Below are 57,671 nucleotides of genomic sequence, written 5' to 3'. Positions count from 1 at the left end.
CCTTTTCTCACCGATGATCCTGTTCCTCTGAATCACAAACAATGGGAAATTTTCCTTTTTTCAATTTTAGATAAAAACAATGACCTTTTTTTAGAACCTGATTTATTTGCCCCCGCCTTAGAAATAAATTATGGCCCAAGTAATGATTTACAATTACACGCTATTGTACCTTATGCTTGGTCGCTGCCTAATGCGGCACCTCCTGCAAATGGTTTGGGTGATCTTGAGGTGGGTATCAAATATAGATTAATTCACGAAACGGCAAAGATGCCACAAATAGGCTTTGCTCCATTACTTGAGATACCAACGGGCAATGCAAATCAAAATTTAGGTAATGGTAGTCCCTGGGGAAAACTTCCTGTTTGGGCCCAAAAAAGCTGGAGAAAATGGACTACTTATGGAGGTGCTGGTTATGCCATTAACTCAGCACCTGGCATGCTTAATTATTTTTATACAGGCTGGTTGTTACAAAGAAAAATTAAAGAACAACTCACATTAGGCGGAGAAATTTTTTATCAAGGTGCCATAACAGCTGATGGCAGTGCCTCAGTCATCTTTAATGCTGGAGGTTTTTATAATTTCAATAAGAATTTTTCTCTCCTTTTTACAGCTGGACATAGTGTTGCTGGGCAAAACCAACTCGTCGGATATTTAGGACTTTATTGGACTTTTGGGAATGTTTATTCACCTCCTGAATCACATCGACGTGGGGGTAGGCTTTTTTAAACAAAAAGCTACCAGAAAAACATTAAATGTCTTCGACTACCTCACAATTTAAAGTAAGCTTTAATCGCCCTGGAATTGAGCTTATTTTATTTTCAGGGAAAATAACACGAAATCCAGGCTCTAAAATTTGTCCTCGAGGATTTAATGAAATTTCAGAGGCACGAACTTCAACTCGTCTTTGTGCCAATAAGTGATACATCATGAGTACATTTTTATTATTTTTCAGTTTTAATTGACATTGTTGCAGATATTTCTTTGCTTTTCGCATATAAAACGCTGTATCTTGCTGTATAGAAGTAAGATTTTTAAGTAATTTTTTAGCAGCCCAGTCCTCAGATTGGTTGAGATTCTCTTTGAATACCTCACGCCAATTCGATGTAGCTGAATTAGGGAGCAAACGCAAAAGCCTGCAGCGAGCCGCGGAAAATATCGGATTGGTCATATCGACATCTAAAACATCCATTATAAACTTCTGATCAATGACCCCATTTTGCATTAGGTTGTCTACTGCCAATTTATCCGATTGAGCCTTAACAGGAGTAAGCCAGGAATGATCTGCATCGTTTAAATCAGTTTCAGGAAAATGACTACCTACCGAGTTTAATACAGCTTCATAAAGGGTTCTTGAAATCCTTATTGTTTGATTTTCTTTAGTCTGCAGGAATCTTGAATCAAGAAAAAACTCTATAGGAATATTTATTTCAGAGTGTTTTTCATCGCTAGGATAAATATCTGACATTAAATTTAACTCAACGGGACAAAATAAAGGGCGAAGTTGTTCTGGTAATGAAAGATTCTTTGTACTCTGGTTCAACTTTTTAAGCCCTATTAAAGCATTTTTAGCCAATTGCTCTGGAGGAACCAATGTTTCTAGAATCTCTTGTAATGAGGCATCAGGATTGTGTCTACCAAAATCCAGTCTCCTAATAGGTTCCCACCAATCATTATGAGGTTTATCCAGTTCTTTCATAATAGGCCCTCCAGCACCATGACAACCAGAGCAACGCAGTCGGTTACCAAATTGTGGGTGCTGTGGATCGGGTTGACGATGGAGTAATTCATTATCGGCAAAAATGTCCAATGAATCTCCTCGATAGAACCATTGACCTTGTAAGCCATCACCGCGTAATTCATAGAAATTAAATACTTCTTTCTTTGAGTCCCAAGCAAATGCTTCAATCATCAGTGAGTTTTCTTCCGGATTCTGATCCGCTATTAAATCACCTTCCGGACCTATTGCTGTAAAATGTCCAAAGAAAAAATCACCTGCATTAATGAACCAACGAGTATTCAGTATTCTTAACTCACCCAAAGCCATTTCAAATAAACTAAAACTGCCCTGGGTTGGATTATGAAATCCACGGTTAGCAACCAATGTAGTTTCCAATGTCAAACCGGAGCTTTTGAGCAGTTGGCGCAATGCAAAAACATTTTGGGGACAAGGTGCATTCGATAAAAGTAAACGTCCTAAAGCATCATCCATTCGTTCAACAGTTTGCCCTGAGGAATGAATAAGGGAGCAGGCTGCCAATGCACTCTGAGAAAAAATTAGAGTTACAAAATAGAGAATCGCTGAAAAATAAAATTTTTCCTTTTTCACCATGACATTCCTTTTGATATCTTCCCTAAAAGCGTGATTACACTGAAAAGTACTTTCTCTTAAAAAAGAGGCAATTGCCGTTTAATCCAAGAATCATTCTGCAATTCATAGGACATTCTTGCCCCTTTAAGAAAATCATTTTTATTAATTTCTAGAATTTGCCATAAATCAGGAATGATTTGTATGATGCCAAAAGATGAGGAAATCCCATCTGCAGTTTTATTGGAGTTAGTTAAATAATAATTTCTCCAGTATTCATCTAAGAAATTTTGCCAATATAAACTGGCTAATGAAAGATTGCTCTGACTTGTATCTAATACCGCAGTTCCCTCTACAATTATTTGACCATATTCCGGATTCAGGATACAAACTCCTACGTTGGGACAATGACTTAAATGAATCCACTTCGGTGAACTCGTATCCGTAAGAAAAATCAATGAACCTTTAGGGGTAACATGGTAGAGAGCCATAGTTCTCATATGGGGTTTTTGATTCATGACCGTTGTTACTTGTGCAAATACTTTATTTTTAGGAAAAGAAAACCATTGGTCTAAATAATGCTCAACTGTATTCACCAGATCTAAGGGATTAATCCGCATAATTTCTCTTTAACAGAAATAAAAACACATCATAAAAACAAATATTCTTTGAGTCAAAAGATTAGCTTAACTCATTGAAAGACAACCAATAAATCACTCCGACCAAAAAAAATGCACTTTTCTCAAAAACTACTATACTTTTAAAACTTGGACGAACAGGAATTGAGTGATATGGATGCCATTCAATTAGCACTGGATGTACATTTAAAAAGGACTACTCAAAACTCACAAAGATTTTTTTTTAAACAACAGGAATTATCAGAGGCAACCTACCCTCTATTAATATCTTATCTTGAGTGGCTTAGAAAAATTAATGCCGCGCTTAACAAATTTGATGTAATGCATCAAAATGAGCAAAAAAAGCATGAGTTCAAATTCTTATTTAAACACAATTTATTATTTTTTCTAACGGCTACACGACAATTTAATGTCATCAACCAATTGTTTAAAGAATCATCACCCAACCCAAGATTGCATCATCTACTCGCTTTAATTAGAAAAAAACATCATAAGGCAAGACAAAAGAAAAGAAAACGCTTACTCATGGTAAAATTTAAAGAAAAAACAAGAGGTTATGTTTTAGATCAGAGAAAAACCAATGCTCATCATTTGTCCCATATACACTTTGAAAAAAAAATTGTTCATTACTCATCCGATAATCATAATAATAGAAAAATAAAAAACATGTGTTTTAAATACACCGTTAAAATTGATTATTTAAGAAATATTTTGACTGCAATTCAAAGAAACACCCATATGAAATCACTCATTAAAAAAGCCTTGCTTCATCAATTAACACTCATTCATCAGCGTGCATTAAAAAATAAGGAAACCCTTCATTTTATAACGAGCCTTAATCAAGATGGAGACCAAATCCCAAGTTGTTTTGCATTTCTATCCGAAGTATGGAAACAACTGCATAAAGATGTTTTAGACATCAATTCAATTTTTAATCAATGCAAATCTTTAATCCCCGAATTAACGGGAATCTCTAATGAAGAGATTACTGCTTCGAAAGAGCTTGAGAATGAACTAGGAAAGCTAATGCATGAACATTATGAATTGGAGAATGAATTGTATGCAGAAAAAGTCGATGATGTATTAACAGAAGATATTGATACTCATTTAAGTTCAGAACACTCTGTTGATGCAAAAAAGAGCTCTTTTTTTAATCAACGCCTCACTTTCTTTTCAACATCACTTCAACATAGAAATGATCAAACGATACAGCTTTGCAGTGAAACAACTCATAAGTTAAGGGTTGGCAATTGAAGGGACTTGAATTTTTGATTCTTGCGGCAACCTGCAGCAAGAATCACTCAGGAGTACTATTTGGTTCAGTAGTTAAACTTCGCCTCGAATACAATCTATACCACCTAAATAAGGTCTTAAAGCCATTGGAATATGGATGTTTCCTTCTTTATCTTGATAATTTTCCATCAAAGCAACCAATGTTCTGCCTACAGCAAGGCCAGAACCATTCAGAGTATGAACCAATTCAATTTCACGTGTTTGCTCATGCCTGTAACGCGCTTTCATCCGGCGAGCCTGGAAAGATTCCATATTAGAACATGAAGAAATTTCTCGGTACGTATTCTGGCTGGGTAACCAAACCTCTAAATCATAGGTCTTCGCTGAACTAGGCCCCATATCCCCAGTACAAAGGGTTACAACCCGATAAGGCAACTCCAAACGTTGTAAAATAGTTTCTGCATGGTTTACCAATTGTTCTAAAGCGACATAAGAATCTTCGGGTTTAGTAATCCAAACTAATTCAACTTTTTCAAACTGATGTTGTCTGATCATCCCTTTGGTATCTTTACCATAAGAACCCGCCTCACTACGGAAACAAGGTGAGTGACACGCATAACGAATAGGCAAAACGTGTTCATCTAAAAGCACATCGCGGACTGTATTTGTTACAGGAATTTCTGCAGTAGGAATCAAATAATATCCATGCTCCCCAGTTAACTTAAACAAGTCTTCTTCAAATTTTGGTAATTGACCTGTACCCATTAAGCTGTCTGCGTTAACCATGTAAGGCACATAAATTTCTTGATACCCATGTTGTTGCGTATGTATGTCCAACATAAATTGAATTAAAGCCCGATGTAAACGAGCCAATTGATTTTTCATAACCACAAAGCGACTGCCTGTCAGCTTAGCAGCCAAAGCAAAATCCATTTGGTTTAAATTCTCACCTAATTCATCATGCGACTTAACAGGGAAATCAAAAGTAGGAATCTTACCCCAACGTCTTATTTCTTGGTTATGCTGTTCATCTTCACCAACAGGGACTGATTCATGAGGTATATTGGGTAATCTTAGAGCAATTGCTTCAATTTGCTGTAACAAGCCATCCAGTTCGCCTTTTTTTTCTTCTAATTCCGTAGCAAGACGGCCCATTTCCTCACGCATTGGCTCAATATCTTCACCGCGAGACTTTGCTTCACCAATGGCTTTAGAGCGTAAATTACGCTCATTTTGCAATGCTTGTGTTGCAACCTGCAGCGCTTTACGTTTTTCTTCTAAAGCAGTAAACGATGAAACATCAAACTTAAAACCTCGCTTTAGCAATTGTGAAGCAACAAATTGCGGATCATCCCGCAATAATTGAATGTCTAGCATAGGATATCACTCTAATCATTAAAATAATCAATTTATCTAACAATTCCACGTGTGGATTGATTTAATGCATCAATCATTAAAACCACCTCCGGGCATTCATTTTGCATTAATTCTAATTCGGAAACAGCCTGTTGGACTGTTAATCCTTTGCGGAAAATTATTTTATAAGCACGTCTTAAGCCATCGATTGCTTCTGATGAAAATCCTTTTCTGCGTAATCCCACAGTATTAATCCCACATGCAGAAGTGGTATCCCCAGAAATCATAAGATAAGGAAGCACATCTTTAGCTACATAGGAAGCTCTAGCAATAAAAGCATAGGCACCTACATGACAAAATTGATGTACTGCTGCATAACCACCTATATTTGCATAATCACCGACAGTTACATGTCCTGACAAAGCAGCATAGCTAACCAAAATAATTTGGTTGCCAATCATGCAATCATGCCCTACATGCGAATATGCCATAAAAAAATTCTTATTACCGATTCGGGTAACCCCCCCCCCTTTAACCGTCCCGCGGCTAATCATACAGTATTCACGAATGATATTATCATCACCAATTTCTAATCGAGTATATTCGCCTTTGTATGTAATATCTTGAGGATCATCGCCCACTGAAGCAAACTGGAAAATCTTATTATTTTTTCCTATAGAGGTTGGGCCTTCAATTATTGCGTAAGGACCAATCCATGTATTTTCACCAATTTCCACGTCAGCGCCAATTACGGCACCAGGACCTACTGAAACCCCTTTTGCCAGTTTTGCAGAGGGGTGAATTATCGCTTTTTCATCTATCACTTTTGAATTTCCTTTGCAGCACTTAATAAATCTGCGGAACAGGCTAATTTATCACCAACATAAGCTTCACCATGTACCCGCCAAAACTCTCTTTTTCTTGCTAATATTTTTACTTCCAAGCGCAACTGATCTCCCGGAGTAACCACATGTTTAAATTTTGCATTATCTATACCCGCAAAAAAATGCAATATGCCGTAATTTTCTTCAGGCGTTTGAGATAATCCAGCTAAAAGCCCACTGGCTTGCGCCAACGCTTCCAGCATCAATACGCCCGGCATAATTGGATTTTCTGGAAAATGACCAGCAAAAAAATTCTCATTAATCGTGACGTTTTTAATAGCCGTCAAACAGTCATAGGGCGTAAAATCAATCACCCTGTCTATTAGGATCATGGGGTACCGATGTGGCAATATACTAAAAATCTGTTTTATATCTACAGGTTCACTCATACGCAGTTTCTCGCTTTAATAAGTATGCTTAGTATGGTCCAATAGGGGGGCCAAAGAAAAAACATTATCCTGATTTAGTAGGTTCAAATCAATTGTTAATGCTAAAAACTTATTCTTAGGGTCAGTTGACAATTCGCTAGGCTGAGCCAAAATGGCGTGATTTTAGAGCACCGAAACGCAGCCATACACGACGTATTTGAGTATCGGAGCACATAAAATCAAGGCATTTTGGCCAGGATGGTAGAATTGTCAACAGCCCCCTATTCAACATCGCTTAATTTTTTCTCTAAGGCACTAAGCTTTACAATGTAATCATCCAATCGTCGAAACCGTGCAGCATTACGACGCCAGCGGTGATGTTCGTGTACGAGGGTACCAGATGAATAAATTCCAGATTTGGCAAGTGATTTACTCACTGTAGACATTCCAGTAATCACTACATCATCTACCAGGCGCACATGGGCTGCAATACAACTGGCGCCGCCAATGATGCAATCTGTTCCAATTTGCACATAAGCACCTATCGCTGCACATCCTGCTATGATTGTATTTTTACCCACCATCACGTCATGCGCCACCTGAACTAAATTATCAATGCAAACCCCTTCCCCCAAATAAGTATCACTTAATGAGCCTCTATCAATTACTGTATTAGAACCTATTTGTACTTGATTCGCGATAACAACGGCACCTGCATCCAAGCCCTGTTGCCAGTGTCCATGTTGTTTTAAATAATTAAATGGAGAAGCACCAATCACACAACCAGAATTTATGACTACTTGAGCACCCAACTGACAACCTGAATGGATCACTACATCATGTCCAATCTGGCTGTTCTTACCAATTCGTACGGATGATTCAATAACGCTATTCGCTCCGATTATCACTCCATCAGCCAATTGTGTGTTGGCACCAATTACACTGTAGGCACCTATTGATACACCTTGACCTAACTGAGCAGATTCATGAACTATGGCTGTAGCGTCAATACCAGCAAATGCAGACGTATGGGCTGATAAAAGTTGGGTCGCTTGTATCATTGCTTGCAAAGGGTTAGGGACAACAATACAGTTTCCCTGAAATAAATGTTGATGCTCTGATTTGAGTAATACAGCACCAGCTAATGTGGTATTTAGAATTGGGAGTAATACAGAATTATCATAATAGGCAACATCCTGTGATGTAGCTCGTGCAAGAGAAGCATAACAAGAAATGGCGTGATTGGCATTTCCATGCCACACGCCACCTAAATGATTAGCTAATTCCGCTAAAGTCAGCAATTTTGCATCGCCGAATTAGTTAATTGCTTTTACAACTTTATCAGTTACATCAAGAGTAGTTGCACTGAAAGGAGCTGCATCTTTTTGTACAATAAGATCGTACTTGTCATCTTTGGCAACTTTTGCAATTGCTGCACGAACTTTAGCATACAATGCTTCCATTGCTTCGTTATTTGCAGTGCTTAATTCCTGTTGGTATTGCTGACCATCACGCTCAAATTGTTGTTGTGCGCCAACAATTTTCTTTTCCATCTCTTTCTTTTGGGTCGCACTTAGAATTGCACTATCGCGTTTGAACTTTTCCATATCCGCTTTAATGCCAGCTTCAACTGCAACAAGCTTATCACGGCGTGGCTTAAACTCTTTCTCCAATTTTTTCTGGATTTCTTTTATTTGACTTGAAGTCTGCATGATTTTTTGCAGATCAACCACACCAATTTTTGCTGCATCAGCGAATGTGCTTGTGCCAAATATGCTGAAAACAAAGGCCACTAAGACCAGACCTAACCGCTTCATAACTAATCTCCTAAATTAAAGAGCATGATGCTAGCACAATTCGAAATAGGTTGCGATATGTACAGCATGATTTTCGATAATTTTGTCAATAAAAATATTCATCCATCTTTTCTCCCAACTGTGGGAGAAAAGATGGAAAATTATAAGTTAGAATCCTGAAGAAAGAGCAAATTGGAAGAATTGCTTTTGATCGAATTGTTGAGGATTCAATGCCTTAGCCAAGCTAAATGCCAATGGACCAAATGGAGAACGCCATTCAAGTGAAAGACCTGCTGAATATCTTATAGGACCTTCATATCTTCCAGTCAAAATAGGTAAGGTATTAACAGCAAATACGTTACCTGCATCGACAAAGGCAGTTGTTCTCACATTGTCTCGGCTTAAAGGATAAGGCAATATAATTCCTGCAGTTCCACTGAGTAATAAGTTACCCCCTACTGAATTACGGTAATTATCCAAGGGGCCTAAAGAGTAACTGTCATATCCACGTACCTGGCCTGGTTGTGCAGTACCACCAGCATAATAGTTTTCAAAAAATGGTAGACCTTTATTGTTAAAGGAATTTCCATAGCCTGCAAAACCTTGTAAGGAGAAAATCCATCCTCTTGCTATAGGTTGGTACATACGCGCTTGATAAGAGCCTTTATAGTAAGACAAAGAGCCTGAAGTCGCAGGTAAGGCAATCACACCAGAAATCTGTTGGTTAATCCCTCTTGTAGGATAAGGAAATTGATCGTAGCTGTTCCTACTCCATCCTGTAGATAAACGAATTTCCTGGAAATGGGTTCCATACATCTTCACAAAATTCTGAATGGGTATTACAAAACCAACACTCTTGATTTCTACATCTTGGTATCCATAGCCCAATTGCCATCTACTTGTTTCACCAAGAGGGATACTGTAGTTCACATCACCACCAAAACGGTTGGAGTTGTAGGTACTGACATTAAGGTTTCGGGGATCAACGCGAGCATAATAAAGATTTAAGCCTCGTCCTATGCCTGTATCGGTATAAAATGGGTTATAATAATTTACAGTATAGTCTTGTCCCCATTTGCTTGCTGTAAATGCAGCCCCCATGGAACGCCCAGTACCCATAAAATTATGTTGATTTACTGAAGCATTTAATTGATAACCGTTAGTACCATACCCAATGGAAGCACTTGCTTCAGCTGAAGGTGCCTCTTCTACTTGTACATCCAAATCAACTTGATTATTTGCTTCGGGCACTGGATTGGTCTTTACATCAACATTTTTTAAATAACCTAACAAACGCAATTGCCTTTCAGATTCTTTAATATTATGCAGAGATAATAATCCACCCTCATCCTGACGAATTACACTTCGTAATACATAATCACTGGTTTTGGTATTACCATGAAACTTGATGCGACGAACATAAACATGTCGGCCAGGCTGTACAATAAATGCAATAAATACGGTTTTATTATTCTCATCGATTTGCGGCTCTGCATTAATTGCAGGGAACCCATAGCCTATATCTCCCAAAGCCAAACCTATTGCAGAAATTGAATCAGTTACCTTTTTACGTGAAAAAACAGCGCCTTTTTTGACTTGTATCAATGAATTAATTTTCTCCGGAGGAAGTATCGGCTTCCCTACTACTTTGTAACCTGAAAAATGATATTGAGGCCCCTCTTCGATATGAACATTAATATAAACGTCTTTTCTATCTGGTGACAGTAATACCTGCGATGAGACAATTTTAAACTTCAAATAACCTCTATCCAGATAAAAAGAACGTAATGCTTCTAAAGATGCATCCATACCTGACTTAGAGTACTGATCTTTTTTAGTAAAGTAGGTAAAGATACCGGATTTTGATAAAGTGAACTCTGGCAATAATTCATTAGTAGTGAAATCGTGATTACCTATTATTTTGATTTGTTTAATTCGTGAAACACGCCCCTCAGAAATAGTAACGGTAATGCCAACTCTATTATCGGTTAAAGGAGTAACTCGCGTTTCGATTCGCGCGTTATATTTTCCTCTCGCGTTATATGCTTGTTTTAGTTCTTTTTCTAAACGCTCCAAAGTAGATGTTTGAAATACACGGCCTTTGACTAAGCCCATTTCTTTAAGAAAGTCTTTCATCTTGTCACTAGGAATTTCTTTATTTCCTACGACACTAATGGAACCTATAGTTGCCCTTTCAACCACATTGACAATTAAAGTGTTACCTTGGCGTTCTAATGAAACAGACTGAAAAAAACCGGTATCGTAAAGAGTTCGAATAATTTCAGCAGTTGATTCAGGGCCTATCTCTTCTCCAACCTGAACAGGCATATAATTGAGTACTGTTCCAGTTGAAACACGTTGCAAGCCTGTAACTTTAATACTGCGAACAACAAAAGTATCTGCTGCTATTGTTTGTGAAGACCAGGCTATGAGCGAGGAACAACAAACGCCTAATATAAACTTACTACTGATTTTTTTCATTATTATTTTACGCCCAGTACTACGTGTACTATTAATAATCAAAATTTGGGTACACTGAAAATTGAATCACTTTTTATAGGAAGTAGAAACTACTGTCAAGTTTTTGTTCCATGACTTTGCCAATACTTTGCGATTAGGGCCTGATTATACCCAAGAAACTTCAAAATACTATTTTTAGCCTATTGCTTTTTCCGACCAGGGGCAAAAAATCAAGTCGTCTAAACCTAGTATTTTGAAGTTTCTTGTGTATTATCCTGCAAGTCTTGATAAATCATTAGTCAATGCGATAAACATCAGGGCGGCTAATAGTAATAAACCTAAATAAGCTCCTGCTGATTTTAAACCATCAGATATAGGTTTACGTCGAATTGCCTCCAAAAAATAATACAGTAAGTGCCCACCATCCAGCATTGGAATAGGTAATAAATTTAATGCACCTAAGCTAATACTTACCAAAGCAAGAAAAAATAAATAGGAAGTTAATCCACTGCGGCCAGAATCACCGGCGCCTTGAGCAATACCCACTGGGCCACTAATACTATTTAATCCTAATTTACCTGTAACTAACCGCCCCATTAAAGTAAATGTAGTGCCTGTTAGTTGTACCGTTTGTTTTAATGCAGTATCTACAGCAGATAAAGGATCCTGTCTCTCCAGACGTAACCAATGTGCTGGCCATTTTACCTTTTGTGACCGCACCCCTAAAAAACCTTCAATTTTACCTTTATTTTCCTGGCTACCAGTTTGTACTACAACATTTTGAATACTGCCTTTTCTTTTAATCGATAAAGTTAATTGTTTGTCAGGGCGAGTTTGTACGTAATCTACTAAAAACAACCAATCATCAAAAGGCTTTCCATCAACACTTAATATTTTATCTCCTTCTTCTAGTCCCGCTTTCGCTGCCGGAGAATTAGGAACTACCTCACCAACTATAGGAGGAATTGAAGGAATAAACGGCTGAATTCCAAGACTGTCGAGCGGATCAGGTTTTTTGTTATCTAATTGCCAATTGGTCAAAGGCAAAAACACCTGACGTTCATGTCCATTAGCCAAAGATTTTACTGTTAATCGAATTGTTTCATGAGAACCAACAAGGGGCATGAGTGCATACTGAAAATCGCGCCAACTATTTATTTTAGTATTATTCAACGCAACAATTTCTTCTTTCCCATTTAATCCAGCTTGTGCTGCAATACTATTGGGTTTCACAGATTCGATCATTGGCGCCAATGATTGCATCCCAATAACCAAGACTAACCATAAGGCAGCAAAAGCAAAAATAAAATTGAAAAAAGGTCCTGCAAGTACAATTGCAGCTCTTTTCCAAAGAGATTGATTATTGAATGCTAAATGACGTTCTTTTTCGTCTACCTCTCCTTCAGATTCGTCAAGCATTTTGACATAGCCACCTAAAGGAAATAAGGACCAGGCATATTCTGTTCCTTTTTTATCACGCCAATGCGCTAAAATAGGGCCAAAACCAAAAGAAAAACGCAGTACTTTAACACCACACCAACGCGCCACTTGAAAATGACCGTACTCGTGTACCGTAACTAACAAGACCAACGCCAAAAGAAAATACAGCAATGTTGAAAGCATAGTACTATCCTAAATGAAGTAATCCTCGAGAATTACTATCCCAAATTCTCCGAAACCTAGGTAAAAGTGCTGTCTTGCTAGGCACGTTTGCGAAAAACATCCTGTTTGTCGATTTTTAATAGGGAATTCGAGTATTACCAAGTTAGTCCGAAATAAAATAAAGGTAGCGCCGCAATTAAACTATCCAACCGGTCTAAAATACCACCATGACCAGGAATAATAGCGCCTGTATCTTTTAAATGGCAACGACGTTTCAATATACTAATGAATAAATCACCAAAGATAGCAATAATTATAGTACATAAGGCTAAAACGAACCAATGGACCGTAGCATCCGGTTTAAAATAACTATAACCAATCCAAGCAATGAGCATGGACAGAATAAGACCACCAATAACCCCTTCCCAAGACTTTCCAGGACTAACTTGAGGAATTAATTTATGTTTTCCCATAAGTTTACCGCTGAGATAAGCTCCTGTATCTGAGACCCAAATTAAAAACAGCAAATAAACGAGCAGTGCTTTACCATCAGGTAAGTTATATAAATGAATAAGACTTTGTATGAATAGTGGTAGGAGTATAAAACAAACGATCGCTACGACAACAGGATAGCCCCAATACTTTTGCGAACCAGGGAAACTAAGAATAGCAAGCACATTCAGGCCCCAAATGATCAACCCAATATCCAACCAATAAGAAAAGAAATAACCACAAGCCCATAAACCGAAAAGCATACCTACAAAAAATCCGGCTTGTAGGCCCCAATTTTTTAAGGGAATTAATTGCAAACATTCTCTGCATGCAGCAAGAAAAACGAGCAAAACAATTCCTGCCAAGAGCCACTGGTTACCATAAAAAATAAGCCATAAAACTAAAGGTACTAAAATCAGCGTTGTAATTAAGCGTTGTAAGAACATAATGTCGTCCTTATTATTAGTGTCTAACATTTCTACTCTCTTGGCCAAGCTGTCTGATTTTCTGCGCTCCAATGCTCACATACTGAAGTATGCAGAAAGTCAGGCCATTTGACTCAAGCTAGCGAAATGTAAACGACACTAGTGTTTATTAAGAAATTTGCCCAAATCTTCTTTTTCTTTTATTAAAAGAAGCTAAAGCCAATTCAAGCTCATGCTCACCAAAATCTGGCCAATGTACTTCACTAAAATAAAGCTCCGTATATGCAAGCTGCCAAAGGAAAAAGTTACTTATTCGCAACTCTCCACTAGTACGGATAAATAAATCAGGATCAGGCAACCCATCTGTATCCAGATAATGGGCAAAATTGGTTTCGTTTATATCATCTATTACCAACTCACCATTTAGGACTGCCTTGGCTATTTTTTTTGTAGCGTTTACCAGATCCCACTTACCGCCATAATTAACGACTACATTCAAAATTAATTGTTCATTATTGATGGTCAAAAGCTCGGCTTCGCGCATTTGCTGTTGCAACATTGGTGAGAGTAAACTACGGTCTCCAGTAAATCGCATGCGTATTCCATGCTGATTTAACTCAGCGAGCTCCTTTCGCAAGGACTCCAGGAATAATTCCATTAAAAAATTAACTTCCTCAGCAGGCCGAGACCAGTTCTCCGAGCTGAAAGCGAATAAACTAAGACAAGGTATTCCTTTGGTCATACAGCATCGAATCATTTTTTTCACCGACTCAACACCAGCTTTATGACCTTCAATACGCGGCAATCCCCTACTTTCAGCCCAACGACCGTTTCCATCCATAATAATGGCAATATGCTGAGGAATTTTTTGTTCCAAAACTACTCTTCCCAATCAAATAAATGGTGCATAGTCTAACCTCTTTAATACAAAAATGTCACTACTGATAGGCAGGAACAGTTCGAGTCAAGTACCACATGTAGATACAAGATACATAAACGCTGTTCAATAAGACACGGTCCAATCCTGATTTTGAGTATTCTTTACTCACCTTATTCTTCCTATGAAACATGAAAGAAAGCCCAGTGAATACATTTCGAAATACTTATTAAGTAAGGTATAATTTTCCCCACTAAATTTTGATTGTGTTCCGCGGAGAATTGCATGCAAAAAAACACACCCTTGTTGCTCATGATCTTAGACGGCTGGGGATATAATGAAAATAATAAACATAATGCGATTGCTCAGGCGAATACACCACAATGGGATGAATGGTGGGCGAACTGTCCGCATATACTTTTACACGCATCGGGGTTCGCTGTTGGTTTACCTGATGAGCAAATGGGTAATTCAGAAGTAGGACATATGCATATAGGTGCAGGCAGAGTCATACAACAAGATCTCACTCGCATTAACGAAAGCATAAAAAATGGGGAATTCGCCAATAACCCTGTTTTTCATGATGTAATAACCACATTACAAAAAACCGATAAATCATTACACATTATGGGCTTATTTTCCCCAGGAGGAGTGCACAGCCACGAACAACACTTATTTGCTCTACTTGATTTATGCGCACAACAAAAATTCACATCAGTATATTTGCACTTATTTTTAGATGGACGAGATACTCCACCACAAAGTGCCTTACAAAGCTTGGAACGCCTCAATGCAGAATTAAAAATGCACCCAGCAGCTCGAATTTGTTCAATTAGTGGGCGCTATTATGCAATGGACAGAGATAATCGTTGGGAAAGAATAGAACCAGTCTATACCTTATTAACTCAAGGCTACAGCCAACATCATTTTCAAGATGCAGAAGCAGCCATCAGGTCTTATTATCAGCACAATCTGTCAGATGAGTTCATACCTCCTACACTCATAGGTGCAAAGAAAGTAATAGAAGATGGGGATGCTGTTTTATTCTTTAATTTTCGTGCGGATAGAGCCCGACAATTAACTACGGCTTTTATTGATCCAACATTTAAAAAATTTGACCGAGCAGAGCAACCGCAATTGTCCTATTTTGTCAGTATGACTCAATATGATAAAAATTTACCAACTACCCAAGCTTTTCCACCGATTCCTTTAAATAATACATTAGGGGAAGTTCTTGCAGACCATGGATTAAGTCAATTACGCATTGCAGAAACAGAAAAATATGCCCATGTAACGTTCTTCTTCAATGGCGGCAATGAAAGTGTTTTTTCTAATGAAGAACGAATTCTCATTCCTTCTCCTAAAGTCGCCACATATGACTTACAACCAGAAATGAGCGCGCCCCAGTTAACAGAATGTTTGGTCGAAGCAATTAACAGTCAAGCCTATGATGTCATTATTTGCAATTATGCCAATGCTGATATGGTAGGACACAGCGGAAATTTTAAGGCTACAATTCGTGCCATAGAATGCCTTGATCAATGCATGCATAAAGTTTGGGATGCACTAGCCAAACAAAAAGGTAAGCTGCTTATTACAGCTGATCATGGTAATGCTGAAGAAATGTTTGACGAAACAACGCATCAAGCACATACTGCTCACACGAGTGAACCTGTACCATTAGTATATGTTGGAGGTGACTGGCATTTTTCACGTAGTGAAGGAAGCTTAATTGATATAGCCCCTACTATATTGGCCTTGCTTGAAATTACTCCTCCGGTTGAAATGACAGGACATCAATTGTTAGAAAAAAATACTCATGAATAAACGGAATTATATAATTTCTCATAACTTATGTCGCACAGATGCTACAAATTACTGTTTTTATAGTTTGATAGCAATCAAACAAAAATTTAAATTCACAAGACCTCTTTCCAAACTCGCTGAAGAACGTGAGGTGCGAGGAGACGTAGAGCGGAGAACCAAAGTGTACACGCAAGTACATGAGGATTTGAGTACCGCATCGACGAAGCAATTCATCTCATCAGTAGCTTTTGGAAAGAGGTCTACTGGACTAATTTTAGGCATATTGCTTTGCTTCGGCGCCTACGCAGAATCTTCTACCGTACTCCAGACGCAAAATAAGTTAAAACAGTTAGATGCACAAATTAACAGTCTCCAACAAACCTTAAACTCTGCTCATGACAAACGCGGTGTTTTAAATAAAGAACTATCGGAGACTGAAAAACAAATCGGTGATGGGGTTCACAAACTCCACTCCATTCAAGAAGATATTAAGAACAAAGAAAATAAAATTGCTGACTTACAAAAACAAGTAAATCAGCTAACTCAACAGCTTGTTACCCAGCAACAATTATTAGCAAATCATGTACGTGCTCGTTATCAAATGGGTGAATATCAACCACTTAAATTGCTGCTTAATCAGGATGATCCCAATAAGGTAAGCCGAATTTTAACCTATTACCAATATATCGTTAAATCACGACAACAACTTATTGAAAAAATAGATAAAACACGCGAAAGTCTAAGTGAGAGCAAAGAAAAACTCCGTACAGAACTTAATGCCAATAAGCAATTAAAAGCAGAACTTACACAACATCAAGCGCAATTGCAACAAAATAAAAGTTATCATACTACCCTAATTCAATCTTTGAATCATGAAATTCAAGACAAACAAAACATTTTACGGGAGGTACGAAGAAATAAAGAAAATTTGGCACGTTTACTTAAGTCATTAGCACAACAAAGCATTACTCAGAAGAACAAACCTTTTAATCAAGCGAGCATACCATTTAATCAGATGCGCAAAAAATTGCCGCTTCCAGTACAGAGCCAGAGCCGATCTTTACGCAAAATGAATCAAGGAGTGACATTTTTTGCCGAGGAAGGAACAGTAGTGACTGCCGTTTACCCAGGAAAAGTCGTATTTAGCGACTGGCTTAAAGGATATGGTCTACTTATTATTATTGATCATGGACAAGGCTTTATGACCCTATATGCTCATAATCAATCTCTATTTAAAAGCAAAGGTCAGTATGTACGTCAAAATGAACAAATTGCAAATGTAGGTCATAGCGGCGGAATTAAACAAAACGGTCTATACTTTGAAATAAGACTAAGGGGTAAGGCTATTCCACCACTTAATTGGTTATCCTAAGTGAACCCTGGCACCTTAATTGCATTTCAATAATTATAATAAAAGAAGATGGCTTATGTTGTAGCCTTGCATCTGAGGAGATCGCTATGTTGATAAGAAAATTATATCCATGCACGCTTGCGATAGTGTACGCTTTTACTCTTATGTTACCTCTGACAGGCTTTGCAGATGATGAGTCAAATACGTCTACAAACTCCAATGCGACTTCTAAGGCAGTTCCTTTAGAAGATGTTCAACGATTTTCCAATGCAATAGGTGAAATTAAAAAATATTACGTCAAGCCGGTTGATGACAAGGAGCTCTTCGATAATGCAATTCGTGGTATGCTCAATGGTCTTGACCCTCACTCCAGCTACCTGGATGAAGAAGAGTTTAAAGAGTTACAAACATCAACTAGTGGTGAATTTGGTGGGTTAGGATTAGAAGTAACCATGGAAGATGGGGTTGTTAAAGTGGTTACTCCTTTGGTTGACACCCCTGCATTTAAAGCAGGCATTAAATCTGGTGACTACATTATTAAATTAGGAAATGAATCCGTTCAAGGTCTTTCTCTCAAAGATGCAGTCAATTTAATGCGTGGTAAAGCGGGTAGTACCATTCAATTGACTGTATTACGCAAAGGAGTTAACAAAGCACTTACCTTTGATTTAGTACGAGAAGTTATCCAAATTAAGAGCGTACAAAGCAAAATGCTCGCCCCTGGATATGGTTATATCCGTTTAACTCAATTCCAAGCATTAACTGGAAAAGATATGTTAGAAGCAATTGATCGGCTAAAACAACAATCTGGCGGAAATTTAAAAGGTCTAGTATTGGACTTACGTAACAACCCAGGAGGTTTGCTTGATTCAGCCATTCAAGTTTCTGATGCGTTCCTTGGTAAAGACAAATCAGGTAAACCAGAAACAATCGTTTCAACTAAAGGACGTTTACCTGGTTCAGACTTCACCGCTTTATCTAAAGGTATCGATGTTTTACATAATGCACCAATGGTTGTTTTAATCAATAATGGTTCCGCATCTGCTGCTGAAATTGTAGCTGGTGCACTTAAAGACAATAAACGAGCTGTTATTCTAGGTACAACAAGTTTTGGTAAAGGCTCAGTACAAACTGTATTACCATTAGATGAAAAAACAGGAATTAAGTTAACTACTGCTCTTTATTACACTCCCTCTGGAGCTTCAATTCAAGCAAAAGGGATTGTACCTGATATCGTAGTTAATGAGTTGGATATTCCTAAAACTGCTGCTACTAAGCCTTCTGATCTTACTGGATTTAGTGAAGCAAATCTTAATGGACACATAATCAATAAAAATAATGAAGAAAATACTAAAGCTAAAAGTGCTAAAGCCAAAGTAGATGATTTAATGCATGACGACTATCAACTCTATGCGGCTTTAACTGTCTTGGAAGGCATGTCTTTAGCTAACAGATAATTCTCGCGTGTAGAGAAAAGAGGAGCCTAGGCTCCTCTTTTTTTACTTATGGAGTAGCTCCATCAATTAGCAAATCATCTTAATCCTGGTTGCAAGCAACCAGGCTACACGTATTTGATGAATAAAAAAATTGTAAATAACTCTTCGGTACTCACGCGCTCAGGGAAATGAGGCGACTCTTAGCCCGATTGCTTGAACCGGGAATGCTACTAACTCGAACTTTATCAATTAAAAAATCAGGCAGTGAGGACCTGTTTCTTATAAGAAACCCCTTTTTTATCTAAATTAAATGTCCCCATTACCCCTGTCCCTGACTCAAGAGCCAAAAGATGTGTTGCAATTGCTTGGCTAGAGAAATCAGAATGAGTCTTCATAGCAAGCTGGGCACTATTATGAATCAGGTGGAATATATCAAAAGCATAGCCCGCCTCGCTAACAGGGTGGCTGAAATATTCTTGTTTAAATTGGGCAATAAATTCTGGTTTCATTGAATGATTCAAAATAGCAGCTTTTTTATGGTTAGGGCTTTGCGAGGAAAAATTATTTCTTCCATCAGCAATTATTGAATCATCAGTCAGGCAGAAATGGATGAGGTTATTTTTTTTTGCTAAAGGTGCAACTAAAGTACCACTCTCAGTGCCTTCAGTTACCAGGACATTAATGTGGTGTGTATCAATAAATTTTTGCAAGGTTTTTGCCGTATTCGCATTATTTGGCATTTTATCTAGAGTATAAAATTCGTAATTAATATTTGAGGATTTTAGTTGGTCGCGTGCAATTTCCATTGCTCCTAGCATATTTCTGCCAATAAAAGCAGATTCATTAGAAAAAGGAGCATAAATACCGACATTGATTGTCATTTTGGTTTTGTTTGTAGAGTCACTGATATTAGATGCAGCGTCACAAAATCCTACCGTCATTAGTGATAAGAAAAAAGCACCTAAAATAGTATAAAATTTTGATAAAAAATGTTTCATATTCATCATCCTAATTGATTAGACTCTATTTATATTGCATTCAAAGGATTCTGAGCCATTTCCAATGTATCTCCCCGCCGCTTACTCCAGATAGGTAGAAGTTTGGAGTGGGAATTTATTTGAACGATCCTAAGAACAGTAAAATTATTTTGCTATGAATGGAATCTAAATACAATGGTTGGGATTTAATAATAATTATGCGATAATCTTCACAAAATGACATTTTTTAGAATACAATGAATTATATTAAATCAATTTCATTCCTGACCAGCTTATTTCTTTACTCTTTTGCACAAGCTAACGTTCAATCCCATTTCGAGCAAATAAGAAACGATCCGAGCGAATTATATTCATTTTTCAAGGACATGCCTAAGGGCGGAGAGTTACATTATCATTTATCTGGAGGCGCGTACCCCGAAATTATGTTGGAACTGACATCTAAAGATAATTATTGCTTGAACACAAACAATTGGACGGTTAGTAAAAATCCTTCTGCGTGTAAAGGCGTGGAGACAAAGGATTTGTTCAATCATCCAGAGCTCTATGCGAACACTATAAGAAGTTGGTCTATGAAAGATTTTGTTCCAGGGAAAGAATCAGGCCACGATCATTTTTTCAACTCATTCTATAAGTTCAATGCCATAGTTGCAGATCATCAGCCCGAATTACTTGCATCAGTAATGCAAACCGCAGCATTACAAAATGAACATTATATGGAGGTAATGCTTTTACCTGATAATGCCCATTCAGTCAGTTTTGGTGATATGCTCAAGGACACTACTTCGTTTAGCCAAAAAAGAAAACTTTTATTGGCGAACCAAGACTTTCAAAACAATGTCAATTACACTGCAGTAGAATCAAATCATATTTTGCAACAAGCACGCAAAGAGCTAGGTTGTGATACCAATCCAGAAAAAAAAGCCTGCCAAATAAAAGTTAAATTTTTATACTATTCACTTAGAGAGCAATCTTTAGATAACTTGTTTGCACAAACCCTTAATGCCTTTGAAGCGGTGGATCAGTCCATAAAAAGCAAAGGGACTCTTGTTGGTGTTAATTTAGTACAGCCTGAAGACGGTATTATTTCTCTACGTGACTATCGCAAACAAATGCAAATATACCAATACCTACACAAGATGTACCCACAAGTGAATATTGCGCTACATGCTGGGGAATTAACACAAGAAGTTGTTACCCCGGAGGATTTGGATTATCACATTCATGACGCACTCTTTACTGGTCAGGCTCAAAGAATTGGGCATGGGGTAGATATCGCTCAGGAACATAATGCAAAAAATACCTTAGACTACATGGCAAAGCATCATAAAGCAGTAGAAATTAATCTCATCAGTAATCTAAAAATACTAAAAGTCTCTGGTTCAAACCATCCACTGAATTTTTATCTTGAGCATGATGTCCCAGTTGTATTGTCTACTGATGACGAAGGGATTTTACGAACCAATTTAACACAACAATACGTGGAAGCTGTATTGAGCCATGGACTAGATTATTACACATTAAAACAAATTAATAGAAATGCACTAACCTATTCATTTTTACCTGGAAATAGTATCTGGGCCGATGCCGAGAAAGCCCTATTGACTGATGATTGCCAAGATTTAGAAAGCAAAAGTTGTCAGCAATTTATCAAAACAAGTGAAAAAGCCCAATTACAGTGGGAATTAGAGCAAAAACTGCATGCGTTTGAAAATAAATTTTAATGTGCCATTCAGCAAATTGTAGCCTGGGTGAAGCGTAGCGTAACCCGGGTTTTCTATTACAGATTTTTCCCGGGTTACGCTACGCTTCACCCAGGCTACATCTGATTAAGTCCTAAAAGGATCGCGTAAAATAATTGTCGAATCACGTTCGGGGCCAGTTGATAACAAATCAATAGGAACGTTGAGCAAATTTTCTATTCGTTTTAAATAAGCCAGCGCATTAGCAGGTAAATCGCTCATATTCGTGACATCAGCGGTGGATTCTTGCCAGCCAGGCATTTCTTCATAAATTGGCTCTAATCCTTGGAAATCAGCAGCTGCTTGAGGAGGACGAGAAATTAAATTACCTTTTTCGTCTTTATATGCAACAGCAATGCGTAACACATCTAATTTATCCAAAACATCCAGCTTTGTGATGCATAAACCCGTAATACTATTTAATTCAATTGAATGTTTTAATAAAACAGCATCAAACCAACCACAACGTCTAGGTCTTCCAGTAACAGCACCAAACTCCTGACCACGTTCAGCAATTCGTTTACCTACTTCGTCAAAAAGTTCTGTTGGGAAAGGACCACCACCAACTCGAGTAGTGTACGCTTTGGTAATCCCCAAAACATAATCAAGATACTTCGGGCCAAATCCTGCGCCATTAACTACCGAACCAACGCAAGTATTTGATGAAGTCACAAAAGGGTAAGTTCCATGGTCAATGTCTAAATAAACCCCTTGAGCACCTTCAAATAAAATATTATCTCCGCGCTCTCTATGCTCATGCAAACTAGCAGAAACATCACAAACCATAGGACCTAATTCTTCAGCCCATTGTTGTGCCGAATCGAGTAAAGGTTGAAGAGCTACCGCAGGCTGATTGAAATATTGCGTCAAGATAAAATTATAATAATCTAAAAGATCCGCTAATTTTGTTGCAAAACGATCAGGATGAAATAAATCACTGACTTTTAATGCACGACGAGCAACCTTATCCTCATAAGCAGGTCCTATACCACGTCCGGTAGTACCGATAGCTGAGTTCCCCATATGTGTTTCACGCGCTTTATCCATAGCAACATGACAAGGAAGAATCAGCGGACAGGCCATACTAATACGTAAGCGGGAACGAACGTCAATTCCACTCTGTTCCAGTTCTTTAATTTCTCCTAATAGTGCATCAGGTGAAAGAACCACCCCATTTGCAATGTAACAAGTCACATGAGGTCTCAGCATACCTGAGGGAATAAGACGTAGAACAGTTTTCACTCCATTAATTTTTAAGGTGTGACCTGCATTATGGCCGCCCTGATAACGGACAACAACCCGCGCATCTTGCGTTAATAAATCGACAATTTTACCTTTGCCTTCATCGCCCCACTGTGTTCCTAAAACAACAACATTTTTACCCATGATCTACTCTTAAATTTGCAAAATGCTATGCGCCGATCCAAACTGAGAACCTCGGAACCCAATTTCAACAAAACTCATAACTACGCACTTCTGCCTCGATTCCATATTTGGTGTATCTAAATAAAAAACATTCTAAAAAATGCTCAGATTACCATTATGCTTGCACTTTTTAAGAATGTTTTTTGTTCAACCTGCCCACAAATATGAGCATTCTCCAAGATTTGGTATAGAGGCGAATAGCTACCAAAACTCGACATTATAGTTACTTTTTAGCAGGTACACCATCATTTTTTGGTGTAGATTGCTTAAAATAATCGAAAAATGCACTGCTTTGATCCAACACTAAAATATCTTTTCTACTTTTAAAACTCCCTTCATATGCAAGCAAGCTACGATATAAAGCAAAAAAATCCTTGTTTTTACTGTAGGCATCTGTATAAATTGACGCCGCCTGTGCTTTTCCAATAGCTCTTACTTTTTGTGCATTACTACGAGTTTTTGCTAACAAGACCATAACATCAGCGTCGGCCTTAGCCTTTATCTCTTCGGCAGCGGCTTGACCATCAGCACGATGTTTATTTGCAATTTTTTGCATATCAGCCCGCATACGTTGATAAATGGCATTACTGGTATTGGCCGGCAATTCAATTCCTTTAATGCGTACATCGACCACATTAATACCCAATCCACCTGCTTGTTTTTGAGCGGCTTTACGCAGCAACTCCATAACATCATCACGGCCACCTGATACGACTTCAGGAATAGTACGCTTACCAAACTGGGCACGTAATAATGTGTTTAGTTGTTGCTCTAGTAATGTTTCCGCCTTAAATTCATTGCCGCCTGTAGATTTAAAATATTGAGCCAAATCGGTAATATGCCATTTAACATAATAATCAACCATTACGTCCTTTTTTTCTTTGGTAACGATACGGGTCGACTTGATATCCATAGTTTGAATACGTGTATCAAAAATGCGTACGTTTTCAATAAATGGTACTTTAAAATGCAGTCCAGGATTCAATACCTTAACCTTGTCAGTCAACTCATCATTGACCAAGCGGCCTAAACGCAAAAGAATTCCTTGCTGACCTTGTGTTATGGTAAATACACTGGTCAATAAAAATAGAAGTAGTAAAAAGATCAAAATGCCAAGGGTTCTAGCCGTAGTTTTCATTGTTAATTTCTCCCTTGTCGATAAACAGGTCTGGTGAGCTCACGACCATCGACTAAGCTTTCTGTCTCGCTGGATTCATCACTCTCCGCTTTGCTATTTTTTGCGGTTTCAATTGGATATCCCGCGGACTTTTCAAATAACTTATCTAAAGGGAGATACAGCAAATTACTAGATTTACTATCAACAATAATCGTACTGCTCTTGCTTAAAACTTTTTGCATTGTTTCCAAATACATACGTTCTGCCATAACCTTTGGGGCAGCAGTAAATTGAGGGAGTAAGGCTAAAAACTCTGAAACCTCCCCTTGCGCATTCAATACAACCTGTTTGGAATAGGCTTCAGCCTCTTGTTGGATACGACTCGCCTTTCCTTCTGCAATCGGAACTACTTTTGCTGCATAAGCAAGTGCTTGTTCTTTAAAACGTTTTTCATCTTCTTGCGCTTTAATTGCATCGTCAAACGCATCTTGTACGCTTTCAGGCGCACGTGCTGGTTGGGGTGCTACATTAACGATTAAAATACCAGTTTTATATAAATCCAGTGTTTTTATCAAAGTCTCTTGAACTTGGTTACCCCAAACCTCGCGTCCTTCAGTAATCATTTGATCCAATGTAGTCGTTCCTACGACTTGTCTCAGCGCACTGGAGGTCGCTTGTTGTAAACTTTCCTCAGGATTAGCGACATTGAATAAATATTCGTTCAGGTCACCAATACGGTATTGTACCGCTAAAGACACAGAAACCAGATTTTCATCACTAGTAAGCATTTGTGCGGAATAAGAATAATCCAACACTCGATCAACATTCATGATAATTTTGGAAGAAATAATCCTTGGTATCCAATGTGGTCCTGGCCCTACTGTTTCAACATATTTACCAAAACGAAGAATCACCGCTTGTTCTGCGGGATCAACAATGAAGACCCCAGACAACACCCAGAGAATAAAAACAAGCAAAATAACTGCAGTAGCGATTAAACCACCATTCGATTTTTTGGAAGGTTCATTACTGATTTTAGTAGAACCTCCAAATAAAAATTTCTTCAATTTGTCATGAACGCGTTTAAGAGCTTCATCCAAATCTGGAGGTTGATTTTTACCCTTCCAGGGATCTTTGCCTTTATCTGGCTCATTCCACCCCATGTACTACTCTCCCGGAGAATTTTAAGAAAATTAGAATTCTATGGGGTATATGAAGTTTAAGCAAGGTCTACAGCTGTAATTAGCTCAATCTGTATTTTTAGTTTTCCTCACAAATGAGGCATTCTTGGATCTTTGGTACCAGGAGAATAAGATATCCCTCTAGCTTAGTATCCACTATAAAATAGTAACCTCTGAGTTTGGATTTCTACTGACATTTTCCTCTAAGATCAATATCCCAAATATCGACTACACGATCATTTTCGGTAATAAAAAATTGATCAAATAAATTAATCGTTGGATCGCAATGAGGAACAATGAGCTCTAAAACCTCACCATACTCGGGTAATTGAGCCCCATTTACGGCGGTAACTTTACCATGCTCATCTCCAAAACCACCCCAATCATATTCCAAACCCTGATGACTGATAATTTTGGGCTTATGTTGATCTACGTAAATGGCTTTTGTGCCTGCATCAACAGTAACATGTTCTGTTCTATTATTACTGATAACCGTGGTCAAAAGAGTCATTGCCGGTTTAAATGCATTGAATTGTCTCTCATTATTTCTTGAGCCAATTGTTGCATATTGAACATCCATAACCGTATACGAACCCGGTTGAATCTCAGTTACTTCAGTCGCTTCAACATCAATATCATAAGTTCCTGTTCCGCTTCCAGTTAATATGGGGCAATCAAGACCACTTTCTCGAAAACTTTTTACAAGATCACTTGCTCTTTGCATGATCTGCAATGATTTACTTTTTCGTTCGCTAAAGGAAGGTATATGCTGTAAGTTACCTGCATAACATTGAATTCCCATCAAGTTTAACCAAGGTAATTGCTTCATTTCTAAGGCAAAATTTAAAGCGCATTCCGGTTTAATTCCAGTACGCCCTATCCCAGGATCCACATCGACTAACACATTGATCACTTTTTTAGTGAGCATACCTGCTTCATTTAAGGCAATCATATTTTCTTTATTATCCACAACTACCAAAGTAGAGGGCGCTTTTTCTAAACAGGAAATAAGCCTAGAAATCTTATTTTTTGTGACAATTGGAGAGGTAATCAGTATATTGGGTATCTCATTCTGAATAAGAACTTCAGCCTCTGAAATTTTCGCTACGCTAACACCTATTGCACCATATTCAATCTGTAAGCGGGCTAATTTGGAACACTTATGGGTTTTACAATGAGGCCTGACATTTATATTATTTTCAATAGAATGGTTCCTCATCCTCACTAAATTGGATTTCAAGATGTTTTTATCAATTAATAAACAGGGGGTATCCAACTCTGTTTTTTTAAGTCCTAAAACCGTTTTTGACATTTTACTCCTCTGCTGAAAAAGACTAATCCGTACTCAGCATCACACGGATTCCCACATAAACCAATAAACCACCAAATACACGGGTCAACGCAGTTTGAAAATTAGAAAATGCTTTGCGGATATTATTTGATTGCAGGAATAAAACGAGTAAAGGCCAGTAAAGGGAAGATTCAACGACAAAAACCCCAGCAACTACAGCTTTATCACCAATCGATGCATTAATAGAGACAAACTGAGTAAACAGGCTAAGCAGGAAAACTGCAAGTTTTGGATTTAATGCATTACATAAGACTCCTTCAATATAAGCTCTTGAAACGGTTATATTTTTCAATAAAGAAAGTTCTTGATTTATTTTTTCGGATTGTTTGGATTTTAAACCTTTTAATCCAATATAAATTAAATAGCATGCGCCTGCATATTTTATGGTCGTATAAAGAACTATGCTCTGAGTGATAACGAATGCTAATCCCAAAATACAATAAGTAGCATGGAAAAGACATCCAGTAACAATACCAAAAGCAGTGGCTAAAGCCTGGCGCCTAGGATATATAAGAGCGTTTTTTGTAACAAGTATGAAATCTGGCCCTGGACTAATCATGGCAATAAAACAAATCACAGTTAAAAGTAATAAGCTAATATTCATAATCACCCTGTTTGTGTATAAAAATACACTCTATTTTAATTCAATGCTCAGATAACGTCTATTCATGAGCATTGTTTAATGGAGATGGTCCCCATAAGGCGCTATGGTTTCCACCTCTACACATGATGTACCAGTTTGCTATGAATTTAATTCCATTACAGTCGACCCTTCACTGCTGGGATGAAGTCCTCCCATTGAACTTTCAATTGACTCATGCATCTCCATTTTAGGTAAGGTCTTAAACATATCATCATAGATAATCTGTGTCCTAGTTCCTGGATGGTTGCGAGCGTACTGTTTTACTGTCTCCCAATTACATTTTCCCTCGGCAATCATCCAACGCATAGTACTCCAAGGGTTGGTAATTCTTTGGTTCTCATAAGCTTCGCTATATCGTCGGACAAATTCCGCATAGAGTTTAAATGGAGGCTCATCCCCTTTTAATGGTACCGCAGCAGCCGTTGGCAGTACTGGGCTATCCATACTTCCTTCTTGACGACGGCTGTATTTTCGGGTGACTAACTTTTCAATTACAAAAGCTGCGTCACTAGGTCTCCCAAAAAGCTGACGTAATGTGCTTCCCCAAGAATGATCCACATAAATTATTTTATATAAGGCACTGTCGGTTACATGACATCGATTCACAAAAGGATCAACCAATTCAGGTCTTGTATCTATGTACTGATCGATTTCTTTGAGCAAATCTCTACGTTTGTTCGCTAATAATTGACACAGCTCCTCGCTTCGCGGCGGTTCAGCTCCACGACAAAGCAACATAGCAACACCTCGAAGTAACTCTTTATTATCCCGATCAGAGTCCAACCGCTTACAGAGCGCTTCGATTGCATTATCGCCTGTTACCCCATCTTCAAGAGGTCTATTTTCCGCCTCAAGCTTCAATTTTTCTACTGGAGCTTCATCCAATAATGCTTCAAGTGCCTTTATTTTACCTTTTCGTGCTGCTAACAACAGTGGAGTATCTTTCATCACCCCCACAGGATTCGCCACATCTGCTTCAGCTCTTATTAAATTAACCACCCCAGAAGTGAAGTCCAGCTCTATAGCTTGATGTAATGGTTGCAAAGGAACACGGCCTTTTTTAAGACGCGTCGCCGCATTTACCTCGGGATTGCAAGTTAAAATTTTTATTAATAATTCACGATTTTGGGTAGGTAAAACTAATGACAATAAAGTACGCCCCTCGTCATCGCGCTTATTGACATCCAAAATATGAGTAGCCAAAAGATGGAGGGCCAGCTGAACTTTGTCAGCAACGATTGTTTGATGCAAGGGCAAACCAATATTTTTATCCCGGACTTTACTTAGAATAAAATCAATAAACTGAGTCAAATCAGAAGGGATTTCCTTATCAAAAGAATCTTCATTCAGGTGTTGTTGAATCAAATAATTCAAAACAGTCATTTGAACACCACCCTCCATCCAGAATGGATGCTCAAGATAAATTTTGTCGATTAGCAGCTTCTTTTCAATAAACTCTTTAAATCCCTCTAGTCCTAATTTTAGAGCTGCATTTATTTCAATGATAAATTCCATATTACGTCCCCTGTAATGTTACTTCCGGATTTATATTACACATTGGACAATAGAAGATCAAAAGATTAGTTAAAATTTCTACAAAGCCATAATTTCTTGAGAAAACTTCATGAGACGACTTACATTAAAATCAAGGTAATTCATTTAATTTAATGAAAATCAAATCCCAAACTCCATGCCCTAAACGTTCCCCTCGTTGTTCAAATTTTGTAAGTGGTCGCGATAAAGGTCGAGGTGAATATCCTCCATCTTGCTGTGAATTTTTCAAAGCAGGCTCAGCAGATAAAACATCCAGCATATGCTCAGCATATTCTTGCCAATCCGTTGCACAATGAATAAACCCACCTGGTTTCAATTTTTTTGTTACTAAGTGAATGAATTCTTTCTGAATTAAGCGCCTTTTATGATGACGTTTTTTATGCCAGGGATCTGGGAAAAAAATTTGTATTCCCGCAAGTGAGTTATCTAATAATTGGGTACGGAATACTTCGACAGCATCATGGGCTACAACACGCACATTAGATAATTGATGTTCATGCAAATCAGCAGCCAAACTTCCCACCCCCGCGAGATGGACTTCTATGCCTATGTAATTAAGTGCGGGATTATTTTTGGCCATGGCCAACAAGGATGCCCCCATACCAAAACCTATTTCAACCACTGTATCTGCATTACGGACAAATTCGTCAGCTAAATTCCATGGACCCCCATCTACAATAAGTTCATAATCTTTAAGCCAAATCTCCAACCCCTGGCGCTGCCGATTACTTACCCGACCTGCTCGTAAAACATAACTTTTTATCCGACGTTGCATAAATCACACTCATCATTTTATCAAAGCCGGAATTATATGTTCTTACAAAAATCTTGCAACTAATGCATTTTTTTGATATAAAACCGCTCTTGTATTTCACATCCGGCTATTTGCCCAGAATTTTACAAAGACAAGCAAATTAAAATTTATTTTGGAGTAACACAATGTCTAGAGTATGTCAGGTAACTGGCAAGCGACCCATGACTGGTCATAAAGTGTCGCACGCTAACAACAAAACTAAAAGACGCTTTCTGCCGAATATTCAGAATCACAGTTTCTGGGTTGAAGAAGAAAATAGATTTGTCACATTAAAACTCAGCACCAAAGGTATGCGTATTGTAGACAAGTTAGGTATAAAAGCAGTTCTGGATAAACTCAGAGCTAAAGGCGAAAAAGTATAACTAAGGGGATAAACCATGGCAGCCGTCACTATTAAAGTGAAAATGGAATCCACAGCAGGAACTGGATACTATAAAACTACTACTAAAAATCCAAGAAACCATCCTGAAAAAATGGAGCTTATGATGTACGATCCTAAAGTACGTAAGCACGTTCTTTTCAAAGAGAAAAAAGTAAAATAATGTTTTAAGCCCCATAATTTATGGGGCTCTCTTCATATTATTCATTAAGATCCATTTTATTCCTATCTCTATCCTCCTGACTAAGATCATATTTTAATCTTATCTCAATAGATTAAAGATTTAGCTTCATTGGTCTCGAAATGCAGTTTTTTTCAAGGGTTATGCCTAAATTAACGCGTAGACACTGGATTATCCTCACGAATCGTTTAAACTGATAGTAAATAGCAATGAATACAAAGAGGATTTGCATGAAACCATCATTGCAACTAAGCATCGGACAGCATTTAACACTTACTCCACAATTACAGCAAGCAATAAGACTGTTGCAATTATCAACGATTGATTTACAACAAGAAATTCAACTTATTGTTGAATCAAATCCAATGCTTGAAGCAACTCCAAACGAAGACAAAGCAGAGTTCGACACCAGTGAAGTAGAACAGCAAAATAATGATGAGTCTTACGATTTTCAATGGTCAGAACTATATCAAAACTCGGGTAAACGTGCCGCTTTTGAAGATAATGATTATAATTTTGATAATTTACATTGCACTACAACTAATTTACAAGATCATCTAAGATGGCAACTTGAACTTTCTCCCATGAGCGATGTAGACAGGGCAATAGCAACTGCGATTATCGATGCAGTAAATAGCGATGGTTTCCTAACTATAAGCATCGCTGAATTGCATGCAAGTCTTACAAGTGATACGCATCCGCTGGATTTAGATGAAATAGAAGCCGTTCGCCATCGTTTGCAACTATTTGATCCCGTAGGCTGCGCCTCCGTGAATCTCGCTGAAACATTACTTGTACAACTGGAGCAGCTTCCTTTGGATGCGGAAAACCTAGTCTTGGCTAAAAAGATTATTTCTGAAGACATTGAGTTGCTAGCCCAACATAATTACAAACAGCTAATGAAAAATCATCAGATTACTGAAAAAACGATTGATAAGGTATTGAAAACCATTCAAGGGTTAAACCCCAAGCCAGGTAACTTAATTCATGAAGACATTACTGAATACATTATCCCTGATTTAACAGTTAAGAAAGTTAACAATAAATGGAGGGTTCAACTTAACCAAAGTGTGCTTCCCCATTTAAGCATTAATAACCAATATGCATCACTGATTCAACGAGCCGATAATAGTGCAGACAATCAGTTCTTAAAAAACAACCTACAAGAAGCACGTTGGTTTTTAAAAAGTATTCAGAGCCGCCAAGAAACACTGTTGAAAGTAGCCACTTGTATTATGGAATACCAACAAGGATTCCTAGAATATGGTGACGAAGCAATGAAACCATTAATTCTCAATGATGTTGCTTCTGCCCTGGATATGCATGAGTCAACCATTTCACGTGTGACTACACAAAAATTTATCCATACTCCTAGAGGGGTATTTGAACTTAAATACTTTTTCTCAAGTCATGTCAACACAAATGCTGGAGATGAGTGTTCTTCTACGGCCATACGCGCTGTGATTAAAAAATTAATTTCTGCGGAGAATAGAAAAAAACCATTAAGTGACAGTAAAATTACCCAATTATTGGAAGAGCAGGGTATTAAAGTAGCAAGACGAACCGTAGCAAAATATCGTGAAGCAATGGGAATTGCTCCATCAAATGAAAGAAAAATAATTCGTAATTAATTAAGGATCATGATTTTTCATCATGGTTCTATGTAACTAGGAGATTTTTATGCAAATTAACATCACTGGACATCATATTGATGTTACTCCTGCACTAAGAGCTTTTACCGAAGAAAAATTCGATAAGCTAGAGCGTCACTTTGATCACATCAAATCCATCAATGTAGTATTGAATGTAGAAAAATTACGTCAAATTGCTGAAGCCACAGTGCATGTAACTAAAGGTGAGCTGCATGCAAGCTCAGAATCTGAAGATTTATATGCTGCAATCGATACTTTGATTGATAAATTAGAACGTCAACTAAGTAAACATAAAGAAAAAAATCAACATCATGATTAAGAAATAATCTCATGCGTAGCTTTGAAGTCGGCAAAATAAGTCCTAACGTACTCGTTTAAGGGGGCACGGAGGAAAGCAGATTTCAGCTCAGGTTGGACGAAAAGATACGCTGAGAAAGCCCAGCATACATCAGTATGTGAGCATTCATCAGCGTATCTTTTCGTTCAAGATGAGCCAAATATGGCTTTCCAGTGACTTTGCTGCACTTAGCTACACTTATAACCTAACTCGTGGTACATTTGTCGCGCTATGATTAAAACTAAAATTAAAATAATTAATAATTTGGGCTTGCATGCACGTGCTTCGGCGAAGTTTGTTTCTACCGCAGCAAGATTCCAAAGCCAAATTAATGTAACCAGCAATTCACAAACCGTTAATGGAAAAAGCATTATGGGTGTTATGATGCTTGCAGCCAATAAAGGTAGTGAGCTTATCATGGAAATAGAAGGCCCTGATGAAGTGCAAATGAATGAAGCCCTGACTCAATTAATTAATAATTATTTTGGTGAAGGTGAATAATTGGGTTGAGCTCAAAAATCAATTGTTCTCTTTGAAAATCAACCCTATAGGATCTATTGAATTCTCTTGTAGCAATCATTACTGCTTCATTTCTTTGGATTTTTTCTTTCTCATTTTTTGCAGGGCAAGTAAAGTCATAAATAATCCAGACAAAGCATAAATAGTAAAACCAACAAATAAAACCAATGAAGGATTAGCTGCAATAGCTACAAATAAAATAATCATCACTAAAACATAAAGAAATGGAACTTTTCCCTTAAAATCTACTTCCTTAAAACTGTAATAGCGAAAGTTAGAAACCATTAAACCTGAAGCAATTAATGATAAAATCGCAGCTAGTATGGTAACAAACATATTCTCCCAGTCATGTTGGTAGCATAGCCAGGAAAAGGAGGCAATTACTGCCGCTGAAGGGGGACAAGGTAATCCCTGAAAATATCGTTTATCAGCGGTTTCAAGCTGTGTATTAAAGCGAGCTAAACGTAAAGCAACTGCCGCTGTATAAACAAAAGCCACCAACCAGCCTACTTTCCCTAATTGGCTCAACATCAAATTGTAGAGTAATAATGAGGGGGCAACTCCAAATGTAACCATATCGGATAAACTATCATATTCAGCACCAAATTCAGTCTGCGTATGCGTTAAACGTGCAATTCTTCCATCTAGCCCATCTGCAATCATACCAATAAATATCGCGATGATGGACGCTTCAAACTGTCCTTTCATGGATGCAACAAGGGAGTAAAATGCTGCAAATAAGCTGGCTGTTGTAAATAAATTAGGCAACAAATAAATACCAGAATGACTTTCTTTTTCCATTCCTAATAACCTTCAAAAAAAATGCCAAATAGAATATGTTGACATAATAGGGATAAAAATTAATTTTGAAAACCAAATTTAACACAAATTTATTTTTACAAAATGAATAAATTTCAGTACAGCACCCATTATATGATGGTATACTTAGCACTCTGTATTTATATTGTATAAAGATATGGCTACACCCGAAAGTAAAACAATTATTATAGAAGGAATAACTTCCCAAGGAAAAACCTTTCGTCCCAGCGACTGGGCAGAACGAATGAGTGGTTCTCTGGCAAGCTTTAAAAACAGTCGTATCCATTATTCTCCCCTATTAAGGCCAAGCGTTAATAGCGAAGGTTACCAATGTGTTTTACTTGATCCTAAACTGAAAGAGTCAAGCCCGTTGTTGTATCAATCGATTATTGATTTTGCCAAAGCAAATAACCTTAGAATATGTGGCGAGGAAGACTAGGATAACTAATATCCTTGACTTGCTGTAATTGTCAGAGTCCAACTACTAATAGTAGTCATCATATAACTTAACATGGCGATGGTATTATCAAAATTCATTGCTAATATGCCAGCGATTATAAATACCAAACCTTTAGGTCCATGCTGAGTTCCTGGTTGACTAGACTGTGCTACTAACACACTCCCACGTACAAACCATAATACCCCGGCGGTTCGGACAACTAAGCCCATAGAGCTAAATATATTTGACGGGTTGTATGATGTATAAGTTAAAACATTCCCTACACCAAAAGTAGTATTAGCCATCATATCTAAAACGGAAGGTAAATACAGTAGCGCCGCGCCCATTAATAAGTACATCATTGGGGTATACATCTTTTCTTGTGATGAAGATTGGGCTCTGTGATCAGCAATTTTTCTGAGTTTGGCAATAGCGGTCATAAAAAATAAAATACCTAAAACATACGCCCCGCCAGTAATTAAATGCTGTACTGGGTATAAAGAACGGCTGAGATTGCCTATAATACTAATAAGATCTGGTGTGCTCATAATTTAATTATATGTCGCTAAAACTTGTAATGCATAATTTTTTGCTTATTATTAATCCCGATTAAGAGTTATAATCTCAAATTTTTACAGTAAAGTTGATACTAGTCATGCAAATAAACACATTTCCCATCACTTTAAAAGAGTCTTTTATGATCTCTCCTAAAGTAAAACACTTCATTTTTGATTGTGAAGTATCCCCACATTTTAATTATTTACCTGGACAATTTATTACTATTCATTTTGAACATCAAGGTAAAGCCTTAAAACGTAGTTATAGTATAGCGAATACACCCAAACAAGATAATCAAATTGAACTCGCGGCAGGTTATTTTGAAAATGGACCAGGAACTGAGCTTCTTTATAATTTAAAACCTGGTGATACCATTCAGATTAGCGGTCCATATGGCAGGTTAATTATTAAAGATGAAATACCTGGCCGATTTATCTTAGTTGCTACAAGTACAGGGATTACACCCTATCGAGCAATGATTCAAAAGCTTGGCACACTTATGGAGCAACATTCTGAACTGGAAGTAGTCATTTTGCAAGGAGTGCAACGACGAGAAGAAATTCTCTATGGCAATGAGTTTCACGCTTTTTCTCAAAAATACCCTAAGGTCATGTTCAAACCTTATTTAAGTAGACAACCAGCGCATGAGTTACATGAAAATGAGTACAGTGGTTATGTACAACATGCTTTTCCTACACTCAATCTTAACCCTCAACGCGACGTTGTTTATTTATGTGGAAACCCCAGTATGATCGACGAAGCGTTTAATTCTTTAAAAGAACAAGGTTTTGCCATGCAACAAATTATTCGTGAAAAATATATATCTAGATAGGGTCTGTTTACATTTCGCTAGTTTGAGCCCAAAATGGCCTGATTTTCGAGCACCGAAGCGGAGCATACACGGAGTATGTGAGCATAGGAGCGCAGAAAATCAGGCCAGTTTGGCCAAAGTAGTAGAAATGTAAACAAGCCCTAATAACAATCGGGAGCAAATACACTATGAGTTATGAAGAATTATCCAGTACTATGGAGCTAATCCTGCAAGAGGGTAAAGGAATTTTAGCCGCGGATGAAAGCAATTCAACTATAGGAAAACGCTTTACCTCCATTGGTATTGAGAATACAGAAGAAAACCGCAGAGATTATAGATTGCTGTTAGCCACTACACCCAATCTGGAACAATATATCAATGGGGTTATTTTATTCGAAGAAACCTTTAATCAGACAGATGAACATGGAACTCCTATCGTTAAATTATTCGCAGATAAAGGTATCATTCCTGGAATTAAAGTCGATAAAGGATTAGTTCCTTTAGCGAATACAGAAAACGAACAAGTAACCCAGGGTTTAGATGGGCTAGCAGAACGTTTACAACATTTTAAAAAGCTGGGTGCAAAATTTGCCAAATGGCGCAACGTTTACTCAATTTCCGAGTTTGCCCCTAGTTTAACCGCAGTGAAAACAGGTGCAGAAAATCTAGCCCGTTATGCTGCAGCTTGCCAAGAAGCAGGAATTGTTCCTATCGTTGAGCCTGAAGTACTTATGGATGGGGATCACAGCATTGAACATTGTGCAGAAGTATGTGAAATTGTTCTTCATGAGTTGTTCCACGCTTTATTTATCCACCAAGTTGAGTTAGAGCATATTATCTTAAAACCAAGCATGGTAACCAGCGGTAAAGCACATAGTCCTTTTAGTGAGCCCGATGAAGTTGCTGACTATACTATTGGTGTATTCCGTAATAATGTACCTGCTGCGGTACCAACCATTAACTTCCTATCTGGTGGCCAAACACCAAAACAAGCTACAGCAAACTTAAATGCGATTAATAGCATTGACCATCAACCATGGTTACTAAGTTTCTCTTTCGGAAGAGCATTACAAGAAGATTGTTTAAATGCCTGGGGTGGTAGTACAGCAAATATCTCTAAAGCACAAGAAGCTTTATTGAATCGTGCTCGGTTGAATAGCCTAGCTTGTGTTGGTGAATACAATAATAAGATGGAATAATGATCTTTTGAGGAGAAGACCATTACCTGCAGAGTAATGTCAACCCAATAATAAATACCTGTAGCCTGGGTGAAGCACAGCGGCACCCGGGTTTCTAGGAAGGAAATAAAAAATGAATAAGGATTTTCTATGTTATAAATCCCGTTTTATAACATTTGCTTTATTATTAGGATATGCCTTCTTGCATTACACATTAACTCGTCCTTACACAGAGGCCACTTTTGATCAACTAATTAATTTCTCGGAACGCTTTCCCTACGCACAACGGGTATTAATTCCACTATTAGTATACCCACTTTCATTTTTACCAATTCAATATGGCAATTGGTTTTTTTTAGTAGAATGTCTATTTTCTGGTCTAATGTATGTTGGGGTATACAAGTTATTAAGATTTGAGTTTAATGAACAAGAATCTCAGCTACTAAGCTGGTTATTTATTTTACTTTTGCCATTAACCACAATCATTAATTATCGTTTTACCGTAGGAGGAGTTGCTACCTTTTTTTATCCTGCCGACACTCCATCTATTTTTTTTATAGCACTAGGTCTTTTATGGTGTCTTAAGGCTCGATGGCTTTATTTTGTTCCTTTGGTCTTTTTAGCGACACTTAATCGTGAAAGCAGCATTTTGTTGGTATCACTCATCCCTTTACTGCATTGGCAAAAACTCAAAGAAATACTAAAACCACTGTTATTCTCTCTGTTGGCATATATAAGTGCACGAATAATTGTTATAAGCACTCTTGGCAAAATACCGGGGCCACTGGTAGAGTGGACTATTTATAATTCTAATACTCATTTTGAGATAAATTTAGAGTGGTTATTTGTTGATTTTAATTTACTCCTGTTTTGCTTTTGTTTTTCCGGATTGCCGCTATTTTGGTTTGCCTTCTATGATTACATTCCCAAAATCTATCGTCCAATACGTTATTTAGTCGCTTTTTATTTTATAGGTTTGCTTCTTGTTGGAAACTTTTTTGAAGCGCGTATTTTTGCCGAAATTATTGTTTTGCTTTACTTACCTGTTTGCGTTGCACTTCGAAACTGGCTTTCAGGTTCCGATCCTTTAAAAGTCGATAAAAAATCTGAAAATTTCCTTTATTTTTTAAATCGCTATTCCATCCTTATCATTTTTGCCCTTATCATTATTTTCCATGCACCTTTAGATCAAGCTCTACGGTGGTGTTTACAACATTTAATGCATGTTCGAACACTGTCGGCTGGTGCAACGTAGTGTGGTTGCTTGCAACCAGGACTTTTCTTCAGTGTATCGTTAGATCCTGGCTGCAATATTCATAGCAAAAACTAAGTGAGTTTTTTAAATCAATTCAAAACGCGCATAAAGTGGTAAATGGTCAGAAAGCATACGCCAGGGTTTTCCATGCAAACAAGCCACTTCTTGTACTTTCATCCCGCGAAAATAGACCCGATCAACGCAAAGCGCCGGCCTAATTGCAGGGAAAGAACGGGCATGCTGGCCCTCTACTGAAACAAAAGCCTCTTCTATATTTAAGTTTTCTGATAGAGGTTGAGAAATAACCGTGCGCCAATCATTGAAGTCCCCTGCCATCAACAAAGGTTCATCTTGCGGCACTACATCCTTAATGCGTTGCATTAAAGTGTTACATTGTACTATACGCTCGGCCTTAAAAAGGCCAAGGTGTACACATAACAAATGAATCGTTACTTTATCCAATTTTAATTGCGTGTGTAATATTCCTCTTGAAGCTCTACGAATGTTTGCAAGATTAATATTTTCAAATCGATCAAAAGCATATTTGCTTAAAATTGCATTTCCATGATGTCCTGATTCATAAACAGCATTTTTTGCATAAACGTAGTGAGGCCATATGTTTTCAGCAATATACTCAAATTGTGGGGAATCAGGCCAAGCATTGATTCGTTTTTGTCTCTTTGTGTGCTCACCCTGGACTTCTTGTAAAAAAACAAAATCAGGGTTTAAGCTGGTAATTGCCTCACGCATTTTAGGAAGCAAAAAACGCACGGCACCTACTCCGAATCCTTTATGAATATTATACGTTATTAATGAAACGCTACGTGCCTCTTTTTGCATAGTTCACTCTTTTCAAGTTCCTGCATTAAGCATAACACCAAATGCATAAAAAAATTGTACTGCATATCTATCCAGGATTCCGTAACTTCCAAAGATTAAGAACATAATCATTGTACTTGTTGAAACAGATGAGGTAAAAATTCTATTCTATAATGAATTATAGCCTTCCTGTTTGTAGTAGAGATATAATGATTACTAATAAAAATTAAAAAAATAGTAAATAAAATGAATACCCTGACACTCACAATTCCAGGCTTTTCTATAGCCTGCAAGGCTTGGGGAAACCCAGATAAACCTACGATCCTAGCTCTTCATGGTTGGTTGGATAATGCAAACAGTTTTGCTCCTCTTGCTCCTTACTTAGAAAATAATTTTCATTTTGTAGCCGTTGATCTACCAGGGCATGGTCACTCGTCACATCTTCCTGAAGGATGCCACTATCATTTTTTTGATGGCATTTTTGTTGTTATTGAAATAATCAACGCACTTAAACTGGACAAAGTACACCTGTTAGGACATTCCATGGGGGCTTGCCTGGCAAGTTTGGTTGGAGGTGTAGTCCCAGAGCGATTTCTCTCCCTAAGTTTAATTGAAGGATTAGGACCATTTTCCAATCCAGCAGAAACCGCATGCCAGCAATTAAGAGAATATGCACATTTCCTTGCACAAAAAGGCAAAGACTCTAAGGGTTATGACCATATAGATAGTGCAGCGCTTGCACGTGCATTTAAAGGATATGTCTCTTTAGACATAGCAAAAATTCTTTGTGAACGTAGTTTGATTGAAAAAAAAGGGAAATTTTACTGGCGGCATGATCAACGTTTGCTGGAACGCTCACCTTTGCGTATGACAGAAACCCAAATACTTTCTTGTTTGCAAGAAATTACTGCAAAAACTTATTTACTTTTATCCAGCAGAGGATTTGCTTTTGATACTGAAATCATTGATAACCGTATTAAAGCAGTAGAAAAACTCACGCTTAAAAAAATGGATGGAGGACACCACATTCATATGGAACAGCCAGAAATTATAAGTAAACTTCTAGCTGACTTTATTAACCAGTAGATAGTCACTCTGTATCAAGGAACGTCCGTATTTGGCATATCTTGAACGAAAATCGCTACGAAAAATGCTCACATAGCCATCTATGCTCCGCTTTTTCGTAGCGATTTTCGTTCAACCTATGCTCAAATTCGACCGTTCGCCAAGATTTTTACATCTCACGTGAACTGTTGCATTTTAATTAACATTCGCTTAGCGATATAAAAGGCATTTTAAAATGCCTCTTATATCAAACTCAGGTTAATTAGAAGTACAGCCATCCATATTGGTAACGATTTTAACTTCATTTAATGACTTTTTAACATCGCATACAGCAGTTGCAGGAAACGCCTGATGATTTGGATCACCTGCGACCAAGTCATTGATAGCACTTACCATACCCTCACCACCTTCATCAAAGTTTGAATAAGGTGTCCAGTAATCCATGTTGGCTTTCACCATCACATCGAATGCTAATCGGGTATTCCAGTTAGGTTGATTGGCTAATATGTAGAACAAATGGTTGTATACTCCACTGGAATAGTGAACATCCAAGCCACCATAATATTCATCAGCGGTATCAATTGACTCACCATCACGACTTGGCTTGTCCATGTAACGTAACGCATCATAGCCGCTGTCTTCTTTCATGATCTCGCCACCAATTTGCCAGGTGCTTTTCTTCACAGAATAATATTCAGCTGCTTGAGCTGCCATATCAGAGAATGCTTCGTTCATACCACCTGATTGGCCATAATATTCAAGGTTAGAATGTTGTTCTGTAAAACCATGGCTGATTTCATGAGCAGCTACTCCAAGAGATACCAAAGGATACATCATGGTATCACCATCACCAAAAGTCATCTGCTGACCATCCCAGTAGGCATTCTCATAACCTTCACCGTAATGTACTCGCATGACTAACTGCATTGCTGAGCCGTCAGGATTACTTAGCGCATGGGTATCATACCAATCTTGATACATGTGGTGGATCACATGACCGGAGTATAATGCATCATTCGTTGGAGAGGCAGCACCATTATCTTTGTCATAACCATCTCCTTTATAACCTGTAAGATAAATATTTGCATCATTAGTTGGGCAATTAAACTTCATTGCTCTACTTCTTGAGCTATATTTATGGCCCATATCAATGACTTTAACATCTGCATTTTCCATAAAGCAGAGTTCATTCGCACCGTCACGAGTTAAATCAAGATAGGGCAAATCAGTACCGTATTGAATGAAACCTACTTTATTATTTCCACCAAAACCGGACCCATTTACAGAATCTCTATTTTGAGTTTTTATGTCGTTCCATTGTACAAAAGGTTGATTAGTTTTTGCGTCAATAATTGCAGTTGGACGTTCAGGTATTTTATCTGTATGGACGACAAGAGCACTCACTTTGTATGCCCAATGCGCTTTATGCTGCGCATCGATATAAACCATAGGAACAACTTTTTCATCACGTACATCTTTACCCGCATATTTCGCTTTAAATTGTTGTAATGCTGCATCAGCATTTTTCACAAAAGAAGCATCAGGTTGACCTAATTCGGTCTGCAAACCTTGATAAATAACGCCATTCATAGCTACGTTTGACTGAGCATTGGATAATGATTTAACTGTATGCATGCTATGCATAATCGCATAACCACCATACACAGGAAATCCTACATATTGTTGTTGCATACGGACGTGAGTTACTTTATTACCGTCAGTGTGCTCACTAACGAATCGTAAACTGTCTTTAGCAACTGAGACACCCTGTGTCAAAGAAAACTTTTGTTTTACTTGCCCAAGAGAGGCCTTCTGTAAAGGCATAGGCTCTGCAGCTCTCGCGGAAGATGCTATTCCTAAAGCCAGAGCGACAGCCAGGGGAGATAAATAGTAATTATGATGCATTGAAACCCACTCCTTATTTGCAACTTAATCTAATTGAAAGCAACTCATCTCTATCGAACCAATTAATCCATAAAATCAAGCCATTGAAATAACCTGACTGGCCACGAAAGTGAGTCACGCCTGTAGACACAACTAATAAATCCTAAAAACTTATCCAAACTAGCATAGTTTTGGCATTTTTGAAATTATTATTTGATACTCAAGTGAACCTATTGACAAGAATGATTGGAAAAATTTTTATCATTTAATTTTTAGAAATGGGTGATTATAGGAATAATTTATTTCGCTTTACTTTATCGAGTTATTGCATCTTGATAATACCATGCAGCCAAAGCACCTAAGCCTAATATAAGTAATATTACAGCCAAAGAGAGCTGGCCTTGTATCTTGGTTACTGCAATAATACCGCTTGTTAATGCAGCAGTTAAATCTTGCATACTCACATACAATGCAGCCACTGTTCCTGCGATTTGTGGAAATGGGTGGAAAACTCCTGCAAAAGCGTTAATAAAAGTAAATCCGGCTCCCATACTAAATAGAGCGATAGGGAGCATAATTGTCAGAACATTTGCTATTCCAGCAAGCGCAAAACTGAGCATAATCCCTCCGCCGCTAATCATCAGAACAACACCGATAAATAACATGTAAGGAACTCCTTTAACCATCACCAATTGACTATTAATTATCCCGCTCAAGCAGATAGCAGCAGCAATAAAAATTGACAGTTGGCCATATTCTAAAGGAGTTAGGCCCAATACATTTTGAAATAAAAAAGGAGCAATAGTCAGATAAGCAACTAGTCCTGCGCATGCAAAACAGGCACATAGAGTATAACCTAAAAAAATTTTTGACTTTAATAATGCGTAATAATTTTGCAGTATCACTCTTATCTTAGTAGCATTAGGATTAAGATTTTTATTGGTCTCAGGCAAAACCAGAAGAATAAAAACCCAAAATGAGAGGCCAACAATAAAAATGAATAAAAAATTAGCTCTCCATCCAAAGTGTTCTTGAATAAATCCACCCCAAATTGGTGACGCGACTAAAAGTAGCGTGCTTGCAACACCAACATAGGAGCCAATTTTCGATAAATATCGGTCAGTAAAAAGATCACGAATTAAAGAACGTCCTACAGAACTGCAAGAGCCAATACCAAATCCTTGTAAAAACCGTCCCAAAGTTAATACCGTAACAGAAGGAGCAAGCAAACAGAGGAGGGCCCCTATAACACTTATTCCAATACCATAAATCAATGGTAGTTTACGTCCAATTTTATCGGATAAAGGCCCAAAAAAAATATGGGAAATTCCCAATCCAAACATAAACAGAAACACAGTGAATTGAATTGATGATTCGGTACTGCTAAAGTATTTAGTAATAGCTGGTAGCGACGGAACATATTGATCGATAGAGATTTGCACCAATATCATCATCATAAAAATAATAAAATATATTACAGGTTGTACCTTTTGTATCCCCTGCTGTTCGAGCATTTCCTGCATCAAAAATTCCTTTGTCCAGAAGGAGTTGAAAATAATAACTTATTAATCTTTAAAATGATTCCATCATTATCTAAAGTAAAAGTCTAGGCCACTGTCTGAAAGCTCGCAAATTTTGTCTTTAGTATCATAGAGCAAAAATATAAAAAAAGCGGAGAACTTGCAGATATCCTCGGAGATATATAGACAATTTTAGGAAGATCAGGCAAAATCTGCCGATTGCTTGATACTAACCAAAACATACATGAAAAAAATTCTGGTTTTACATGGGCCAAATTTGAACCTCTTGGGAACACGAGAGCCTTCGGTTTATGGAAACACAACACTAGATCATATCAACACTCGTTTAATCAAAGAAGCAACCCAAGCTGGATTTTCATTAAACTGTTATCAAAGCAATTCTGAAGCAGATTTAATTGAAGCAATTCACCAGGCCCGTATCGACAAAATAAATTATATAATTATTAATCCCGCAGGATTCACCCACACTAGCGTGGCCTTAAGGGATGCCTTATGTGCTGTTGAAATCCCATTTATTGAAGTACATATCAGTAATATTTATTCCAGAGAGCCTTTTCGTCACCATTCTTATTTTTCTGATATAGCAAAAGGTACTATCAGTGGTTTAGGTGCGCAAGGGTATTCATTAGCATTAACATCAATTATTGAAAGAGAATCAAATAATGGACATTCGTAAGATCAGAAAATTAATCGAACTGCTGGAAGAAACTGGCATTTCTGAAATTGAAATTAAAGAAGGTGAGGAATCGCTTCGATTAAGCCGTCACAGTAGTGCTCCGGCAATAGAAGCACCTCAAGTTCACTATGTTTCTGCTCCGGCACCACGCCAGGAATCATTTCCCTCTGCAAATAATGCACCTTCTGCTGCAGTGCCTTCACATCAAGAAAGTAAGCCCGCAATGCCTACCACTTCAGGCCATAAAATTCGTTCCCCCATGGTAGGTACAATGTACACTTCTCCATCACCAGAAAATCCCCCTTTCGTAACTGTGGGACAATCAGTTAAAGCAGGTGATGTGTTATGTATTGTTGAAGCGATGAAAATGTTTAATGAAATTGAAGCGGATCGCGCCGGTAAAATAGTAGAAATACTCGTCGCTAATGGAGAACCTGTAGAATACGATCAGGTCCTGTTTGTTATTGAATAGAGGATGCATTCATGCTCAGTAAAATTGTTATTGCCAACAGAGGTGAAATTGCTCTTCGTATTTTACGTGCGTGTAAAGAGCTTGGCATTCAGACTGTAGCCGTACATTCAGATGTAGATAAAGATTTATTGCATGTTCGTCTTGCTGATGAAACCGTTTGCATAGGTCCGGCACCAGCACAAAAGAGTTACCTCAACATCCCAGCGATCATTTCTGCCGCTGAAATTACTGATGCTGTAGCGATTCATCCTGGCTATGGCTTTCTTTCTGAAAATGCTGATTTTGCGGAAATAGTAGAGCAAAGTGGATTTCGCTTTATCGGACCTCGAGGTGATACCATTCGCCTTATGGGTGACAAAGTATCTGCTATTAACGCGATGAAAGCCGCTGGAGTTCCTTGTGTTCCAGGATCGGATGGCCCTTTGTCTGATGATGACCATTTGAACCTAGAAGTTGCTCGAAAGATTGGCTACCCCGTTATCATTAAGGCTGCAGGTGGTGGCGGTGGACGAGGTATGCGTGTAGTACATAGTGAAGCGAATCTGCTTAATTCCATTGCACTTACCCGCAGTGAAGCGAAAGCTGCATTTAATAACCCCATTGTTTATATGGAAAAATTCCTGGAAAACCCTCGTCATGTTGAATTCCAAGTTCTCGGAGATGGCCAAGGTAAAGCCATTCATCTAGGTGAACGCGATTGTTCTATGCAAAGACGTCACCAAAAAGTAGTGGAAGAGGCACCCGCTCCAGGAATTAGCCCTGAACTGAGAAAAAAAATTGGTGACTCTGTGGTCAAAGCCTGCCAAGAGCTGAAATATCGTGGTGCAGGGACTTTTGAATTCCTGTATCAAGATGGATGTTTTTATTTTATTGAAATGAATACACGTATCCAGGTTGAGCACCCAGTCACTGAAATGATCACTGGAATTGATTTGATTAAAGAACAAATTAAAATTGCCAGTGACATACCCATGACACTTACCCAGGAAGACATCAAATTACGTGGTCATGCAATTGAATGTCGAATCAATGCAGAAGATGCCAAAACCTTCATGCCTTCACCAGGAACAATAAAATTATTACATCAACCCGGTGGGCCAGGAATTCGTTTTGATTCCCATATTTACAGCAGTTACACAGTCCCACCGAATTACGATTCGATGATAGGCAAGCTAATTAGTTATGGGGAAACTCGTGCTGAAGCCATCGCAAGAATGCGAAATGCACTCGATGAAATCATTATTGATGGTATAAAAACCAATATTGAATTACATCAACGTATTTTCCATGATCAATCTTTTATTGCTGGCGGTACTAATATTCACTATTTGGAAAAAATGTTGAAGGATTAATGCTGTGTGGTTTCAATTAAAAATAGAACATTGTCCAAGCCAAGGCATCGAATCGCTGAGTGAGGAGTTGGAGGAGTTCGGTGCACTGTCTATTATGTTGACCGATAAAAATGATAATCCAGTTCTAGAGCCCGAACCCGGAACAACTCCATTATGGCCTGAAGTCGTTATTCAGGCCTTATTTTCAGAAGTGTTCCAAGCGCAGTATACTCGTGATCACCTACTGCAAACTTATCCCGAATTAACATGTACCCTGGAAGTTTTAGAGGACAAAGACTGGGAAAGGGCTTGGATGGATGATTTTAAACCACAACGTTTTGGCCAACGCCTATGGGTCTGCCCCACTTGGTCTACTCCACCTGAACCCAGTGCAGTCAACCTCATGTTAGATCCGGGTTTGGCTTTTGGTACTGGAACTCATCCTACGACGGCTTTATGTTTAACCTGGTTGGAACAAGCTGATTTAAAAAATAAAGTGGTTATCGATTACGGTTGTGGTTCAGGAATACTTACCCTGGCTGCTTTAAAATTAGGAGCCGCAGAGGTGCATGCAGTCGATATTGATCAGCAAGCCTTACAAGCAACCAAAAATAACGCATTAGTGAATCAACTTGATGAGCGCAAATTGTCGATTGATATGCCTGATGTGCTATCTAATCCTGTGGATTTAATTATCGCTAACATTTTGTTGGCACCATTAATTACCCTGAAAGAGCGTTTTCAACAACTACTTAATCCTGAAGGGATGCTCATTGTATCAGGAATACTCGAAGAACAGACTGCTGAACTGATTAAAACCTATGCATCAATGTTTGTCGTTGTTCGCCAGGAAAATCTTAATGGGTGGTCATTATTGGCGTTTAAGCATAAATAGATTTAAATTGCCGTAGTTGTTTTTGGTGAACACGCAAACATATTTTTAGAGCCTGTCTGCAAGCTTTCATCCTGGTTACGATTGTTAAGGAATTATAATGGCCCAAGAACGTACATTTTCTACTTTTAACCCCAAAAGAGCTCTGCTTAGTGTTTCCGATAAGCGAGGTATTGTTGAACTGGGAAGAGAATTACATCAGCAAGGTGTAGAACTTATTGCAACAGGAAATACCGCCGCATTACTTAGAGAACATGAATTGCCAGTTACCGATGTAAGTGATTGCACAGGCTTTCCTGAAATGCTCGATGGACGAGTTAAAACATTGCATCCAGCCATTCATGCCGGTTTGCTTGCACGTGGAAAAAAAGATGCAAAAATACTCCAAGAACACTCAATTAAGCCCATTGATTTGCTTGTAATTAATTTATACCCTTTTGAACAAACGATTAGTCGTCCTGACTGTAATTTCAATGAGGCCATAGAAAATATTGATATTGGCGGGCCCGCTATGATTCGTTCAGCTGCAAAAAATCATGCGCACACATTTGTGGTGGTAAAACCAGAGGATTATGCGGAACTAATTCACCATCTAAAAACTAAAAAAACTCCTTCCGACTGGGGATTTGCCTTAGCTAAGAAAGCCTTCGCGCATACAGCAGCTTATGATGCAGCAATTACTAATTATCTGACCACTCTTGATGAGCATTACACCCCCTATGGTTTTCCAGAAGTACTTACGTGTCAATTTAATAAAATAACCGACTTACGTTATGGAGAAAATCCCCACCAACAAGCTGCTTTTTATATGGATAAAAATGTTGTATCCGGTTCTCTAGGCGCGGCGCAATTAATTCAAGGAAAGCAATTGTCCTATAACAATATTCTTGATGCTGATGCTGCTTTGGACTGTGTTAAATCATTTTCCACCGAAAGACCAACGTGTGTTATTGTTAAGCACGCTAATCCTTGTGGCATTGCCATAGGAGATTCATCTCTTCAGGCTTATCTCAAAGCGTTTCAATGTGATCCTACGTCAGCATATGGCGGCATCATCGCGTTTAACCAAAAATTGGATGCCCATACCGCGAGAACAATTTTGGAAAAGCAATTTGTAGAAGTCATTGTTGCACCCGATGCCAGTAGTGAAGCCAAGGAAGTTCTCAGCAGCAAAGAAAATATTCGTGTCCTATTGACTGGAGTTTGGAAGCAAGATGACGCATTTCGCTTAAATATGAAAAAAGTAGATGGAGGATTGCTCGTTCAAGAACACGATTCACTCTCTCTAGGAAGCTATGAATTAAAAACAGTAACTCAAAATAAACCCTCTGAACAGCAAATGAATGATTTAATGTTTGCCTGGCGTGCCGTAAAACATGTGAAATCCAATGCGATTGTTTATGCTAAAGATGCTGCAACTATAGGATTGGGAGGTGGTCAAACCAGCCGTGTGATGAGTGCACGTATCGGTCTTTGGCAAGCAGAACAAATGGGATTTGACACTCATGGTGCGGTCATGGCTTCTGATGCATTTATTCCTTTTCCAGATACTGTAGAGATTGCTGCTGAGGCAGGTGTTTCTGCTATTATTCAGCCAGGGGGCTCAATTAGAGATACACAAATTATTGCCTGTGCTGAAGAGCATGGAATAATTATGGTATTCACTGGTGTTCGTCACTTTAAGCATTGATATTTAATATGTAGCCTGGGTGCAGCGGAGCGAAACCCGGGATTTTATCGTTAGATTCCCGGGTTACGGCTACGCCTTCACCCAGGCTACACAGCACTCAGTACTTTAGGGAGAAAGAGACTGTGAATACGCTTGTAATTACAGGAGTTAGTCGAGGGATAGGGCTGGAAACAGCGAAACTCTTCTTAGCAAATGGTTGGCTGGTTATTGGAACTTCAACAAATGGCCACACTCCTTTAAAACACGAAAACCTAAAAATGCATCCACTTAATTTAGTGGATTCAGAACAAATTAATCACTTGGCCCAAAAATTACCAAAAATCGATGTGTTAATTAACAATGCTGCCGTTCTGCTGGAAGAATGGCGTGAAGAAAAAATCAACATGAATCAGTTAAAAGAAACATTTGCTATTAATGTATTTGGCACCATTGAATTAACAGAGCAATGCATTCCAAAATTAAATTCCAATGCTCAAATCATTAATATTTCTTCGGGATGGGGAGCTTTCAGTTCCAATGACTCCGCTTCTGTGCCCCATTATAAAATGTCAAAATCATGTCTCAACATGTATACCCTACTTTTAGCAGAAAAGTTACCTGAGATTACTGTCTCCAGCTTTGACCCGGGTTGGGTCAAAACAGATATGGGTACCAACAATGCGCCAAAAAATCCTTCCAAAACAGCACAGGAACTCTATGATCTGGTCAATAAGAAAAAGAAAAGTGGTTATTTCTGGTATGAAGGAAAAATTAGGGATTGGTAAAAGGTAATTGATGACTATCATAATCTTTTCAGAAACAATACTACTTGCTAAATACTAATAAAAAAATCAAAATATATCCCTGTTAATTTGTCTAGCAGGAGTTAGGATGACCCATGACAAAGAGCTTGGAGAACTATTACAAGCTATAGCTGAAAAAAGCCTACAAATTATTTCTGAAATAAAGGAAACCCCCTTACAACTTTCCTTAATAATCAATCAATATATTGAGCTTACCGAGCACTTTCAAAATGTGATGAGTATTCTTTTACAGAATCCGGAAAAAATCTGGGAAATGCAACTTGCATACTGGCAAGATGCATTTAATCTTGCGCAAGCTCAATTACAGCATTGGTTAAATGGGACGGCTATGCCCATCGATGATCCGCGTTTCCGCGAGGAAGACTGGCTCAATAATCCATTTTTTAATATGTTAACCCAGCACTACCTCTTGGCCAGCCAGCATATGAATGCTTTGTTTGAACAACTGGAATACCCTGACAAAAACACAGCAAAACGCCTGCAATTTTTTACAAAGCAGTATTTAGATGCATTGTCTCCTGCCAATTTTGTTCATACTAATCCTCAGATAATGGATGAAACATTGAAAAGCCATGGCAAAAATTTATTGCATGGACTGCATAATTTGCTATCTGATTTGGAAGTAGAGTCCTCTCGTCTGATGATTAAAATGACGGATACAGAGGCATTTAAGCTGGGTAAAAATATCGCCGTTACTCCTGGAAAAGTAGTCTTTCGCAACAGCATGATGGAGCTCATCCAATATACACCACAAACAGATAAGGTAAAATCGATTCCTCTTCTTATTATTCCACCTTGGATAAACAAATATTATATTCTGGATTTAAGTCCACATAACTCACTCATTCACTGGTTAGTAAAACATGGAATTACCGTATTCATTATTTCTTGGATTAATCCAGACTCCAATTTCTCCCATAAAAGTTTGTATGATTATTTAAACGAAGGACCTTTAACCGCAATTAGTACGATTCAAAAACAACTCAATGTAAAGCAGGTTAATACCATGGGATTTTGTATCGGTGGAACACTACTCTCCATGTTACTTGCCTACAATAAAGCACATCAAGACAACTCCATTTGTAGCGCCACCTTTTTAGCCGCAATGATTGATTTCAGTGATCCGGGTGATATCGCCGTGTTTATTGATGAACAACAAATTGCAAAGCTGGAAGATGAAATGAAGTCTAAAGGATATCTTGCTGGAAAATTTATGGCTTCAAGTTTTAACTCACTACGAGCAAATGACTTAATTTGGTCTTTCTTTATTAAAAATTATCTACGCGGTAAAAACCCAGTGCCTTTTGATATATTGTACTGGAACTCTGACTCCACCAACATGCCAGCAACAATGCATTCACAATACTTAAGATGGATGTACCTGCACAATGATCTGGTCAAACCGGGTAAAATCCATCTGAATCATACCCCAATTGATGTCAGCGCAATTGACATCCCCACTTTTTTCCTCTCAACTGAAAAAGATCATATAGCCCCATGGAAAACAACCTACTTGGGCTTTAAACTGATGAATGGCCCCAAACGCTTTGTTCTCGGAGGCTCGGGACATATTGCAGGAATTATCAATGCACCTGAGGCAAAAAAATACGGCTATAAAGTGAACCATCATTCCCCTGCCCATGCAGAACAATGGCTGGAACAAGCAACAGAACATCCAGGTTCCTGGTGGCCAGAATGGTTAAATTGGTTAAAACCTCATTCAGGAAAACTCATACCTGCCCCTGATTTTAACCAATTACCATTAAAACCCATCATGGATGCACCAGGCAGCTATGTTTTGAAAAAATAAATGTAGCCTGGGTGAAGGCGCAAGCCGTAACCCAAGAACTCCTGCTAGGGAAAACCTGGGTTACGCTGCGCTGCACCCAGGCTACATTAAGCTAATTCGTCTTCCAGTTCTTTTTCAATGCTTACGTAATCAATTTTTCCTGAAGGTAAAACAGGGATCTTGCTTCCTGGAAAAATCTGATGGGGGATGAGTAATTCTGAATAATCCAACTCTTTTATTTTTTTAACAAAACTTGCCTTATCAGCATGACTTGCCTCGCTATACAATATAATTGTTTCTCCTTTTTTTGGACTTTTCTTACTCACCGCAGCATGTAACAATTCAGGCCAAATTGACGCAGCAACTCCTTCTACTGCCGTAAGAGAAACCATTTCACCTGCAATCTTAGCAAAACGTTTTGCCCGGCCAGCAATCGTAATGAATTTTTCATCATTCATCGTGACTATATCTCCAGTATCATGCCATCCATTCTCTGGAGTAATGAGCATTCCAGGCTTTTCAGAAGAGAGATAGCCCTTCATCACATTAGGGCCGCGCACTATTAAACGCCCTCCCTCAGCAATACCATCTACGGGTTGAATTCGACTTTCCATAAAAGGTAATAACATCCCAACACTACCTGGGATAGAAGCTAAGGGGCAATTCATGGAAATTACAGGCGAAGCTTCTGTAGCACCATAACCTTCATAAATTTTTACCCCAAAAGTATCAATCCAATGTCGCATTGTCTCCGGTTTCACCTTTTCGGCACCAGCAAAAATGTAGCGCACGCTACTAAAATCATGCCGTTCTGCGGCTCGAGCATAACCTGTTAAAAAAGTATCCGTCCCAAACATGATGGTAGCTCCGGTTTGATAAACCAGCCCCGGAATTATTTTATAATGCAAGGGAGAAGGATAATAAAAGCAACTGATGCCCTGTATTAGGGGAAGAATTGAACCGGTAGTTAATCCAAAACAGTGGAATATAGGTAAAGAATTAAAAAATTTATCACGAAAAGAAAAGTCTACCCGTGAAGTTAATTGAGAGCAATTCGCCAATAAATTGGAATGGGTTAAAACGACGCCCTTGGGTACCCCCTCTGAACCAGAAGTGAATAAGATGACACCTGCATCATCTGGGGAAACCGGATCGCCAACGAGTTGATAAGCCCACGAAGGGAATAGCCCCTTGAGTAACCCGGAAAGTTTATGGCCCAAATTAATGGAAGACTTAAAATCTTCAAGAAAATAAACATTTATTCCTGATTTTTGTAGCCCCTCGACCAAACCTTCCAGTTTTGCTGTGGTGATGAATTGTCTTGCCGTATAAATTGTTTTTACTTCTGCAACCTTGCATGTAGCCAATAAATTATTGAGTCCAAGACTGAAATTGAGCATAGCAGGGATACGTCGATATGCATGCAGAGCAAAAAGAGTAACCATGCCTACAATGGTCGTAGGCAACATGATGCCTACATGTTCCCCCACATGGGTTTGTTTTTTAATTTGTCGGCCCAAAATAAAGCAACGAGCAAGAAATTGCTTATGCGTTAATGGAGCACGATTTGCATCTTCAATGCGTGCCTTATTCTTTGCTCCTAATGCAGCTCCTTGAATAAGCGCTTCAAACATTGACATTGGCTGAAAGCTGTTTGCAAAAGTTAGCTCACTAATCAAATGAAATAAACGAGTGCTCACAGCATTTCTATCAAGAGACTGATTTTTTTCCTGTATATAGGATTGTGTGGGTAATACATGCAATATAATCTTGGGAAATAAGCGTATAAGGTGCTTATCTTTGCTGATAGAGAAAATACTATGCTGTGCTCCATCAATACGAATTGGAATAACCGAAGATCCTGCCTTTTGTAATACCATTCCTGGGGCGTCAAAAACCTTCAAGCTATCTTCCTGCAAGCCAATTCCTTGAGGAAAAATAACACAACGTTTTCCGTCTCGTATTGCTTTTACCAACGCTCTTGCTGCAAAAGCATTAGAAGAATCGATGGTAATGACATCGGCGAAGAGCATCATCATCTTCTTCATCCAAAATTTGGTTGATGAGTGTGGCGGAAAAGCTACAGTCAATTGCTCAGGTAAAAAAGCCGCAAGCAAAAGCAAATCAATTGTTGAAGTTCTGTTGGCAATAATCACCGAGTTAGGTTCGGGTTGATAATTACCACTTAACTCGACTTTAAACCAGCGAGCTAATATTGCTCTAATCCAATTACGAGCGCGCTGTTTTTGTCTTTCCTTCCAGGTAACTTGTTCCATGTCTCTACTTCTCTTATAAAAATTCGCTTTGGTTATACCTAATCAATCCTATTTTTTCAAGATTGCAACGTATAACCAGGTGTAATAGACTTCTTGATAAATTGATTGCTAAGGACAGTAGTACGACTACTGACACGATTTATTCAATGCCAAAACAAATTCTATGAATTACCGTATCATTCATCCTGTAAGAGTAATCTTCATTGTTTTAGCTTTGGTATTCCTAATTACCACTGCCTTCTTTTTTCAAAACTATTCAAGTGAAATCATTAACTGGGTTAACCATCTTGGCTGGTTTGCACCCCTTCTATTTTTAATTATATATTGTTTTGCAACCGTTATGTTCTTACCAACTATGGTAATCACTTTAGCTGGAGGAGCTCTTTTTGGCCCCTTTTTTGGCACCCTACTTAATTTATTAGGCGCAACCAGCGGTGCTGCTGTCTCTTTTTTAATTACCAGACATCTGGTGTATGACTGGTTTTCGCAAAGAAAAGGAAAAAGGCTAAGAAAACTAATTTCTGCCGTAGAACAACGGGGCTGGATGATTGTTGCCCTTCTGCGATTATTTCCGATCGTTCCTTTTAATATAGTCAATTATGGCTTAGGGATAACAGCGATAAAATTCCGATCTTATCTAATGACTACTTTTATTTTTCTTATTCCTGCTGAAATTGTTTATACCTATTTTGGTTATGCTGGAATGGAGGCTTTATTAAAACAAGGAGCTTTTTATAAAAACAAAGAAATCCTAATCGCAGGTTTAGTTGTCGTGTTGTTGTGCATTATTAAGCTCCTGCACCTTAATAACTTTCGTTTCAAATACTCAAAGAAGCAGATAATTGATTAATTAATGGATGCTCTACTGCAAATACGATGTCGTCTAGAGAAAGTATTGGACGAATTCCCTGCAAAGAGTTAGTTACAAAAAGAGCATCCGCATTTTTAAGCATTGTTTTTGTCAGAGAAGACTCGATACAACTTAAACCTTGTTGTTTAGACAATTGCAAAAGCCTTGAGCGGGTAATACCAGGAAGTACACCATCACTTATAGGAGGAGTCAGCAAACACTTATCGTGTATCAAAAATAGATTCGCACATGTGGTTTCTGTCGCATGATGCTGCAAGTTAAAAAACAATGCATCATCAGCGCCTAAAGAAATTGCTTGGCGACGGGCCAAGATAGCCTCTAAATAATTGACTGATTTAACTTGATAGATAGGGTTGTTTCCGTCTCTTAACCATGACGCGCTAACCAATCGTAACGGATGAGTTTCCACCGTATAATTAAAAGTCTGAAATATGAGTTGGCTTATCTTTCCTTGGGCTACCAATCCCCTAGGTGCAGAGCCTCCGCTTAAAATTGCTTTAATACCACCGTGATATAAATTATCACGTTTAATTTTATGAAGCAGATGTTCTAGCCACTGCTCAAAAGAAAGATCAAAGGGGATACCCAGTTTTTGTGCGGAATCACTTAACCGCTGCCAATGCAAATAGGCACAACATGGCTCAGAGTCTTCCACTTTAAGCGTTTCAAACAAAGCCTCGCCCAAAAAGATGCGATCATCGATTGGAAACGCAAAACTGCTTTCCCCTTCCTTGAGTACTCGTGTTCGTATCATAAACCGTACTTAAACCTATAATTTGAGAAAAAGCAGTTGAACTCATTGACGAGTCAGGTTAATAGTCTCCAAAATCGTCCAGTTCATCACGTAAACGTTTTTCATCCAACATATTTTCCAATCTTCTACGCGCGTCCAAACCACGAGGCACGGTCTCAGTAACCTCAGCCTCTACATCCAACTCGCTATCAACATCGACGAAGTCTTCTCCGACTTCTACAACAGCATCTTCATCATCTTCAAACAAATCACTCATACCATTCTCTCAATGAGTTATACTGTACCTGAAATCTAGGGGTTGTTGACCTTACTACCTTGGTCAAAATAATGAGTTTTAATATGCTCCAACACTCACATAGTTCATATATGCTGCGTTTCGGTGCCCTTAAATTTCATCATTTTGTCTTAATCTAGCGAATTGTCAACAGACCTAATATCAAAAGATCATAAAAAACCAGGACGGCTTATATACCGTATTTTTTCTTTCTTGCCTAGTTTTTTTTAAAAAAACCAGCGAATTCCTGAGTTTAAAGAGTGACAAATGCTTTAGAGCATCTCAATACCTTGAATTTTTACAATAAAGAATCGATAATTTAAAGAGAACAATACACCGATACCTGTATGACAGATCTAGTCAAAAAGGCTTTAAGAGATACGATGAAACAAATACGATCTAAGATCTCTATTTCGTATCGTGCCACAGCATCAAGTCAAGTATGTAATCGTATTCGCTTTTTGGAGCAATATCGAGATGCAAAACAAATTGCACTTTATTTTGCGATTAACGGCGAAATTGATTTGGATGAACTTTGGAAGAATGCACTCTTACAAGGAAAAATCTGTTATTTTCCTGTCCTTAATGAAGAAAATTCGACTCTTTCCTTTTTACCCGCATCATCTGATACTCCCTTTCAAAAAAATCGTTATGGGATTGCTGAACCTGCTGTTGATCCTAATTTATCCATTCCTGTAGAAGAGCTGGACTTGGCCTTAGTACCATTAGTTGCTTTTGATGTACGTTGTAATCGACTTGGTATGGGCGCTGGTTATTACGATCGTACCTTTAAAGGTAAAGAAAATTGTCCATTAATTGGTGTAGCTTACCAATTCCAACGTGTAGATTACCTTGAACCTGAACCTTGGGATATTCAGCTCAATGCAGTAATTACTCAGCGCGCCATTTATTGGTATGGCGGGTTTTAGGTTGCTTTTTTTTAGGTTAAAGCGTCTGCATTAATTTCTCCAGTACGCACACGGACCACTTGTTGCAATTCATAAACAAAAATTTTACCATCACCAATCTTACCTGTATAAGCAGATTTGCAAATCGCTTCAATTGCAGATTCAACCATATCATCAGGCAAGGCTAGTTCGATTTTAATTTTAGGGAGGAAATCAACTACATATTCGGCCCCTCGATACAACTCTGTATGCCCTTTTTGTCGCCCAAAACCGCGTGTTTCAGAAATGGTTATTCCCGGAACCCCTATTTCCATTAACGCTTCATGTACATCATCTAGTTTAAACGGCTTAATAATTGCCATAATCATTTTCATAATATATTCCGCTGTGATTATACTTTTGTTAGACTCTTTGCAAAAAACAAACATGGAGTGATTATGTTCGACCCCAAACAATTCGACGATTTAGCAAAAAAACTTTTTGCTGCTCTTCCCCCCAGTCTACAAAACATTGAAAAAGACATCCAACAAAAATTTAAAGAGGTACTGCAAGCAGCTTTTTCACATATGGATCTTATTACTCGCGAAGAGTTTGATGTACAAACCAAAGTTCTGGCGCGAACTCGAGAAAAAGTGGAACACCTTCAAAAACAAGTCGATGTTTTAATGACCCAGATTAACAAAGAAAAAAAGTAATTGCAGCATAAACTCTAGCGACAAAAAAAGCTCCTACATAATCTGTAGATTTTGCTTTAATGCAGAGTCTACATAAGTAAATGAGCACCCAGAGATAACGAAGCAGTAAAGGAAAAAATGCAGGTTATGCTCTAATAGGAAAATCTTGTCGAACAATTGTCCAACATCAAAGGAAATAAGCAATGAATCTTGCGTTTACTAAAACACGTAGTACTGTTGGGATATTGGCACAACCTGTGTCAGTAGAAGTTCATTTATCGAATGGCTTGCCTGGTTTTACCATAGTAGGTCTTGCTGAAACCGCCGTAAAGGAAAGTAAGGATCGCGTTCGTTCTGCGATTATTAATAGCCAATTTGAATTTCCCTGCCGTAAAATCACTGTGAATCTAGGGCCTGCGGATTTACCTAAAACAGGAAGTGGTTTTGATTTACCAATCGCTCTTGGTATTCTTGCTGCTTCAAACCAAATTCCCCAAAACCAATTATCCAACCATGAGTTTATAGCTGAGCTCGCTTTAAGTGGTGAGCTGCGAGGCATTTCCGCTATTATTCCTGCAGTTTTAGCTGCAAATAAAGACAACAGTTCACTTGTTATCGCCAGTGCAAATGCTCATGAAGCCTCATTAACTGGATATCAAAACATCTATAGTGCAAACAACTTGCGTGAAGTATGCAGCTACCTTTGTCAAGGAACTTCGTTACACCCACTTCCACCGAAACCAGAATCTTGTTCCATGCGATATGCAGAGGATTGGTCTGATATTAAAGGGCAGTTTCACGCGAAAAAGGCCATGGAAATTGCAGCTTATGGCGGACACAGTATTCTACTAAGTGGTGCTCCCGGAAGTGGAAAAACCATGCTAGCAAAGCGATTTAATACGCTATTACCTCAACTATCTGAAGCAGAAGCCCTAGAATGTGTGGCAATTAACTCCATACGGAGCAAATTACC

Annotated in this window: 55 protein-coding genes (2 of these 55 cut by a window edge); 27 read left to right on the top strand and 28 right to left on the bottom strand. The window is 38.2% G+C overall.

What is annotated here, in order from left to right:
• Positions 1–726, top strand: partial view of a transporter gene (locus tag Lstg_RS08635; RefSeq protein ID WP_058477266.1) — the 3' portion only. The gene continues 99 nt to the left of window position 1, outside the view; the window shows 726 of its 825 coding nt (coding positions 100–825); its start codon lies beyond the left edge, outside the window; the stop codon is at positions 724–726.
• 22 nt (positions 727–748) lie between these two features.
• Here Lstg_RS08635 and Lstg_RS08630 read toward each other — a convergent pair whose 3' ends face one another.
• Positions 749–2,329: a hypothetical protein gene (locus Lstg_RS08630; RefSeq protein ID WP_058477265.1), complete on the bottom strand. Its 1,581-nt coding sequence runs from the start codon at positions 2,327–2,329 to the stop codon at positions 749–751.
• 56 nt (positions 2,330–2,385) lie between these two features.
• Positions 2,386–2,925, bottom strand: coding sequence for a pyridoxamine 5'-phosphate oxidase family protein (locus Lstg_RS08625; RefSeq protein WP_082650815.1), 540 nt, complete (start codon positions 2,923–2,925; stop codon positions 2,386–2,388).
• A 171-nt stretch (positions 2,926–3,096) separates the two neighbouring features.
• Here Lstg_RS08625 and Lstg_RS08620 point away from each other — a divergent pair, with 171 nt between their 5' ends.
• Positions 3,097–4,197, top strand: a complete 1,101-nt coding sequence (locus Lstg_RS08620; RefSeq protein WP_058477264.1) for a hypothetical protein — start codon at positions 3,097–3,099, stop codon at positions 4,195–4,197.
• 72 nt (positions 4,198–4,269) lie between these two features.
• Here the strand turns inward: Lstg_RS08620 and serS are convergent, their stop codons facing one another.
• The 9 genes from serS to Lstg_RS08575 form a co-directional block, all read right to left on the bottom strand.
• Positions 4,270–5,553, bottom strand: a complete 1,284-nt coding sequence (serS, locus tag Lstg_RS08615; RefSeq protein WP_058477263.1) for a serine--tRNA ligase — start codon at positions 5,551–5,553, stop codon at positions 4,270–4,272.
• 32 nt (positions 5,554–5,585) lie between these two features.
• Positions 5,586–6,356, bottom strand: coding sequence for an acyl-ACP--UDP-N-acetylglucosamine O-acyltransferase (lpxA, locus tag Lstg_RS08610; RefSeq protein ID WP_058477262.1), 771 nt, complete (start codon positions 6,354–6,356; stop codon positions 5,586–5,588).
• The gene (gene fabZ / locus Lstg_RS08605; RefSeq protein ID WP_058477261.1) at positions 6,353–6,805 is read right to left on the bottom strand and encodes a 3-hydroxyacyl-ACP dehydratase FabZ; all 453 of its coding nucleotides are present in this window, start codon (positions 6,803–6,805) and stop codon (positions 6,353–6,355) included. Before fabZ ends, lpxA begins: the two co-directional genes overlap by 4 nt.
• A gap of 260 nt (positions 6,806–7,065) precedes the next feature.
• Positions 7,066–8,085 (bottom strand): UDP-3-O-(3-hydroxymyristoyl)glucosamine N-acyltransferase, encoded by a 1,020-nt coding sequence (gene lpxD, locus Lstg_RS08600; protein WP_058477260.1) that lies wholly within the window; start codon positions 8,083–8,085, stop codon positions 7,066–7,068.
• A 15-nt stretch (positions 8,086–8,100) separates the two neighbouring features.
• Positions 8,101–8,601, bottom strand: coding sequence for an OmpH/Skp family outer membrane protein (locus tag Lstg_RS08595; protein WP_058477259.1), 501 nt, complete (start codon positions 8,599–8,601; stop codon positions 8,101–8,103).
• Positions 8,602–8,748: 147 nt separating this feature from the next.
• Entirely contained in the window at positions 8,749–11,061 is a 2,313-nt protein-coding gene (bamA, locus tag Lstg_RS08590) for an outer membrane protein assembly factor BamA (RefSeq protein ID WP_058477258.1), read from the bottom strand.
• 249 nt (positions 11,062–11,310) lie between these two features.
• Entirely contained in the window at positions 11,311–12,663 is a 1,353-nt protein-coding gene (gene rseP / locus Lstg_RS08585) for an RIP metalloprotease RseP (protein ID WP_058477257.1), read from the bottom strand.
• A gap of 134 nt (positions 12,664–12,797) precedes the next feature.
• Positions 12,798–13,580 (bottom strand): phosphatidate cytidylyltransferase, encoded by a 783-nt coding sequence (locus Lstg_RS08580; RefSeq protein ID WP_058477256.1) that lies wholly within the window; start codon positions 13,578–13,580, stop codon positions 12,798–12,800.
• A 148-nt stretch (positions 13,581–13,728) separates the two neighbouring features.
• Positions 13,729–14,436: an isoprenyl transferase gene (locus Lstg_RS08575; protein WP_058477673.1), complete on the bottom strand. Its 708-nt coding sequence runs from the start codon at positions 14,434–14,436 to the stop codon at positions 13,729–13,731.
• A gap of 285 nt (positions 14,437–14,721) precedes the next feature.
• Here Lstg_RS08575 and gpmI point away from each other — a divergent pair, with 285 nt between their 5' ends.
• From gpmI to Lstg_RS08560, 3 genes are all read left to right on the top strand, one after another.
• Positions 14,722–16,263 carry a 2,3-bisphosphoglycerate-independent phosphoglycerate mutase gene (gene gpmI, locus Lstg_RS08570; RefSeq protein ID WP_058477255.1) on the top strand — a complete coding sequence of 514 codons (1,542 nt, stop codon included), beginning with the start codon at positions 14,722–14,724 and terminating at the stop codon, positions 16,261–16,263.
• A complete protein-coding gene (locus Lstg_RS08565; protein ID WP_058477254.1) occupies positions 16,256–17,614 on the top strand; it encodes a murein hydrolase activator EnvC family protein in 1,359 nt (452 codons plus the stop codon). The genes gpmI and Lstg_RS08565 overlap by 8 nt, the downstream gene beginning before the upstream one ends.
• An 86-nt stretch (positions 17,615–17,700) precedes the next feature.
• Positions 17,701–19,050, top strand: a complete 1,350-nt coding sequence (locus Lstg_RS08560) for a S41 family peptidase (protein ID WP_058477253.1) — start codon at positions 17,701–17,703, stop codon at positions 19,048–19,050.
• 236 nt (positions 19,051–19,286) lie between these two features.
• Here the strand turns inward: Lstg_RS08560 and Lstg_RS08555 are convergent, their stop codons facing one another.
• Complete coding sequence (locus tag Lstg_RS08555) at positions 19,287–20,027, bottom strand: type 1 periplasmic-binding domain-containing protein (RefSeq protein ID WP_058477252.1); 741 nt, start codon at positions 20,025–20,027, stop codon at positions 19,287–19,289.
• 236 nt (positions 20,028–20,263) lie between these two features.
• On the opposite strand from Lstg_RS08555, the gene Lstg_RS08550 reads away from it, so the two are divergent.
• Positions 20,264–21,748, top strand: a complete 1,485-nt coding sequence (locus Lstg_RS08550) for an adenosine deaminase family protein (RefSeq protein WP_058477251.1) — start codon at positions 20,264–20,266, stop codon at positions 21,746–21,748.
• A gap of 105 nt (positions 21,749–21,853) precedes the next feature.
• Here Lstg_RS08550 and Lstg_RS08545 read toward each other — a convergent pair whose 3' ends face one another.
• The 7 genes from Lstg_RS08545 to trmB form a co-directional block, all read right to left on the bottom strand.
• The gene (locus Lstg_RS08545) at positions 21,854–23,152 is read right to left on the bottom strand and encodes an adenylosuccinate synthase (protein ID WP_058477250.1); all 1,299 of its coding nucleotides are present in this window, start codon (positions 23,150–23,152) and stop codon (positions 21,854–21,856) included.
• A 262-nt stretch (positions 23,153–23,414) separates the two neighbouring features.
• Positions 23,415–24,329, bottom strand: coding sequence for a protease modulator HflC (gene hflC, locus Lstg_RS08540; protein WP_058477249.1), 915 nt, complete (start codon positions 24,327–24,329; stop codon positions 23,415–23,417).
• Between the two features lie 2 nt (positions 24,330–24,331).
• Positions 24,332–25,471, bottom strand: coding sequence for an FtsH protease activity modulator HflK (gene hflK / locus Lstg_RS08535; RefSeq protein WP_058477248.1), 1,140 nt, complete (start codon positions 25,469–25,471; stop codon positions 24,332–24,334).
• Between the two features lie 205 nt (positions 25,472–25,676).
• The gene (locus tag Lstg_RS08530) at positions 25,677–26,801 is read right to left on the bottom strand and encodes a DSD1 family PLP-dependent enzyme (RefSeq protein WP_058477247.1); all 1,125 of its coding nucleotides are present in this window, start codon (positions 26,799–26,801) and stop codon (positions 25,677–25,679) included.
• A gap of 22 nt (positions 26,802–26,823) precedes the next feature.
• On the bottom strand, positions 26,824–27,444 hold the full coding sequence (locus Lstg_RS08525; protein WP_058477246.1) for a LysE family translocator: 621 nt from the start codon (positions 27,442–27,444) through the stop codon (positions 26,824–26,826).
• A 138-nt stretch (positions 27,445–27,582) separates the two neighbouring features.
• Complete coding sequence (ankC, locus tag Lstg_RS08520) at positions 27,583–28,998, bottom strand: Dot/Icm T4SS effector AnkC/LegA12 (protein ID WP_058477245.1); 1,416 nt, start codon at positions 28,996–28,998, stop codon at positions 27,583–27,585.
• 130 nt (positions 28,999–29,128) lie between these two features.
• Positions 29,129–29,812, bottom strand: coding sequence for a tRNA (guanosine(46)-N7)-methyltransferase TrmB (gene trmB, locus Lstg_RS08515; protein WP_058477244.1), 684 nt, complete (start codon positions 29,810–29,812; stop codon positions 29,129–29,131).
• Positions 29,813–29,976: 164 nt separating this feature from the next.
• Here trmB and rpmB point away from each other — a divergent pair, with 164 nt between their 5' ends.
• The 5 genes from rpmB to Lstg_RS08490 all read left to right on the top strand — a co-directional run bounded on the left by rpmB (position 29,977) and on the right by Lstg_RS08490 (position 32,901).
• The gene (rpmB, locus tag Lstg_RS08510) at positions 29,977–30,213 is read left to right on the top strand and encodes a 50S ribosomal protein L28 (protein WP_028381005.1); all 237 of its coding nucleotides are present in this window, start codon (positions 29,977–29,979) and stop codon (positions 30,211–30,213) included.
• Positions 30,214–30,228: 15 nt separating this feature from the next.
• Entirely contained in the window at positions 30,229–30,393 is a 165-nt protein-coding gene (gene rpmG, locus Lstg_RS08505; RefSeq protein WP_003635328.1) for a 50S ribosomal protein L33, read from the top strand.
• Between the two features lie 248 nt (positions 30,394–30,641).
• Complete coding sequence (locus Lstg_RS08500) at positions 30,642–32,042, top strand: RNA polymerase factor sigma-54 (protein ID WP_058477243.1); 1,401 nt, start codon at positions 30,642–30,644, stop codon at positions 32,040–32,042.
• 49 nt (positions 32,043–32,091) lie between these two features.
• Positions 32,092–32,382, top strand: a complete 291-nt coding sequence (hpf, locus tag Lstg_RS08495; RefSeq protein WP_058477242.1) for a ribosome hibernation promoting factor — start codon at positions 32,092–32,094, stop codon at positions 32,380–32,382.
• A gap of 249 nt (positions 32,383–32,631) precedes the next feature.
• Complete coding sequence (locus Lstg_RS08490; protein WP_058477241.1) at positions 32,632–32,901, top strand: HPr family phosphocarrier protein; 270 nt, start codon at positions 32,632–32,634, stop codon at positions 32,899–32,901.
• Between the two features lie 78 nt (positions 32,902–32,979).
• Here the strand turns inward: Lstg_RS08490 and pssA are convergent, their stop codons facing one another.
• On the bottom strand, positions 32,980–33,720 hold the full coding sequence (pssA, locus tag Lstg_RS08485; protein ID WP_058477240.1) for a CDP-diacylglycerol--serine O-phosphatidyltransferase: 741 nt from the start codon (positions 33,718–33,720) through the stop codon (positions 32,980–32,982).
• Positions 33,721–33,895: 175 nt separating this feature from the next.
• Here pssA and Lstg_RS08480 point away from each other — a divergent pair, with 175 nt between their 5' ends.
• On the top strand, positions 33,896–34,177 hold the full coding sequence (locus Lstg_RS08480) for a DUF3579 domain-containing protein (protein ID WP_058477239.1): 282 nt from the start codon (positions 33,896–33,898) through the stop codon (positions 34,175–34,177).
• A gap of 5 nt (positions 34,178–34,182) precedes the next feature.
• On the opposite strand, the gene Lstg_RS08475 is transcribed toward Lstg_RS08480, so the two are convergent.
• Complete coding sequence (locus Lstg_RS08475) at positions 34,183–34,725, bottom strand: hypothetical protein (protein WP_058477238.1); 543 nt, start codon at positions 34,723–34,725, stop codon at positions 34,183–34,185.
• A 107-nt stretch (positions 34,726–34,832) separates the two neighbouring features.
• Between Lstg_RS08475 and Lstg_RS08470 the strand changes: the two genes are divergently transcribed.
• From Lstg_RS08470 to Lstg_RS08460, 3 genes are all read left to right on the top strand, one after another.
• Positions 34,833–35,567 carry a ferredoxin--NADP reductase gene (locus Lstg_RS08470; RefSeq protein WP_058477237.1) on the top strand — a complete coding sequence of 245 codons (735 nt, stop codon included), beginning with the start codon at positions 34,833–34,835 and terminating at the stop codon, positions 35,565–35,567.
• A gap of 167 nt (positions 35,568–35,734) precedes the next feature.
• Positions 35,735–36,745 (top strand): class I fructose-bisphosphate aldolase, encoded by a 1,011-nt coding sequence (locus Lstg_RS08465; RefSeq protein ID WP_058477236.1) that lies wholly within the window; start codon positions 35,735–35,737, stop codon positions 36,743–36,745.
• Positions 36,746–36,857: 112 nt separating this feature from the next.
• Positions 36,858–37,979, top strand: a complete 1,122-nt coding sequence (locus tag Lstg_RS08460) for a hypothetical protein (RefSeq protein ID WP_058477235.1) — start codon at positions 36,858–36,860, stop codon at positions 37,977–37,979.
• An 84-nt stretch (positions 37,980–38,063) separates the two neighbouring features.
• Here Lstg_RS08460 and Lstg_RS08455 read toward each other — a convergent pair whose 3' ends face one another.
• Positions 38,064–38,819 carry an endonuclease/exonuclease/phosphatase family protein gene (locus Lstg_RS08455; protein WP_058477234.1) on the bottom strand — a complete coding sequence of 252 codons (756 nt, stop codon included), beginning with the start codon at positions 38,817–38,819 and terminating at the stop codon, positions 38,064–38,066.
• Positions 38,820–39,044: 225 nt separating this feature from the next.
• Here Lstg_RS08455 and Lstg_RS08450 point away from each other — a divergent pair, with 225 nt between their 5' ends.
• Positions 39,045–39,884, top strand: coding sequence for an alpha/beta fold hydrolase (locus Lstg_RS08450; RefSeq protein ID WP_058477233.1), 840 nt, complete (start codon positions 39,045–39,047; stop codon positions 39,882–39,884).
• Between the two features lie 237 nt (positions 39,885–40,121).
• On the opposite strand, the gene proA is transcribed toward Lstg_RS08450, so the two are convergent.
• Together proA and Lstg_RS08440 are read right to left on the bottom strand one after the other, a co-directional pair.
• A complete protein-coding gene (proA, locus tag Lstg_RS08445; RefSeq protein ID WP_058477232.1) occupies positions 40,122–41,768 on the bottom strand; it encodes a zinc metalloprotease ProA in 1,647 nt (548 codons plus the stop codon).
• Between the two features lie 293 nt (positions 41,769–42,061).
• On the bottom strand, positions 42,062–43,270 hold the full coding sequence (locus Lstg_RS08440) for a multidrug effflux MFS transporter (RefSeq protein ID WP_058477231.1): 1,209 nt from the start codon (positions 43,268–43,270) through the stop codon (positions 42,062–42,064).
• Positions 43,271–43,511: 241 nt separating this feature from the next.
• Between Lstg_RS08440 and aroQ the strand changes: the two genes are divergently transcribed.
• From aroQ to Lstg_RS08405, 7 genes are all read left to right on the top strand, one after another.
• Positions 43,512–43,964: a type II 3-dehydroquinate dehydratase gene (gene aroQ / locus Lstg_RS08435; protein ID WP_058477230.1), complete on the top strand. Its 453-nt coding sequence runs from the start codon at positions 43,512–43,514 to the stop codon at positions 43,962–43,964.
• Positions 43,951–44,436 (top strand): acetyl-CoA carboxylase biotin carboxyl carrier protein, encoded by a 486-nt coding sequence (accB, locus tag Lstg_RS08430; RefSeq protein ID WP_058477229.1) that lies wholly within the window; start codon positions 43,951–43,953, stop codon positions 44,434–44,436. Before aroQ ends, accB begins: the two co-directional genes overlap by 14 nt.
• Before the next feature lie 11 nt (positions 44,437–44,447).
• Positions 44,448–45,788: an acetyl-CoA carboxylase biotin carboxylase subunit gene (accC, locus tag Lstg_RS08425; protein WP_058477228.1), complete on the top strand. Its 1,341-nt coding sequence runs from the start codon at positions 44,448–44,450 to the stop codon at positions 45,786–45,788.
• Positions 45,789–45,792: 4 nt separating this feature from the next.
• Positions 45,793–46,662 carry a 50S ribosomal protein L11 methyltransferase gene (gene prmA / locus Lstg_RS08420; protein ID WP_058477227.1) on the top strand — a complete coding sequence of 290 codons (870 nt, stop codon included), beginning with the start codon at positions 45,793–45,795 and terminating at the stop codon, positions 46,660–46,662.
• A 97-nt stretch (positions 46,663–46,759) separates the two neighbouring features.
• Positions 46,760–48,349 carry a bifunctional phosphoribosylaminoimidazolecarboxamide formyltransferase/IMP cyclohydrolase gene (purH, locus tag Lstg_RS08415; protein WP_058477226.1) on the top strand — a complete coding sequence of 530 codons (1,590 nt, stop codon included), beginning with the start codon at positions 46,760–46,762 and terminating at the stop codon, positions 48,347–48,349.
• Positions 48,350–48,471: 122 nt separating this feature from the next.
• Positions 48,472–49,113 (top strand): SDR family NAD(P)-dependent oxidoreductase, encoded by a 642-nt coding sequence (locus Lstg_RS08410; RefSeq protein WP_058477225.1) that lies wholly within the window; start codon positions 48,472–48,474, stop codon positions 49,111–49,113.
• Between the two features lie 106 nt (positions 49,114–49,219).
• Positions 49,220–50,962 (top strand): PHA/PHB synthase family protein, encoded by a 1,743-nt coding sequence (locus Lstg_RS08405; protein ID WP_058477224.1) that lies wholly within the window; start codon positions 49,220–49,222, stop codon positions 50,960–50,962.
• 86 nt (positions 50,963–51,048) lie between these two features.
• On the opposite strand, the gene Lstg_RS08400 is transcribed toward Lstg_RS08405, so the two are convergent.
• Positions 51,049–53,217 carry an AMP-binding protein gene (locus Lstg_RS08400; RefSeq protein ID WP_058477223.1) on the bottom strand — a complete coding sequence of 723 codons (2,169 nt, stop codon included), beginning with the start codon at positions 53,215–53,217 and terminating at the stop codon, positions 51,049–51,051.
• Between the two features lie 163 nt (positions 53,218–53,380).
• Between Lstg_RS08400 and Lstg_RS08395 the strand changes: the two genes are divergently transcribed.
• Positions 53,381–54,067 carry a TVP38/TMEM64 family protein gene (locus Lstg_RS08395; RefSeq protein WP_058477222.1) on the top strand — a complete coding sequence of 229 codons (687 nt, stop codon included), beginning with the start codon at positions 53,381–53,383 and terminating at the stop codon, positions 54,065–54,067.
• Here Lstg_RS08395 and Lstg_RS08390 read toward each other — a convergent pair.
• Together Lstg_RS08390 and Lstg_RS08385 are read right to left on the bottom strand one after the other, a co-directional pair.
• On the bottom strand, positions 54,036–54,842 hold the full coding sequence (locus tag Lstg_RS08390; RefSeq protein ID WP_058477221.1) for an aminotransferase class IV: 807 nt from the start codon (positions 54,840–54,842) through the stop codon (positions 54,036–54,038). The two genes, Lstg_RS08395 and Lstg_RS08390, sit on opposite strands and share 32 nt — an antisense overlap.
• A gap of 58 nt (positions 54,843–54,900) precedes the next feature.
• The gene (locus Lstg_RS08385; protein WP_058477220.1) at positions 54,901–55,098 is read right to left on the bottom strand and encodes a PA3496 family putative envelope integrity protein; all 198 of its coding nucleotides are present in this window, start codon (positions 55,096–55,098) and stop codon (positions 54,901–54,903) included.
• 365 nt (positions 55,099–55,463) lie between these two features.
• On the opposite strand from Lstg_RS08385, the gene Lstg_RS08380 reads away from it, so the two are divergent.
• Positions 55,464–56,045 (top strand): 5-formyltetrahydrofolate cyclo-ligase, encoded by a 582-nt coding sequence (locus tag Lstg_RS08380; RefSeq protein ID WP_058477219.1) that lies wholly within the window; start codon positions 55,464–55,466, stop codon positions 56,043–56,045.
• 11 nt (positions 56,046–56,056) lie between these two features.
• On the opposite strand, the gene Lstg_RS08375 is transcribed toward Lstg_RS08380, so the two are convergent.
• Positions 56,057–56,398: a P-II family nitrogen regulator gene (locus tag Lstg_RS08375; protein WP_028380978.1), complete on the bottom strand. Its 342-nt coding sequence runs from the start codon at positions 56,396–56,398 to the stop codon at positions 56,057–56,059.
• A 63-nt stretch (positions 56,399–56,461) separates the two neighbouring features.
• Here Lstg_RS08375 and ubiK point away from each other — a divergent pair, with 63 nt between their 5' ends.
• Complete coding sequence (ubiK, locus tag Lstg_RS08370; protein WP_058477218.1) at positions 56,462–56,719, top strand: ubiquinone biosynthesis accessory factor UbiK; 258 nt, start codon at positions 56,462–56,464, stop codon at positions 56,717–56,719.
• Between the two features lie 182 nt (positions 56,720–56,901).
• Positions 56,902–57,671, top strand: the 5' portion of a protein-coding gene (locus Lstg_RS08365) for a YifB family Mg chelatase-like AAA ATPase (protein WP_058477217.1). 742 nt of this gene lie beyond the right edge of the window; 770 of the gene's 1,512 nt are visible here — the first part of the coding sequence; its start codon is at positions 56,902–56,904; its stop codon lies off the right edge, out of view.

This window comes from Legionella steigerwaltii, from assembly GCF_001468065.1.
GTDB classification, from domain to species: Bacteria; Pseudomonadota; Gammaproteobacteria; order Legionellales; family Legionellaceae; genus Legionella; species Legionella steigerwaltii.
This window is presented reverse-complemented; position numbering and strand designations above follow the sequence as displayed.

Excerpts from the sequence above, each read along its gene's own strand:
- serS (WP_058477263.1), bottom strand. The coding sequence starts at position 5,553 with ATGCTAGACATTCAATTATTGCGGGATGATCCGCAATTTGTTGCTTCA.
- hpf (WP_058477242.1), top strand. The coding sequence starts at position 32,092 with ATGCAAATTAACATCACTGGACATCATATTGATGTTACTCCTGCACTA.
- Lstg_RS08560 (WP_058477253.1), top strand. The coding sequence starts at position 17,701 with ATGTTGATAAGAAAATTATATCCATGCACGCTTGCGATAGTGTACGCT.
- Lstg_RS08595 (WP_058477259.1), bottom strand. The coding sequence starts at position 8,601 with ATGAAGCGGTTAGGTCTGGTCTTAGTGGCCTTTGTTTTCAGCATATTT.
- Lstg_RS08455 (WP_058477234.1), bottom strand. The coding sequence starts at position 38,819 with ATGCAAAAAGAGGCACGTAGCGTTTCATTAATAACGTATAATATTCAT.
- Lstg_RS08405 (WP_058477224.1), top strand. The coding sequence starts at position 49,220 with ATGACCCATGACAAAGAGCTTGGAGAACTATTACAAGCTATAGCTGAA.
- rpmG (WP_003635328.1), top strand. The coding sequence starts at position 30,229 with ATGGCAGCCGTCACTATTAAAGTGAAAATGGAATCCACAGCAGGAACT.
- ubiK (WP_058477218.1), top strand. The coding sequence starts at position 56,462 with ATGTTCGACCCCAAACAATTCGACGATTTAGCAAAAAAACTTTTTGCT.
- Lstg_RS08400 (WP_058477223.1), bottom strand. The coding sequence starts at position 53,217 with ATGGAACAAGTTACCTGGAAGGAAAGACAAAAACAGCGCGCTCGTAAT.
- fabZ (WP_058477261.1), bottom strand. The coding sequence starts at position 6,805 with ATGAGTGAACCTGTAGATATAAAACAGATTTTTAGTATATTGCCACAT.
- bamA (WP_058477258.1), bottom strand. The coding sequence starts at position 11,061 with ATGAAAAAAATCAGTAGTAAGTTTATATTAGGCGTTTGTTGTTCCTCG.
- Lstg_RS08375 (WP_028380978.1), bottom strand. The coding sequence starts at position 56,398 with ATGAAAATGATTATGGCAATTATTAAGCCGTTTAAACTAGATGATGTA.
- accC (WP_058477228.1), top strand. The coding sequence starts at position 44,448 with ATGCTCAGTAAAATTGTTATTGCCAACAGAGGTGAAATTGCTCTTCGT.
- Lstg_RS08390 (WP_058477221.1), bottom strand. The coding sequence starts at position 54,842 with ATGATACGAACACGAGTACTCAAGGAAGGGGAAAGCAGTTTTGCGTTT.
- hflC (WP_058477249.1), bottom strand. The coding sequence starts at position 24,329 with ATGAAAACTACGGCTAGAACCCTTGGCATTTTGATCTTTTTACTACTT.
- Lstg_RS08385 (WP_058477220.1), bottom strand. The coding sequence starts at position 55,098 with ATGAGTGATTTGTTTGAAGATGATGAAGATGCTGTTGTAGAAGTCGGA.
- Lstg_RS08620 (WP_058477264.1), top strand. The coding sequence starts at position 3,097 with ATGGATGCCATTCAATTAGCACTGGATGTACATTTAAAAAGGACTACT.
- Lstg_RS08550 (WP_058477251.1), top strand. The coding sequence starts at position 20,264 with ATGAATTATATTAAATCAATTTCATTCCTGACCAGCTTATTTCTTTAC.
- Lstg_RS08525 (WP_058477246.1), bottom strand. The coding sequence starts at position 27,444 with ATGAATATTAGCTTATTACTTTTAACTGTGATTTGTTTTATTGCCATG.
- Lstg_RS08545 (WP_058477250.1), bottom strand. The coding sequence starts at position 23,152 with ATGGGTAAAAATGTTGTTGTTTTAGGAACACAGTGGGGCGATGAAGGC.
- Lstg_RS08580 (WP_058477256.1), bottom strand. The coding sequence starts at position 13,580 with ATGTTCTTACAACGCTTAATTACAACGCTGATTTTAGTACCTTTAGTT.
- accB (WP_058477229.1), top strand. The coding sequence starts at position 43,951 with ATGGACATTCGTAAGATCAGAAAATTAATCGAACTGCTGGAAGAAACT.
- Lstg_RS08475 (WP_058477238.1), bottom strand. The coding sequence starts at position 34,725 with ATGAGCACACCAGATCTTATTAGTATTATAGGCAATCTCAGCCGTTCT.
- Lstg_RS08480 (WP_058477239.1), top strand. The coding sequence starts at position 33,896 with ATGGCTACACCCGAAAGTAAAACAATTATTATAGAAGGAATAACTTCC.
- Lstg_RS08465 (WP_058477236.1), top strand. The coding sequence starts at position 35,735 with ATGAGTTATGAAGAATTATCCAGTACTATGGAGCTAATCCTGCAAGAG.
- Lstg_RS08625 (WP_082650815.1), bottom strand. The coding sequence starts at position 2,925 with ATGCGGATTAATCCCTTAGATCTGGTGAATACAGTTGAGCATTATTTA.
- gpmI (WP_058477255.1), top strand. The coding sequence starts at position 14,722 with ATGCAAAAAAACACACCCTTGTTGCTCATGATCTTAGACGGCTGGGGA.
- Lstg_RS08450 (WP_058477233.1), top strand. The coding sequence starts at position 39,045 with ATGAATACCCTGACACTCACAATTCCAGGCTTTTCTATAGCCTGCAAG.
- rpmB (WP_028381005.1), top strand. The coding sequence starts at position 29,977 with ATGTCTAGAGTATGTCAGGTAACTGGCAAGCGACCCATGACTGGTCAT.
- rseP (WP_058477257.1), bottom strand. The coding sequence starts at position 12,663 with ATGCTTTCAACATTGCTGTATTTTCTTTTGGCGTTGGTCTTGTTAGTT.
- Lstg_RS08630 (WP_058477265.1), bottom strand. The coding sequence starts at position 2,329 with ATGGTGAAAAAGGAAAAATTTTATTTTTCAGCGATTCTCTATTTTGTA.
- Lstg_RS08380 (WP_058477219.1), top strand. The coding sequence starts at position 55,464 with ATGACAGATCTAGTCAAAAAGGCTTTAAGAGATACGATGAAACAAATA.
- Lstg_RS08440 (WP_058477231.1), bottom strand. The coding sequence starts at position 43,270 with ATGCAGGAAATGCTCGAACAGCAGGGGATACAAAAGGTACAACCTGTA.
- Lstg_RS08555 (WP_058477252.1), bottom strand. The coding sequence starts at position 20,027 with ATGAAACATTTTTTATCAAAATTTTATACTATTTTAGGTGCTTTTTTC.
- pssA (WP_058477240.1), bottom strand. The coding sequence starts at position 33,720 with ATGGAAAAAGAAAGTCATTCTGGTATTTATTTGTTGCCTAATTTATTT.
- Lstg_RS08395 (WP_058477222.1), top strand. The coding sequence starts at position 53,381 with ATGAATTACCGTATCATTCATCCTGTAAGAGTAATCTTCATTGTTTTA.
- proA (WP_058477232.1), bottom strand. The coding sequence starts at position 41,768 with ATGCATCATAATTACTATTTATCTCCCCTGGCTGTCGCTCTGGCTTTA.
- Lstg_RS08470 (WP_058477237.1), top strand. The coding sequence starts at position 34,833 with ATGCAAATAAACACATTTCCCATCACTTTAAAAGAGTCTTTTATGATC.
- ankC (WP_058477245.1), bottom strand. The coding sequence starts at position 28,998 with ATGGAATTTATCATTGAAATAAATGCAGCTCTAAAATTAGGACTAGAG.
- aroQ (WP_058477230.1), top strand. The coding sequence starts at position 43,512 with ATGAAAAAAATTCTGGTTTTACATGGGCCAAATTTGAACCTCTTGGGA.
- Lstg_RS08490 (WP_058477241.1), top strand. The coding sequence starts at position 32,632 with ATGATTAAAACTAAAATTAAAATAATTAATAATTTGGGCTTGCATGCA.
- hflK (WP_058477248.1), bottom strand. The coding sequence starts at position 25,471 with ATGGGGTGGAATGAGCCAGATAAAGGCAAAGATCCCTGGAAGGGTAAA.
- trmB (WP_058477244.1), bottom strand. The coding sequence starts at position 29,812 with ATGCAACGTCGGATAAAAAGTTATGTTTTACGAGCAGGTCGGGTAAGT.
- purH (WP_058477226.1), top strand. The coding sequence starts at position 46,760 with ATGGCCCAAGAACGTACATTTTCTACTTTTAACCCCAAAAGAGCTCTG.
- Lstg_RS08530 (WP_058477247.1), bottom strand. The coding sequence starts at position 26,801 with ATGTCAAAAACGGTTTTAGGACTTAAAAAAACAGAGTTGGATACCCCC.
- Lstg_RS08500 (WP_058477243.1), top strand. The coding sequence starts at position 30,642 with ATGAAACCATCATTGCAACTAAGCATCGGACAGCATTTAACACTTACT.
- Lstg_RS08460 (WP_058477235.1), top strand. The coding sequence starts at position 36,858 with ATGAATAAGGATTTTCTATGTTATAAATCCCGTTTTATAACATTTGCT.
- Lstg_RS08565 (WP_058477254.1), top strand. The coding sequence starts at position 16,256 with ATGAATAAACGGAATTATATAATTTCTCATAACTTATGTCGCACAGAT.